This is a genomic window from Ottowia sp., assembly GCF_016703145.1.
Lineage (GTDB): Bacteria > Pseudomonadota > Gammaproteobacteria > Burkholderiales > Burkholderiaceae_C > Ottowia.
The window spans coordinates 455,216-511,202 of record NZ_JADJCO010000003.1 but is presented as its reverse complement, the minus strand read 5'-3'; the positions used below and the strand labels follow the sequence as shown (position 1 = coordinate 511,202).

50 protein-coding genes (2 of these 50 cut by a window edge) are annotated in these 55,987 nt (G+C 72.1%); 22 read left to right on the top strand and 28 right to left on the bottom strand.

What is annotated here, in order from left to right; genetic code table 11:
• A protein-coding gene (gene creB, locus IPG65_RS06035) for a two-component system response regulator CreB (protein ID WP_293188350.1) crosses the window boundary here: on the bottom strand, positions 1–215 show its 5' portion. Its footprint begins 583 nt before the window's first position; the window shows 215 of its 798 coding nt (coding positions 1–215); its start codon is at positions 213–215; its stop codon lies beyond the left edge, outside the window.
• 106 nt (positions 216–321) lie between these two features.
• Positions 322–2,055 carry a sulfatase-like hydrolase/transferase gene (locus IPG65_RS06030; protein ID WP_293188349.1) on the bottom strand — a complete coding sequence of 578 codons (1,734 nt, stop codon included), beginning with the start codon at positions 2,053–2,055 and terminating at the stop codon, positions 322–324.
• A gap of 106 nt (positions 2,056–2,161) precedes the next feature.
• Between IPG65_RS06030 and IPG65_RS06025 the strand changes: the two genes are divergently transcribed.
• Positions 2,162–2,857, top strand: coding sequence for a response regulator transcription factor (locus IPG65_RS06025; protein WP_293189963.1), 696 nt, complete (start codon positions 2,162–2,164; stop codon positions 2,855–2,857).
• Entirely contained in the window at positions 2,854–4,194 is a 1,341-nt protein-coding gene (locus IPG65_RS06020) for an ATP-binding protein (protein ID WP_293188348.1), read from the top strand. The genes IPG65_RS06025 and IPG65_RS06020 overlap by 4 nt, the downstream gene beginning before the upstream one ends.
• 48 nt (positions 4,195–4,242) lie before the next feature.
• On the opposite strand, the gene minE is transcribed toward IPG65_RS06020, so the two are convergent.
• From minE to IPG65_RS05980, 8 genes are all read right to left on the bottom strand, one after another.
• On the bottom strand, positions 4,243–4,530 hold the full coding sequence (gene minE, locus IPG65_RS06015) for a cell division topological specificity factor MinE (protein WP_293188347.1): 288 nt from the start codon (positions 4,528–4,530) through the stop codon (positions 4,243–4,245).
• Between the two features lie 3 nt (positions 4,531–4,533).
• Positions 4,534–5,349, bottom strand: a complete 816-nt coding sequence (gene minD / locus IPG65_RS06010; protein ID WP_293188346.1) for a septum site-determining protein MinD — start codon at positions 5,347–5,349, stop codon at positions 4,534–4,536.
• A gap of 55 nt (positions 5,350–5,404) precedes the next feature.
• A complete protein-coding gene (gene minC, locus IPG65_RS06005; protein WP_293188345.1) occupies positions 5,405–6,172 on the bottom strand; it encodes a septum site-determining protein MinC in 768 nt (255 codons plus the stop codon).
• 466 nt (positions 6,173–6,638) lie between these two features.
• Positions 6,639–6,848 carry a DUF2788 domain-containing protein gene (locus IPG65_RS06000; RefSeq protein ID WP_293188344.1) on the bottom strand — a complete coding sequence of 70 codons (210 nt, stop codon included), beginning with the start codon at positions 6,846–6,848 and terminating at the stop codon, positions 6,639–6,641.
• Entirely contained in the window at positions 6,848–7,681 is an 834-nt protein-coding gene (locus IPG65_RS05995; protein ID WP_293188343.1) for a DUF2189 domain-containing protein, read from the bottom strand. The genes IPG65_RS06000 and IPG65_RS05995 overlap by 1 nt, the downstream gene beginning before the upstream one ends.
• 180 nt (positions 7,682–7,861) lie before the next feature.
• The gene (locus tag IPG65_RS05990) at positions 7,862–8,377 is read right to left on the bottom strand and encodes a Spy/CpxP family protein refolding chaperone (RefSeq protein ID WP_293188342.1); all 516 of its coding nucleotides are present in this window, start codon (positions 8,375–8,377) and stop codon (positions 7,862–7,864) included.
• Between the two features lie 243 nt (positions 8,378–8,620).
• Entirely contained in the window at positions 8,621–9,115 is a 495-nt protein-coding gene (gene cueR, locus IPG65_RS05985) for a Cu(I)-responsive transcriptional regulator (RefSeq protein WP_293188341.1), read from the bottom strand.
• Positions 9,112–9,318 carry a cation transporter gene (locus IPG65_RS05980; protein WP_293188340.1) on the bottom strand — a complete coding sequence of 69 codons (207 nt, stop codon included), beginning with the start codon at positions 9,316–9,318 and terminating at the stop codon, positions 9,112–9,114. Before IPG65_RS05980 ends, cueR begins: the two co-directional genes overlap by 4 nt.
• 185 nt (positions 9,319–9,503) lie before the next feature.
• Between IPG65_RS05980 and IPG65_RS05975 the strand changes: the two genes are divergently transcribed.
• On the top strand, positions 9,504–11,729 hold the full coding sequence (locus tag IPG65_RS05975) for a cation-translocating P-type ATPase (RefSeq protein WP_293188339.1): 2,226 nt from the start codon (positions 9,504–9,506) through the stop codon (positions 11,727–11,729).
• Between the two features lie 106 nt (positions 11,730–11,835).
• Here IPG65_RS05975 and IPG65_RS05970 read toward each other — a convergent pair whose 3' ends face one another.
• The 3 genes from IPG65_RS05970 to IPG65_RS05960 are packed head-to-tail and all read right to left on the bottom strand — an operon-like array spanning position 11,836 to position 18,900.
• On the bottom strand, positions 11,836–13,878 hold the full coding sequence (locus IPG65_RS05970) for a sensor histidine kinase (RefSeq protein ID WP_293188338.1): 2,043 nt from the start codon (positions 13,876–13,878) through the stop codon (positions 11,836–11,838).
• Positions 13,875–14,786: a carbon-nitrogen hydrolase family protein gene (locus IPG65_RS05965; RefSeq protein WP_293188337.1), complete on the bottom strand. Its 912-nt coding sequence runs from the start codon at positions 14,784–14,786 to the stop codon at positions 13,875–13,877. The genes IPG65_RS05970 and IPG65_RS05965 overlap by 4 nt, the downstream gene beginning before the upstream one ends.
• Before the next feature lie 10 nt (positions 14,787–14,796).
• Positions 14,797–18,900 carry a YhdP family protein gene (locus tag IPG65_RS05960; protein WP_293188336.1) on the bottom strand — a complete coding sequence of 1,368 codons (4,104 nt, stop codon included), beginning with the start codon at positions 18,898–18,900 and terminating at the stop codon, positions 14,797–14,799.
• 62 nt (positions 18,901–18,962) lie between these two features.
• On the opposite strand from IPG65_RS05960, the gene glnE reads away from it, so the two are divergent.
• The 9 genes from glnE to IPG65_RS05915 all read left to right on the top strand — a co-directional run bounded on the left by glnE (position 18,963) and on the right by IPG65_RS05915 (position 30,701).
• Complete coding sequence (gene glnE / locus IPG65_RS05955; RefSeq protein WP_293188335.1) at positions 18,963–21,734, top strand: bifunctional [glutamate--ammonia ligase]-adenylyl-L-tyrosine phosphorylase/[glutamate--ammonia-ligase] adenylyltransferase; 2,772 nt, start codon at positions 18,963–18,965, stop codon at positions 21,732–21,734.
• A gap of 260 nt (positions 21,735–21,994) precedes the next feature.
• Positions 21,995–22,429 carry an ester cyclase gene (locus tag IPG65_RS05950; RefSeq protein WP_293188334.1) on the top strand — a complete coding sequence of 145 codons (435 nt, stop codon included), beginning with the start codon at positions 21,995–21,997 and terminating at the stop codon, positions 22,427–22,429.
• On the top strand, positions 22,426–23,040 hold the full coding sequence (locus IPG65_RS05945) for a TetR/AcrR family transcriptional regulator (protein ID WP_293188333.1): 615 nt from the start codon (positions 22,426–22,428) through the stop codon (positions 23,038–23,040). The genes IPG65_RS05950 and IPG65_RS05945 overlap by 4 nt, the downstream gene beginning before the upstream one ends.
• Before the next feature lie 23 nt (positions 23,041–23,063).
• On the top strand, positions 23,064–23,534 hold the full coding sequence (locus IPG65_RS05940) for a c-type cytochrome (protein WP_293188332.1): 471 nt from the start codon (positions 23,064–23,066) through the stop codon (positions 23,532–23,534).
• Positions 23,535–23,578: 44 nt separating this feature from the next.
• Positions 23,579–24,295: an FprA family A-type flavoprotein gene (locus tag IPG65_RS05935; RefSeq protein WP_293188331.1), complete on the top strand. Its 717-nt coding sequence runs from the start codon at positions 23,579–23,581 to the stop codon at positions 24,293–24,295.
• An 81-nt stretch (positions 24,296–24,376) separates the two neighbouring features.
• Positions 24,377–25,828, top strand: a complete 1,452-nt coding sequence (locus IPG65_RS05930) for an efflux transporter outer membrane subunit (RefSeq protein ID WP_293188330.1) — start codon at positions 24,377–24,379, stop codon at positions 25,826–25,828.
• The gene (locus IPG65_RS05925; RefSeq protein ID WP_293188329.1) at positions 25,825–26,997 is read left to right on the top strand and encodes an efflux RND transporter periplasmic adaptor subunit; all 1,173 of its coding nucleotides are present in this window, start codon (positions 25,825–25,827) and stop codon (positions 26,995–26,997) included. The genes IPG65_RS05930 and IPG65_RS05925 overlap by 4 nt, the downstream gene beginning before the upstream one ends.
• 22 nt (positions 26,998–27,019) lie before the next feature.
• Complete coding sequence (locus IPG65_RS05920) at positions 27,020–30,106, top strand: efflux RND transporter permease subunit (RefSeq protein ID WP_293188328.1); 3,087 nt, start codon at positions 27,020–27,022, stop codon at positions 30,104–30,106.
• Position 30,107: 1 nt separating this feature from the next.
• Positions 30,108–30,701, top strand: a complete 594-nt coding sequence (locus IPG65_RS05915; protein WP_293188327.1) for a rhomboid family intramembrane serine protease — start codon at positions 30,108–30,110, stop codon at positions 30,699–30,701.
• Positions 30,702–30,735: 34 nt separating this feature from the next.
• On the opposite strand, the gene IPG65_RS05910 is transcribed toward IPG65_RS05915, so the two are convergent.
• The 5 genes from IPG65_RS05910 to IPG65_RS05890 all read right to left on the bottom strand — a co-directional run bounded on the left by IPG65_RS05910 (position 30,736) and on the right by IPG65_RS05890 (position 34,719).
• The gene (locus IPG65_RS05910) at positions 30,736–31,443 is read right to left on the bottom strand and encodes an enoyl-CoA hydratase-related protein (protein ID WP_293188326.1); all 708 of its coding nucleotides are present in this window, start codon (positions 31,441–31,443) and stop codon (positions 30,736–30,738) included.
• Positions 31,444–31,517: 74 nt separating this feature from the next.
• Positions 31,518–32,114: an MOSC domain-containing protein gene (locus tag IPG65_RS05905; RefSeq protein WP_293188325.1), complete on the bottom strand. Its 597-nt coding sequence runs from the start codon at positions 32,112–32,114 to the stop codon at positions 31,518–31,520.
• The gene (locus tag IPG65_RS05900) at positions 32,111–33,493 is read right to left on the bottom strand and encodes an aminopeptidase P N-terminal domain-containing protein (RefSeq protein WP_293188324.1); all 1,383 of its coding nucleotides are present in this window, start codon (positions 33,491–33,493) and stop codon (positions 32,111–32,113) included. Before IPG65_RS05900 ends, IPG65_RS05905 begins: the two co-directional genes overlap by 4 nt.
• Before the next feature lie 42 nt (positions 33,494–33,535).
• The gene (locus IPG65_RS05895; protein WP_293188323.1) at positions 33,536–34,333 is read right to left on the bottom strand and encodes a nucleotidyltransferase family protein; all 798 of its coding nucleotides are present in this window, start codon (positions 34,331–34,333) and stop codon (positions 33,536–33,538) included.
• Complete coding sequence (locus IPG65_RS05890; RefSeq protein WP_293188322.1) at positions 34,330–34,719, bottom strand: S-adenosylmethionine decarboxylase family protein; 390 nt, start codon at positions 34,717–34,719, stop codon at positions 34,330–34,332. Before IPG65_RS05890 ends, IPG65_RS05895 begins: the two co-directional genes overlap by 4 nt.
• A 92-nt stretch (positions 34,720–34,811) precedes the next feature.
• Between IPG65_RS05890 and tkt the strand changes: the two genes are divergently transcribed.
• Entirely contained in the window at positions 34,812–36,848 is a 2,037-nt protein-coding gene (gene tkt, locus IPG65_RS05885) for a transketolase (protein WP_293188321.1), read from the top strand.
• 83 nt (positions 36,849–36,931) lie between these two features.
• Positions 36,932–37,933 carry a type I glyceraldehyde-3-phosphate dehydrogenase gene (gap, locus tag IPG65_RS05880; RefSeq protein ID WP_293188320.1) on the top strand — a complete coding sequence of 334 codons (1,002 nt, stop codon included), beginning with the start codon at positions 36,932–36,934 and terminating at the stop codon, positions 37,931–37,933.
• Between the two features lie 69 nt (positions 37,934–38,002).
• On the opposite strand, the gene IPG65_RS05875 is transcribed toward gap, so the two are convergent.
• The gene (locus tag IPG65_RS05875; RefSeq protein ID WP_293188319.1) at positions 38,003–38,311 is read right to left on the bottom strand and encodes an antibiotic biosynthesis monooxygenase; all 309 of its coding nucleotides are present in this window, start codon (positions 38,309–38,311) and stop codon (positions 38,003–38,005) included.
• A 94-nt stretch (positions 38,312–38,405) separates the two neighbouring features.
• Positions 38,406–39,149, bottom strand: a complete 744-nt coding sequence (locus IPG65_RS05870; protein ID WP_293188318.1) for a TetR/AcrR family transcriptional regulator — start codon at positions 39,147–39,149, stop codon at positions 38,406–38,408.
• A gap of 63 nt (positions 39,150–39,212) precedes the next feature.
• Here IPG65_RS05870 and IPG65_RS05865 point away from each other — a divergent pair, with 63 nt between their 5' ends.
• The 4 genes from IPG65_RS05865 (at position 39,213) to IPG65_RS05850 (ending at position 42,760) form a co-directional block, all read left to right on the top strand.
• Entirely contained in the window at positions 39,213–40,166 is a 954-nt protein-coding gene (locus tag IPG65_RS05865) for a VOC family protein (protein WP_293188317.1), read from the top strand.
• 106 nt (positions 40,167–40,272) lie between these two features.
• On the top strand, positions 40,273–41,850 hold the full coding sequence (locus tag IPG65_RS05860; protein WP_293188316.1) for a S8 family peptidase: 1,578 nt from the start codon (positions 40,273–40,275) through the stop codon (positions 41,848–41,850).
• A 97-nt stretch (positions 41,851–41,947) separates the two neighbouring features.
• Complete coding sequence (locus IPG65_RS05855; protein WP_293188315.1) at positions 41,948–42,394, top strand: DUF3717 domain-containing protein; 447 nt, start codon at positions 41,948–41,950, stop codon at positions 42,392–42,394.
• Positions 42,395–42,424: 30 nt separating this feature from the next.
• Positions 42,425–42,760 carry a phage holin family protein gene (locus IPG65_RS05850; protein WP_293188314.1) on the top strand — a complete coding sequence of 112 codons (336 nt, stop codon included), beginning with the start codon at positions 42,425–42,427 and terminating at the stop codon, positions 42,758–42,760.
• Between the two features lie 106 nt (positions 42,761–42,866).
• Here the strand turns inward: IPG65_RS05850 and IPG65_RS05845 are convergent, their stop codons facing one another.
• On the bottom strand, positions 42,867–44,303 hold the full coding sequence (locus IPG65_RS05845; RefSeq protein WP_293189961.1) for a M48 family metalloprotease: 1,437 nt from the start codon (positions 44,301–44,303) through the stop codon (positions 42,867–42,869).
• Between the two features lie 327 nt (positions 44,304–44,630).
• Here IPG65_RS05845 and moaC point away from each other — a divergent pair, with 327 nt between their 5' ends.
• Positions 44,631–45,119 (top strand): cyclic pyranopterin monophosphate synthase MoaC, encoded by a 489-nt coding sequence (moaC, locus tag IPG65_RS05840; RefSeq protein ID WP_293188313.1) that lies wholly within the window; start codon positions 44,631–44,633, stop codon positions 45,117–45,119.
• 8 nt (positions 45,120–45,127) lie between these two features.
• Positions 45,128–46,654, top strand: coding sequence for a phage tail sheath C-terminal domain-containing protein (locus tag IPG65_RS05835; RefSeq protein ID WP_293188312.1), 1,527 nt, complete (start codon positions 45,128–45,130; stop codon positions 46,652–46,654).
• A gap of 7 nt (positions 46,655–46,661) precedes the next feature.
• Here IPG65_RS05835 and IPG65_RS05830 read toward each other — a convergent pair whose 3' ends face one another.
• The 4 genes from IPG65_RS05830 to IPG65_RS05815 form a co-directional block, all read right to left on the bottom strand.
• On the bottom strand, positions 46,662–48,278 hold the full coding sequence (locus IPG65_RS05830; protein ID WP_293188311.1) for an O-antigen ligase family protein: 1,617 nt from the start codon (positions 48,276–48,278) through the stop codon (positions 46,662–46,664).
• A 367-nt stretch (positions 48,279–48,645) separates the two neighbouring features.
• Positions 48,646–49,521 carry a 3-hydroxyacyl-CoA dehydrogenase family protein gene (locus IPG65_RS05825; RefSeq protein ID WP_293188310.1) on the bottom strand — a complete coding sequence of 292 codons (876 nt, stop codon included), beginning with the start codon at positions 49,519–49,521 and terminating at the stop codon, positions 48,646–48,648.
• Between the two features lie 315 nt (positions 49,522–49,836).
• Positions 49,837–50,274, bottom strand: coding sequence for a hypothetical protein (locus IPG65_RS05820; RefSeq protein WP_293188309.1), 438 nt, complete (start codon positions 50,272–50,274; stop codon positions 49,837–49,839).
• Positions 50,275–50,320: 46 nt separating this feature from the next.
• Positions 50,321–50,767 carry a nuclear transport factor 2 family protein gene (locus IPG65_RS05815; RefSeq protein WP_293188308.1) on the bottom strand — a complete coding sequence of 149 codons (447 nt, stop codon included), beginning with the start codon at positions 50,765–50,767 and terminating at the stop codon, positions 50,321–50,323.
• A 220-nt stretch (positions 50,768–50,987) separates the two neighbouring features.
• Here IPG65_RS05815 and IPG65_RS05810 point away from each other — a divergent pair, with 220 nt between their 5' ends.
• On the top strand, positions 50,988–51,935 hold the full coding sequence (locus IPG65_RS05810) for a LysR family transcriptional regulator (RefSeq protein WP_293188307.1): 948 nt from the start codon (positions 50,988–50,990) through the stop codon (positions 51,933–51,935).
• 44 nt (positions 51,936–51,979) lie between these two features.
• On the opposite strand, the gene IPG65_RS05805 is transcribed toward IPG65_RS05810, so the two are convergent.
• On the bottom strand, positions 51,980–53,647 hold the full coding sequence (locus IPG65_RS05805; RefSeq protein WP_293188306.1) for an amidase family protein: 1,668 nt from the start codon (positions 53,645–53,647) through the stop codon (positions 51,980–51,982).
• 275 nt (positions 53,648–53,922) lie between these two features.
• Here IPG65_RS05805 and IPG65_RS05800 point away from each other — a divergent pair, with 275 nt between their 5' ends.
• Positions 53,923–54,270, top strand: coding sequence for an ankyrin repeat domain-containing protein (locus IPG65_RS05800; protein WP_293188305.1), 348 nt, complete (start codon positions 53,923–53,925; stop codon positions 54,268–54,270).
• A 30-nt stretch (positions 54,271–54,300) separates the two neighbouring features.
• Here IPG65_RS05800 and IPG65_RS05795 read toward each other — a convergent pair whose 3' ends face one another.
• Positions 54,301–55,251, bottom strand: a complete 951-nt coding sequence (locus tag IPG65_RS05795) for an NYN domain-containing protein (RefSeq protein WP_293188304.1) — start codon at positions 55,249–55,251, stop codon at positions 54,301–54,303.
• A gap of 424 nt (positions 55,252–55,675) precedes the next feature.
• Positions 55,676–55,987: the final stretch of an acetoacetate--CoA ligase gene (locus IPG65_RS05790; RefSeq protein ID WP_293188303.1), read on the bottom strand. 1,791 nt of this gene lie beyond the right edge of the window; 312 of the gene's 2,103 nt are visible here — the last part of the coding sequence; its start codon lies off the right edge, out of view — the gene reads right to left on this strand; its stop codon occupies positions 55,676–55,678.

Below are 55,987 nucleotides of genomic sequence, written 5' to 3'. Positions count from 1 at the left end.
AAGCCGTTCATGTCGGGCAGGCCGACGTCGAGGATGGCCAGGTCGGGCGCGCGGGCGGCGAAGCGCTCGACGGCCTCGCGCGCGCTGGCGCAGTGCAGCGGCTCGAAGCCGTCGCTGGCCAGGACGTAGTGCAGGGTGTCGGCGATGCCGGGCTCGTCCTCCACCACCAGGATGACGGGCTTGCCGACGGGCGGCGCGGGGGTGGAAGCCGGCATGGCTTCCAATTCTAGGACGCTACTCTAATGATAGCTTTCGGCACATGGCGGGTGCGGGCTCATGGCCACTTTGATCCAGAACGCACCAACGGAGAGGCCAAGCCCCTCATGCCGGGCTGCCGCGGCACGGCGCGAACGCGTCGAGCCCGGGCCGGTAGGTGGGGCTGCGCACGTCCATCAGGGCCAGCACCGTGTGGTACAGGTGGTCGTGGGTCAGCGGCGCGTCGAGCGTGCCGCGCAGGCACCCGGCGTCGATGCCGGTGCGCTTGCCCAGCGGGCCGGTCCAGGCGACCAGGGGCACGCGCTTCTGCGCCTCGGGCGCCACGGCGTAGGGCATGCCGTGCAGGTACAGGCCCATCTCGCCCAGCGATTCGCCGTGGTCCGACAGGTACAGAAAGCCGGTGTCGAAACGCGCCTGGCGCGCGCGCAGCCAGTCGAGGGTGTGCGCGAGGAAGCGGTCGGTCTCGCGGATGGAGTTGTCGTACACGTTGACCAGTTCCTCGCGCGCGCAATCGGCCAGCGCATGGGTGCGGCACTCGGGCTGGAACGCCTTGGCCCCGGCGCTGGAGCGCTTGTGGTACGCCGGGCCGTGGCTGCCCATCTGGTGCAGCACCAGCACCACGCCCCGGCGACGCCGGGCCTCGGGCAGCGCGGCGATGCGCTCGTCCAAGCCGTCCAGCATCAGCTCGTCCAGGCATTCGCCGCCCTCGCACAGGCGGCGGCCGGCGGCGGTGTCCTGCGCGTCCTCGGTCGAGGCGCTGGGCACGCGCTCGCACACGCCCTTGCAGCCGGCCTGGTTGTCCAGCCACAGCACGGCCAGGCCGGCCTGCCGCAGCACGTCCAGCAGGTTGTCGTGGTTGGCGGCGCGGCGCACGAAGGCCTCGCGCCCCAGGTGCGAGAACATGCACGGCACCGACTGCAGCGTGCTGGTGCCGCACGAACGCACGTCGCGCCAGCTCAGCACGCCGCGCCGGGCCAGCTCCGGCGTGGTGTCGCGCGCATAGCCGTTCAGGCCGAAGTGGTCGGCGCGCGCCGTCTCGCCCACCACCAGCACCAGCAGCGGCGGCCGCGCGGCGGCGCCGTAGCTGGCGCCCAGTTCGGCCCCCGCCGTGATGCTGACGAAGGGCCGGGGCCGGGGCCGGCGCAGCAGCGGCTTGATCACCACGTCCGCCACCGCCAGCACCGGACTGACCGGGTTGAAGGCGAAGCGCAGCGCCATGTTGTTGCGCACCACCGGCGCCAGCTCGCGGTACAGGCCCAGCACCCCCAGCAGCAGCAGCGCGCTGGCGCCCAGCAGCAGCGCCCCGGTGCGGCCCAGGCTGCGCCACGCGCCGGCGCGCCGCACCGGCACCTGCCACAGCCACGCCAGCGGCAGGCCGGCCACCAGCAGCAGATGCGCCGCCAGCCCGGGGCTCCACAGGTCGGCGCTCTCGCTCGCGTGGGTCTGCAGCACGTTGCGCACCATCCCGCCGTCGATCACCACGCCATAGGCCAGCATGAAGTGCTGCGCGCAGGCGGCCACCACCAGCAGCACGGTCCACGCCGGCTTCATGCCGCGCGGCCAGGCCGTCAGCCCCAGCAGCAGCACCGTGCCCCACAGGGCCAGCCAGGCGAAGGCCGCGCGCAACAAGACCAGCGAGCCGTTGTAGCCGTCGGCCTGCCCCAGGCGCGCCCACAAGGCCCCGTTGGCCACCAGCACCAGCCAGGCGGCCAGCACGCACACGATGGCCTGGGGACTGCGCGGCGCGCGCCAGAGCGCCACGCAGCGCTGCCGCCAGGAAGAGGCCGCGGGCGGCGAAGGCAAGGCGGCGCGCGCGGCGCCGGAGATCACGAAGGGCATCCCGCGAACCTAGAATCCGAGCCTGAAGCGGCCCTGAACCGCGCGGTCAGACTCCGTTCATCTTGGCGGCGCATCCTTGTCCACTGCCTCTTCCACCGGCCCGTCCATGCGCATCCTCCTGGTCGAAGACGACCCCGCCCTGGCCCAGGCCGTGTGCGGCTACCTGCGCGCCAAGTCGTACACCATCGATGCCGTGGCCACGCTGGCCGAGGCGCGCGCGCACATCGCCGGCGCGGCCTACGCCGCCGTGCTGCTGGACCTGCACCTGCCCGACGGCGACGGCCTGGCGCTGATGCCGGCGCTGCGCGCGCTGCCCAGCACGCCCGTGACCCTGGTGGTGACGGCGCGCGATCAAGTGAGCGACCGCATCCGCGGGCTGGACGCCGGCGCGGACGACTACCTCGTCAAGCCCTACGACCCCGAGGAGCTGCTGGCGCGCCTGCGCGCCGTCAACCGGCGCCTGGCGGCCGGCGGCGGCGCGGGCGGCGCCACGCTGCGGCTGGGGCCGCTGGAGATCGACCTGGCCCGCGAGGCCGTGCGCAAGGGCGGCGTGCCCATCGTGCTCACGCCCAAGGAATGGGCCCTGCTGCGCGTGCTGGCCGCGCGCCCTGGCTGGCTGCACACCCGCGAGACGCTGCTGGACGCGCTGTACGGCTTCGACGCCGAGGCCGACAGCAACACGCTGGAAGTCTTCGTCAGCCGCCTGCGGCGCAAGCTCGGGCGCGAGGCCATCCAGACACAGCGCGGCCTGGGCTACCGCCTCGGGGCCGACGGCCCCGCCCCGTCCGGCGACCCCCGATGACCACCCGCACCCTGGCCTGGCGCCTGGCCCGCGCGCTCGTGCTGAGCCTGGCCCTGGTCTGGCTCGCCGGCGTGGCCGCCGTGGCCTTCTTCCTCAACCACGAGATCGAGGAGAACTTCGACGCCGAACTGGCCGAGAGCGCGCACCGCATCTTCGACGTGGCGATGTTCCAGCTCGACCGCGCCGGCCCGGCGCGGCCCGTCGTGGCCGATGAACCGCTGTTCCACGACCGGCCGCTGATCTACCAGCTCCTCGACCCCGCCGGCCGGCTGCTGCTGCGCTCCCCACAGGCCCCCGCGCAGCCCTTCGGCGTGCCGCTGCGGCCCGGCTTCCACGACACCGAGGCCTGGCGCATCCACGTGGTGGCGCACCCGCGGCAGCCGGTCTTCTTCCTGCTGGCCGACCCCCTGTCCGAGCGCAACCAGGAGTGGCGCGAGGCGTTGCTGGTGCTGCTGGTCGCCGCCGCGGCCGGGCTGGCGGTGCTGGCCTGGGCCCTGCCCCGCGTGGCCACGCGCGAGCTGCGCGTGCTGCACGCGCTGCAGCGCCAGATCGGCGAGCGCGGCGCGGGGGATCTGCGCCCGCTCGCTCTGAGCGGCCTGCCGGCCGAGCTGGCCTCGGTCGGCGAGGACGTGAACCGCCTGCTGGAGCGGCTGGCGCACGCGCTCGACGTCGAGCGCGCGCTGGCCGCCAACGCCGCGCACGAGCTGCGCACGCCGCTGGCCGTGGCGCAGCTGCGCCTGCAGACCGCCTTCGACGCCGGCCTCGACGACCCCCACGTGCGCGCCGCCCACGGCGCCCTGCGCACCCTGCGCGAACGCACCGAGAAGCTGCTGCAGCTCTCGCGCGCCGAATCGGGCGCCGCGCTGTCCCACGAGCCGGTGCGGCTCGACACCCTGGCCAGCACCGTCGCCCACGAGTTCTGGGCCAGCCTGGACGCGCGCCGCCGGCTCGACCTGATCCTGCCCGACAGCCCCATGGCTCCCGTGCAGGGCGACGCCGACACGCTGGCCATCGCCCTGCGCAACCTGGTCGAAAACGCCCTGCGCTACAGCGCCGGCGCCGCGGTCGAGATCGAGGTGCACGCTCCCGCCAGCCTGATCGTGCGCGACGCCGGGCCGGGCGTGCCCGCCGAACAACTGGCCACGCTGCGCGAACGCCACGTGCGCCACGCACGCGACCAGGCGGGGTACGGGCTGGGCCTGTCGATCGCGTCGAGCATCGTGGCGCGGCACGGCGGCGTGCTCGCCCTGTCGTCGCCCCCGCCCGGCCGCGCGCGCGGCTTCGAGGCGCGGATCGAACTGGCGCTGCCCGGCACGGGCTCGCTATCTAAAAAATAGCTGTTCGCGCAATACGGGTGCGGGCTTCAGCCCGATTTGGCCGAAAACCTAAGCCTTGACGGCGATCTCGGGCTTGTCGGCCTTCTCGGGCAGCTCGATCTTGACCTCCAGCACCTCCAGGTCGTCCTGGCGCTCCAGGTGCACCCTGATGTCCTTGGGGTCGATCTTGACGTACCGGCTGATGACGGCGATCAGGTCCCGCTGCAGGTCGGGCAGGTAGTCGGGCTTGCCGGCATTGCCGCCCGAACGCTCGTGCGCCAGGATGATCTGCAGGCGCTCCTTGGCGACGCTGGCGGTCTTTTTCTTCTCGCCCAGGAAAAAGCTGAAGAAGGACATGGCTCACCGGCCTCCGAACAGGCGCTTGAAGAAACCCGGCTTCTCGGCCTGGACGAAGCGCAGGGGTTTGTCGGCGCCCAGGAAGCGCTCGATCACGTCCTCGTAGGCGCCGGACACGTCGGTACCCTTCAAGTGCACGGCGGGCAGGCCCTGGTTGGACGCCTGCAGCACCGCCTCGCTCTCGGGGATGACGCCGATCAGCTTGATGCGCAGGATGTCCTGGATGTCCTGCAGGCTCAGCATCTGCCCTTCGGCCACGCGGCCCGGGTTGTAGCGGGTGATGAGCAAGTGCTCCTTGACCGGCTCCTTGCCATCGATGGCGCGCTGCGTCTTGCTGCCCAGCATGCCCAGGATGCGGTCGGAGTCGCGCACGCTGGAGACTTCGGGGTTGGTCACCACCAGGGCCTCGTCGGCGTAGCGCATGGCCAGCAGCGCGCCGGTCTCGATGCCGGCGGGCGAGTCGCAGACGATGTAGTCGAAGTCCATCGCCGCCAGGTCGTCGAGCACCTTCTTCACGCCCTCCTGCGTCAGCGCGTCCTTGTCGCGCGTCTGGCTGGCGGCCAGCACGAACAGGTTGTCGCACTGCTTGTCCTTGATGAGCGCCTGCGTCAGGTTGGCCTCGCCCTGGATGACGTTGATCAGGTCGTACACCACGCGCCGCTCGCAGCCCATGATGAGGTCGAGATTGCGCAGCCCGACGTCGAAGTCGATCACCGCGGTCTTGTGGCCGGCCAGCGCCAGCCCGGAAGCGAAGGCGGCGCTGGTGGTGGTCTTGCCCACGCCGCCCTTGCCGGAGGTCACCACAACGATTCTTGCCATGTCAGAGCACCCTTGGTTCGTGCATGTTGGTGGAGGAAAGGCCCGTTCTCGCTGGTCAATCCGGGATGGGTTCGAAGTACAGCTTGTCGCCCGTCTCGGTGGAGCTGAGGCGCACCGAGGCCGCGCGGCCCCACACCGGTTCGGGCAACTGCTCCTCGCTGGTGCGGTAGACGCCGGCGATGGACACCAGTTCGGGCCGCATCTCGCGCGCGAAGATGCGCGCCTCGGGCCAGCCGCGCGCGCCGGCGATGGCGCGGCCGCGCAGCGGCGCATAGACGTGGATGTGGCCGTCGGCGATGACCTCGGCGCCGGGGTTGACCATGGCCAGCAGCACCAAGTCGCGCCCGCGCGCGTACACCTGCTGGCCCGAACGCAGCGGCCGGTCGACGACCAGGGCGCCGGCGGCCGGCGGCTCGGCCGCCGTGGCGGGGGCCGGGACGGTCGCGGCCGGCGCGGTCTCGGTCGGGCGCGGCGGGGCCTGCACGCGCACGTCGGGCGCGGCGGGCAGGCCGGCGGCGGCGGCGGCGGCCATCTGCGCCGGGCTGCCGGCGCGCGCGGCCAGCGGGCGCAGGCCCCGCTGACGCAGCAGGTCGATCAGGCCGGCGAAGTCGATGGCGGCGTCCGCGCCCTCGGGCTGCAGCGCGGCCAAGTCGAGCACCAGCAGGTCGTCGTCGAAGAAGTCCGGCATCTCGCCGTACTGCGACGCCAACTCGTCGGCCAGGGCGCCCAGGTCGGCCGACTTCAGGCGCAGCGCCAGCAGCGGCAGGCTGGCGCTCTTGATTTCAAAGGTGGCGGGGCTGCGGCCGGCGAGGGCAACGGACATGGGGCGCGGGACAACGGCGGCGGAGGGTCGGGATCGGGGCCTGGAGGCAATGCGAAAAAAGCCGGCCGATCTTAACAGTCGCACCCCGTGCCACGGTGGTGTTTCGGCGTGCGGATGTAACGGGGCCGGGGCCCGGCTGGCGCCGGCGCCAGGGTCATTTCTCGGCGCGGCGGTTCGGGGGTTGTTCTGTCTTATCTCTTTGTGATTCATTAGTAGTCGTAGTAGGTGTCCTGCGCTTTTGTGGACAAGGATGGATTACCGTGTCGCGACAGCCACTTGCCCGGGGTTCGCGTGTGTGCGCAAGACACCGTGGGCCCAAAGGACGAAGAGGAACAACTCGGGCGACGCGGCGCGGCCTGTGGACAAGTGGCGGCTTGTGCCAGAACTGTCCACAGGTTTCTCTGAAGGAAAAAAAGCCCCTCACCGGATGGGGAGGGGCTGGCTGTCGGGGGCTCGGCGTGTCAGGCTACTTATCGATCATCCACTGGATCACGCCCTTGGCCACGAAGCCCAGCATGCCGAAGGCCAGCGCCAGGAACAGCACGAAGGTGCCGAACTTGCCCGCCTTCGACTCCCAGGCGAGCTGGGCGACGATGAACACCATGTAGAGCATGAAGGCGGCCACGCCGATGGTCAGGCCGAACCAGGCGATCTGTTCTTCGTTGAAGCCGAACATCAGGCCTCTCCCTCGGGCGGCAGGCGCTCGGGCAGGTTCGAGGCATCGACCAGCGCGCGGTAGGCGTGCCAGCTGGCGTGGCCCAGCCAAGGCACGGCGACGATCAGGCCGACCAGCAGGGTGGCCATGCCCAGCAGGGTCAGGCCCATGATCAGCGCCGCCCACAGCGCCAGCGCGCCGGGGTTGGTCAGCACAGTCCGCCAACTGGTCAGCACGGCCTGCAGCACATCCACGCGCCGGTCCAGCAGCAGCGGCATGGATACCACGCTGGAGGCGAACAGCGGCGCCGACATCAGCGCGCCCAGGGTCAGCCACAGCTCGAACAGGTGGCCGCCCGGCGCCAGCATCACGTGGCGCACGAAGTCCATCGGTGTGTGCACCGGCTGCGGCGCCAGCACGGTGATGAGCGCGGCCGAGGTCAGCACCCAGCCGGTGCCGGCCAGCGACAGCAGCACGCCGAAGCGCACCAGGTTCCAGTAGCCGCCCTGCGCGGCGAAGCGCGCGTGCTGCCAGCGCGTCCAGGTCTGGACGATGGTGCGCGCGCCCACGGGCTCGCCGTGCTCCAGCGCGCGGCTGAGGGCGTACAGGCTCGTGGCCAGCACCGGCGCGACGACCAGGAAGCCCGAGAACGCCCCCGCCAGCAGCCAGAAGCGGTCGCCGGCGGCCAGCACCAGCAGGGCGCCGAAGGCCGCCAGCACCAGGCCGTGCAGCAGGCTCCAGGCACCGCAGCGCCACAGGTCGCGCCAGCCCAGGGCCAGCCATTTGAAGGGTGCCGTCAGCGGAACCCGGCGTACGGCCGGCAGCGGCAAGGGGGAGGGAATGGGAGAGGGCACGGGGCCGCAGCTTACGGCCAAAGTGGGCGCGCGGCCAGCCGGCCCGCCCGGATTGCTTCAAAAAAAGGAGCTGCCGGCGCAATGAGGATGCAGGCGAATGGCCAAAACACCGTGAAAACCCTGAAAAAAGCCGGGAGGGAGTGCGCGAGCCCCGCTGCCGGCGTGCGTGCTGGGAAGGACTCAGCGCGCTGCGGGGCCGTGCGGGCCATGGTGGGGCTTGCCGTGGCGCTGCCCCGGCGCGTGGCGACGCAGCGTCTGCTGGTCGTACACCTTCTGCTGCTCGGGCGCGAGCTGGGCATAGAACGTCTTGACCACCTCGCCGCGCTGCGCCATGCGCTGCTGGCGTTCGGCCTGCAGGCTCTGCAGGCGGTCGATGCGCTGGGGCGTGGTGAGCTTCTCGAACTCGGCCCGGTCCGCGCGCGGCTGCCGGGGCTCGGGCTTCAGGGCGGCGGTGTAGGTGGTCCAGGCGCCTTCCTGCGCGGGGGTGAGCTTGAGCTGGGCCTTCAGTTCGGCTTGGCGCTGGGCATGGTGTTCGGCCATGCGCTGATGGCGCTGGGCCGGGTCGCGCTGGGCGTGGTGCTCGCCGGCGGCCGGGGTGGCGGAGGCGGCCGGCGCGGGGGTCTGCGCCACGGCGAAGGCGCTGGCGGCGGCCAGGAGGGCGGCGAGCAGCAGGCGTTTCGGGGTCGTCGGGGTCATGGTCGGGTTCCTTTCGACGCAAAGCGTCAGAGACGGGGGTCCGGCCGGCGCCCTCGATGGAGATCACGAGAACCACGCCGGCTTGGCCCCGCAGTCTGGGCGCCGGGTGTGTCGCCCGCATCGCAGCCCGATGTCGGCTTGTAAAGTTGGGCAAACAAACTGAGGCCCCCACGCTCCCCCGCTGCGCGAGGTCCGCTGCCCCCCGAGGGGGCCTTCGCCGCCTTCGGGCGGCCGGGCGGCGGCTCAAGGGGGTGGTTGACCCGCCAGATCGTCCAGGATGGGGCAGTCGGGCCGCTCGTCGCCGTGGCAGTGGTGCAACAGGTTCTGCAGCGTGCGGCGCATGGCCTGCATGGCCTGGATGCGTTTTTCGAGATCGTTCACGTGCGCCTGGGCGATCTGCTTGACGCTGGCCGAGGCGCGCGCGCGGTCGCGCCACAGGCCGATCAGCCCGGCGATCTCGGCCATCGAGAAGCCCAGATCGCGGGCGCGCTTGATGAAGCGCAGGGTGTGGATGTCGGCCTCGCCGTACTGGCGGTAGCCGCCGTCGGTGCGCGCCACGTCGCCCAGCAGGCCGAGCGCTTCGTAGTGCCGCACCATCTTGGCCGACACGCCCGAGGCGCGCGCGGCTTCACCAATAGAGACATAGCCCCCACGCTCCCCCGCTGCGCGAGGTCCGCTGCCCCCCGAGGAGGCTCGCGCCGCCTTGGGGCGGCCCGGCGTCGGCGCAGTGGCACTCATTCCGCCACCGCGTAGCCTTCCTCGCGGATGGCGGCGGCGATCGCTTCGCGCGGCTGGCTGGCGTTCTCGACCTCGACGAGGTGGCGCGCACGGTCGATGCGCACTTGGGCGGCGGCGTCGAGCTGGCCGATGGCGCGCCGGACCGCGGCCTCGCAATGGCCGCAGGTCATGCCGGTGACGGTGAAGGTGAAGGGCTGGCTCATGAGGTTCTCCAAGTTCGACAGGACGCGATGATGAACCCTGCCATCATGGCAATGTCAAGCGTGCGGGTGAATTGATACTATTTTGATAGCTGTCGGCTAAATACCAGCACGGGCTTGGGCCATTTTTTATTCAAAATCCATCCGCCGGTTGACATTGCCATGATGGCAGGCTTCACACTGCGGGCATGAACCAGACCTCCCTCATCTCGACTTTCGACCTGGGCGTCGGCGGCATGACCTGCGCCTCGTGCGTGGCGCGCGTGGAGCGGGCGCTGAAGAAGGTGCCCGGCGTGCAGGAGGCCAGCGTCAACCTGGCGACCGAAAGCGCGCGCATCACCTTTTCGGGTGATGCCGACCCGGGCCCGCGGCTTCGCCGCGCCGTGCGCGACGCCGGCTACGCGCCGCGCGCGGCCGGTGCCGCCATCGACGACGTCTCCGATTCGCCCTGGGCCGGCTTCGCGCCCGTGGGCATCGGCCTGCTGCTGTGCGCGCCGCTGGTGGCGCCCATGCTGCTGATGCCCTTCGGCATCGCCTGGATGCCGCCGGCCTGGGTGCAGTTCCTGCTCGCCACCCCGGTGCAGTTCGGGCTCGGCGCGCGCTTCTACCGCGCGGGCTGGCACGCGCTCAAGGCCGGCACCGGCAACATGGACCTGCTGGTGGCCATCGGCACCACGGCGGCGTGGGCGCTGTCGGCGTGGCTGTGGCTGTTCTCCGGCCATGGCGAACACGCGCACCTGTACTTCGAGAGCGCGGCGGTGGTGGTCACGCTGGTGCTGCTGGGCAAGTGGCTGGAGGCGCGCGCCAAGCGCCAGACCACCGCCGCCATCCGCGCGCTGCACGCGCTGCGGCCCGAGGTGGCGCACCTGATCGGTTTCGATGGAGAGCAGGACATTCCCGTGGACGAGTTGCGCGCCGGCGACCGGCTGGCCGTGCGCCCCGGCGAGCGCGTGCCCGCCGACGGCCGGGTGCGCGAAGGCGCCACGCAGGTGGACGAATCCATGCTGACGGGCGAGCCGCTGCCGGTGGCCAAGGGCGTGGGCGACGCGCTCACGGGCGGCTCGATCAACGGCGACGGCCGCGTGGTGGTGGAAGTCACCGCCGCCGGCAGCCAGAGCGTGCTGGCGCACATCATCCGCCTGGTGGAAGACGCCCAGGCCGGCAAGGCGCCCGTGCAGCGGCTGGTGGACCGGGTGTCGGCCATCTTCGTGCCCGTGGTGCTGGGCATCGCGCTGCTCACCGCCGCCGGCTGGTGGCTGGCCGGCGCGGGGGTGGAGACGGCGGTGATCCGCGCCGTGGCGGTGCTGGTCATCGCCTGCCCGTGCGCGCTGGGGCTGGCCACGCCCACGGCCATCATGGCCGGCACCGGCGTGGCGGCGCGCTTCGGCATCCTCATCAAGGACGCCGAGGCGCTGGAGGTTGCCCACCGCGTGGACACCGTGGCCTTCGACAAGACCGGCACGCTCACCCTCGGCCAGCCGCGCCTGCTGGCGCTGGTGCCGGCGACCGGCGTCGATGAAGCCGCCGCGCTGCGCGCCGCCGCCAGCCTGCAGGGCGGCAGCGAGCATCCGCTGGCGCGCGCGGTGGTCAACGCGGCGCGTGAGCGGTCGCTGGCCAGCGAGGCCCCGCTGGACGTGAGGGCCGTGCCCGGCCGCGGCACCGAGGGCACGGTGGACGGCCGCGGCGTGCTGATCGGCAGCCAGCACTGGATGGCGGAACTGGGCGTGGATTTGGAGCCATTTTGGGCTCAAGCCCGCGCCCAGCAATCGGCAGGCGCTACGATTTCAATACTGGCCGTGCGCGATGCGCCGGACGCGACGCCCTGCGCCCTGGCCCTGCTGGCCTTCGGCGACGAGCCCAAGCCCGGCGCCGCCGCCGCGCTGGCGGCCCTGCGCGCGCGGGGCGTGCGCGCCGTGATGATCTCCGGCGACAACCGCGGCGCCGCCGAGGCCATGGCGCGCCGGCTGGGCCTGGACCCCGACGCCGGCGAGGTGATGGCCGAGGTGCTGCCGGGCGACAAGGCGCGGGCGGTGGGGCAGTTGAGAAATGATGGACACGTCGTGGCCATGGTGGGTGATGGCGTGAACGACGCCCCCGCCCTGGCGGCCGCCGACGTCGGCCTGGCCATGGGCAGCGGCACCGACGTGGCCATGCACGCGGCCGGCGTCACGCTGATGCGCGGCGACGTGGGGCTGGTGCCGGCGGCGCTGGACATCTCGCGCCGCACGGTGGCCAAGATCCGGCAGAACCTGTTCTGGGCCTTTGTCTACAACGTGGCCGGCATCCCGCTGGCGGCCTTTGGCTACCTGAGCCCGGTGGTGGCCGGCGCGGCCATGGCGCTGTCGTCGGTCAGCGTCACCGGCAATGCGCTGCTGCTCAAGCGCTGGCGGCCTCCGGTCGAGCATCAAAAGTGATGGAAACCCGCTCCGATACTGCGGTGACAGCTATTATTTAAGTATTACCGACTGCCCAGTGCACCCGTGGCCGGGGTCGCGCAGCGAGTGGAGCCACGGGGGCGGGTCATGCCGCGATCGCCAATGTGAAGCTGAACACCGTGCCGCGCGGCGCCTGCGGCGCGTAGGCCAGCGCGCCGCCGTGCTGCTCGATCACCGTGCGGCACAGCGACAGGCCCAGGCCCATGCCCTCGGCCTTGGTGGTGAAGAAGGGCGTGAAGAGCTGGCGCCCCACCTCCTCGCCGATGCCCTCGCCGGTGTCGGCGACGGTGAAGCGCAGTTGCGGGCGGTGCGGCGCCGGCGCCGCGCCGACCCTCAGCGTCAGCACGCGCGGCCCCGGCACCTCGGCCATGGCCTGCATGCCGTTGCGCGCCAGGTTCAGCAGCACCTGCTCGATCATGGTGTGCTCGCACCAGGCACGGGGCAGCGTGTCGGGGCAGTGCACGCGCACGGTGATGCCCAGCTTGCGCGCCTGCAGCTGCACCAGGGGCAGCACGGCTTCGATCAGCGCCCGCGGCGCCACGGCCTGCCGCGTGGAGGCGCGCCGGCGCACCAGGTCGTGCACGCTATTGATGACCTTGCCGGCGCGCCCGGCCTGCTCGGCGATGCGCGCCAGCGCGGTGCGCACGTCGGCCAGCGTGGCGCCCGGCGGCGGAGCGTCGTCGTCGCGCAGCAGGTTGAGCGAACCGGTGGCGTAACTGGCGATGGCGGCCAGCGGCTGATTCAGCTCGTGGCTCATCAGCGAGGCCATCTCGCCCACGGTGGCCAGCCGAGCCGTGGCCTGCAGGCGCTCCTGGCTGGCGCGCGACAGCTCCTCGGCGCGGCGCTGCGCCGTCAGGTCGAGCACCGCGCCCATCCAGCCGCTGTGCTTGCCCAGCGTGCTGATCAGCGGCGCCTCGATGATCAGCACCGGAAAGCGGGTGCCGTCCTTGCGCATGAAGACCGATTCCATCCCCTCGCGCGGCGGCGCGTCGCCGGCCAGCCGCACCGCCTGGCGCTGGCCGTACTCGTGCGCGTGCTCGGGCGGCCAGTACGGCGACGGCACGCTCTGGCCGACCAGCTCGTCGGGTTCGAAGCCCACCATGGCGCAAAAGGCCGGGTTGACGTAGGTGATGCGCCCCTGCAGGTCGCGCGCGCGCAGGCCGGTGACCAGCGAGTTCTCCATCGCCTTGCGGAAGGCCAGCGCCTCGGCCAGCTCGGCCTCGGCCTGCTGGCGGCGGCGGAAGTCGCGCGCCAGCAGCACCAGCACCGTCACCAGCGCGATCGACAGGCCGGTGACCAGCGCCGTCATCACGTTGGGCAGCACGTCGGGCGTCTGGCGGCCGCCCTCCATGCGCAGCACCAGGGCGTTGCCCGGCAGGTCGAACACGTGCTGCGACACGAACAGCCGCGCGCCGCGCCGCGCGCCGCCGTGCACGGCCAGGCGCGTGCCGTCCAACTGGGTGAAGGCCACGCTCTGGCGCTGCGTGTAGGCGGGCGCCAGCATGGCGTCGAGCAGGCCGCCCAGCGAGTACGTGACCAGCATGTAGCCCAGCAGGCGCTGGCCCTGCTGGACGACCATGCACAGCTCCATCACCTCCTCGCCCACACCGCCAGCCCGGCGGGCGAAGCGGCTGTCGGCGTAGGCCGCGCCGCCCAGCTTGCGCGCGGCGGCGCAGGTCTCGGCCACTTCCTGCTCGGGCATGGCGTGGGACGCCGAGTCGTCGCCCAGGAAGGCGGGGTAGTAGGGGCTGTCGATGGCGGCGAGGGGGCGCAGCGCGGCGTCGCGCCACTCCAGCCGCAGCCAGTCGCGGTGGCGATCCAGCAGCGCCAGGGCGGCCGGCGTCCAGTCCTCGGCGCTGGTGGACGTGCTGGCCAGGCCGTGCAGGTCCTGCAGCCGGCGCGCCAGGCCCTGGCGCAGAACCTGCGCGGCGTCGGCGTTGTCGCGGTCGAGCACGCGCTGCACCTCGTCGATCTCGTGGTTGCGCGCCAGCCAGACCAGCACCGCCAGCATCACACCCACCACCAGCAGCAGCACGCCCCACAGCCGCCAGCGCCGCCCGGCGTGGCGCAGCGCGCGCAGGCGCGCGAGCGCGGCCGGGCGCAGGCCGTGCAGGCTGAATGCGCTCATAGCCGGCGGTGGTCGAGCGCCGGCAACTGGCCGCGCCGCGCGGCCAGGGCCGCCGGGTCGAGATCGGCCAGCACCACGCCGGGCCCTTCGGCCTGCACGGCCAGCACCTGGCCCCAGGCATCGACGACCATGCTGTGGCCCCAGGTGCGGCGGCCGTTCTCGTGCTCGCCGCCCTGCGCCGCGGCGACCACGCCGCACAGGTTCTCGATCGCGCGGGCGCGCAGCAGCACTTCCCAGTGCGCCTGGCCGGTGACGTGGGTGAAGGCGCTGGGCACCAGCAGCAGGTCGGCGCCCTCGGCGGCGTAGGCGCGGTACAGCTCGGGAAAGCGCAGGTCGTAGCAGACGCTCAGGCCGACGCGCCAGCGGTGGCCGTCGCGCGAGGGCAGGTCGAAGCCGACCGGCCGGCTGCCGCGCGCCAGCACCGCTGCCTCGTCGTAGACCCGGCTGCCATCGTCGAACTTGAACAGGTGGATCTTGTCGTAGCACGCCACGCACTCGCCCGTGGGCGCGAAAGCCAGCGAAGCATTGCGACATTTGCCCCCACGCTCCGCCGCTTCGCGTGCTGCGCTGCCCCCCGAGGGGGCCGCCGCCTTCGCTTGGGGCGGCCCGGCACTGCGGCGGTGCGACGCCGGGTCGCGCGGCGCGCAGGCCAGCGGCAGCGTGCCGCCGACGAGCCACAGCCCGAGCTCGCGCGCGGTGGCGGCCAGCCAGTCCTGGATGGGGCCCTCGCCCAGCGGCTCCTGCAGCGCCAGCTTGTCGGTGTCGCGCCGGCCCATGGCGCAGAAGTACTCGGGCAGCACCGCCAGCTCGGCGCCGCCGCCGGCGGCTTCGGCCAGCAGGGCGTGGGCGGCGCGCAGGTTGTGCTCCACCTGCGTGCAGGAGGTCATCTGGATGGCGGCGACTTTCATGGCAGGTCCCTCACGGCTTCGCCTCGGCGGCGGCCGGTGCCTCGGAGGCGCGGCCCGCCCTGGGATCGACAGGGGTGATCCGCGGATTGTCCCAGGTGCCGCCGACGTGGAACTCGCGCGTGGCCGCCTGCACCAGCGGCCGCTGGAGCACGAGCTGCGCCAGGAAGGCGCCGATACCGATGGCCGGGTTGATGGCGGTGGCCACCAGCGCCGCCGTGCCGGCGTCGATCTCGGGCACCACCAGCACGCGCAACTGCTGTGTCTCGTGGTCGATATCGGCGCTGCCGTCCATCAGCACGGCAGCGTTCACGCCCTTCATCCGCAGGTTGTTGGTGTGCGCCACGCCGCGGCGCACGTCCACGTCGCCGCGCACGAAGTCGAACGCGAAGCCGGCGCTGAACAGGTCGCGGAAGTCCAGCGTCAGCCGCCGCGGCAGCGCCTGCAGGCTGAGCACGCCCAGCAGCTTGGCGATGCCAGGCTCGGCCTTGAGGAACTGGCCCGCGCCCACGTCCACGTGCAGCAGGCCGTCCATGCTGGGGTAGTGCGGCGACAGCGGCGAGCCGGCCCAGCCGAGGCGGCCGTCGATCTGGCCCTTGCCGCGCAGCAGCACGCCGGGCATGTCCAGCCGCGCCAGCAGCGCGCCGGCGTCGCGGATGTCGAGCCTGAAGTCGAGCGCCGTGCGGCGCGGGTCGCCCTCGGCGCGCGGCGCGCGCGGGCCGGCCGGCAGCGCGGGCGCGCGGGGCGCGGCCGCCCACCGGCCGCTGGCGCTGAAGCTGGCCTCGGGCATGGCCAGCGCCAGCCGTGACAGGTGCCATTCCTGCACGCCGTCGGCGCCCGGGCGGGGGGGCGCCACGTCGCGGTTGACGGCCTGCACCTCCAGCCGGCCGAGCTTCTTGCCGCGCAGCTCGAAGTCCTCCACCACCACGTCCAGCGCCGGGATGCGGGCCGGCGGCTCGGCCAGGGTGCTCTCGTTCGCGCCGCCGGCCGGGATGCTGAGCCGCGCCAGCCGCGCGCGGACCTGGCCGGCGCGCCCCTCGGCGCCCTCGGCGTACTCGATGCGGCCGGCCAGCTCGCGCGCCTGCACGTCGGCGCGCCAGGCCGTGCCCTCGCGCGTGCCGGTGGCGGCCACGTCGTGCAGGGTGCGCTCATCGATGCGCAATTCGTCCACGCGCACCGACCAGGCGCCGGGCACGTAGCCCTCGCCGATGCCCGCCGGCGGGCTGGCCGCGGCGTCCTGCGGCGCGCCGGACAGGCGCCGGGCGGCCTCTTCCCAGGGCTCGACTTCCAGCCGGGGCAGGTGCACGCGCGCCAGCACGCCGCTGGCCGGCAGCGCGTGCGCCTGCACGGCGGGCGCGCCAACGGCCACGGCGCCGCGCAGCACGTGGGCCGGCGCGGTGGCGGGATCGAGCTCGTAGTCCAGCGCCAGCACGTCGGCCACGGTGAGGCGCAAGCGTTCGCGCTTCGCCGCCCCGCCGGACGCCGGCTGCGGGCGCAGCTCGAAGCGCAGCGGCCAGGCGGCCTCCGCCGGCTTGGCCAGCGGCGCGGGCAGGTCGACCGCAAGGCCGCGCAGGTCGCTGGTGACCACCACGTCGGGCGCGCTGCCGCGAAAGCCGATCACCGCCTCGTAAGCCGCGCTGCCACCGGCCTGCCGCGCGATGGCCGCCACCGGCCCCCAGTCCGTCATCTGGCGCAGGCCCTCGGCGGTGGCGGTGCCGCTGGCGCGCACCAGCACCTCGGCCGTCTCGCTGGCGTCGGCCGGCGGGGTGCCGCCGCTCACGCGCGCCTCGCCGCCCAGCAGCCGCACCCGCGCGTCCTGGATCGCGAAGCCGGCGTCGGAGAAAGTGACCGCGCCCCGCGCCTGCGCCAGCAGCGGCGTGCCGGCGCTCAGGCGCAGGTCGTTGCCCTGCAGCGCGACGCGGCCCTGCACCTTGGACTGCGCCAGGCGGGCGATCGGCAGGTCGAGCCGCAGCCGCAGGCCGGCCTCGCCGGTGGCGCTGGCGTCGTCGAGCGCGTGCCGGGTGAGCTGCGCCGCGGGCGACTGCCGCACGATGCCGAGCGCCGCCGCCAGCGGGCCCTGCCCCTCGGCCTCGACCACCACGCGGGTGCGGTCCAGGTCGGCGATGTCGGCCTGGATGGCGGCGAAGCGCCACCCCGGATGGCCCTGCACCCGTGCCTTGGCGCCGCGCACGCGCATGCTGGCGCGCTCGAAAACCAGCTCGCCCGACAGATCCTCCAGCGCCGGCCAGGGCGGCTCGCTCTCGGGCTGCACGCGGCGCGGCACGTAGGCCAGGGTGACGCCGCTCACCTGGCCGCCGAAGCGGAACTCGCCCACCTCGCCGGGCAGGTTGAAGGGCACCTGCCGCAGGTCGCCCCGGATGCGCACCACCACGTCGCGCGCGTCGCCCTTCTGGATGGCGTCGCGCACGTAGTCGCGCGCCTCCTGGGGCACGACGCCCAGGGGCAGGTAGCGGTACACGCGGGCGCCGTTGGCGCGGCCGAACGCGCCCTGCAGGTCGAGCACGCCTGGAAAGCGGGCGCCGCCGGCATCGCCCGTGTGCCAGCGCGCCTTGAATACCCCCGTGGCGTCGGCGTTGGCGAGCGTCAGCTCGTCCACGTCCAGCTCGACGCGCTCGCCCTGCACGCGCCACTGCGCGCGCGCCGACAGCGCGGCCAGCGGGATGCGCGGCTCCTCGAACACGCCAGGAAACGCCAGCGCCCCGTCCCGGATGGCCAGCGTGGCGCGGCCGCCGGTCGGCGCGGCGTCCAGGTCGAGCGCGGCGCCCTCGATGCCCGGAACGCCCGCCGCCGGCTTGCCGCCGGGGCCGGGCGGCGCGGCCTGGGCGCCGATCGCCAGGGCCGACACGCGGGCCTGCACGCGCCAGTCGCGCGGCGCTTCCAGCGCGCCGTCCCAGCGCGCCTCCAGGCGTTCGACCAGGCCCGCCAGGGGGTGCGCCCGCAGCCGCTCGCGCGCCTCGGCCGGCAGGGGCAGGCGCTGGGCGATCTTGGCCAGCGCGGCCAGGTCGAGCCGGTCGCCGCGCAGCTCGCCGCCGGCCGGCTTCCCGCCCTCGCCGTCGCGGTAGCTGAACTCGACGTTGCCGCCCGGCCAGGCCAGGCCGTCGGCATCGACGAATTGCAGGTCGCGCGTGCTCACGCCCATGCCGCCGTCCTGCCCGCGCCAGCCCAGCCGCCCCTGCAGCGAGGCGAAGCCCAGCGGCTCCAGCCCCGGCGCCAGCGTGACGGCGACGCCGCCCAGCGCGAGGTCGGCGGTGGCGCCGGCCGGCCGGCCCCGGCGCACGTCGGCCCACAGGCGCAGCGCGCCCCGGCCGCCGCGCAGGTCCACGCCCCAGTGGGCCTGGAAGTCCACCGCCTGGCGCCACTGCGCCGCGTCGAAGCGGGGCAGCTCGGCGTAGACCTGCCCGTCCCAGCCGCGCCACTGGCCGGCGTGGCGCGACAGCAGGGGCTGGCGGAACTGGCCGATGAGGGTGAAGCGCTCGCCCCAGGCGGCCTCGGGCGTCGCGTCCAGCCGCATCTGGTGGCGCCGCAGGCCGTTGCGCAGCACCACGTCCACCTGGGTCAGGCCCACCGGCGGCGCGCCGCGCTGCTCGTCCACCCAGCGCACGCTGCCGCCGCGCACCAGGATCTCTTCCTGCGAGAAAATCCAGTCCGCCACCTGGGTGTCGCCCGCCGCGTCGCCCGACAGGTCGATGCCGCCGACCAGCAGCCGGCCCTGCGCGGTGCGGCGCACCTCCAGCACCGGCTGGTCGATGACCAACTGCTCCACGCCGCCCTGCAGCAGCGAGGCCACCGAGAAGGCCACCAGCGTGCGCGGCACCAGCAAGCCTGCGTGCCCGGCAGGGTCATGCACGCGCAGGTCGTGCAGCGACACGGCGGGGACGAGACCATTCGATTCGGCCCGCAGCGCGCCGATGGTCACCGAGGTGGCCAGGGCGCGCGAGGCCAGGGTTTCCAGCCGGGGACGGAACTGGTCGATTCGCGGCACAATGACCCAATGCAGGGCCGCCCAGGCCAGGATCGCCAGCAGCACCAGTGCCACCGCCACGCGCGACGCCCAGCGCATCGCGATGGCGGCAACTCTGATCGAGGACTGGATCAATGGCGTTCCGGCGGGGCGGTGAAGACAGGCCCGCGGGGCCTGCGGAGACATGGAAAGAAATTATGACCCGCGGCGATGCGCCAGGCTCTTCCGCCAACCGTGAAGCTTTGTTAACCGGCCTGGCCGGCCATTCGCGCCTGGTGCAGCGCCTGCGGCGCCGCTACGAGGACGAGTTGCCCCTGCTGGCCGCTGGCCCCCCCATGCGCGAAACCATGGAAGCCTGCCTGGCGCAACTGGGCCAGCGCGGCCACGACACCGGCGCCGCGTTGCGCATCCTGCGCCAGTTGGTCATGGAGCGGCTGGTGGTGCTGGACTGCGAGCAGGGCGCGCCGCTGGAGACCGTCACCCACGCCGTCACCGAGCTGGCCGAGCTGGCGCTCGACGCCGCCTGCGCGCAGGCCTTCCGCCAACTCGACGAGCGCCACGGCGCGCCGATGGCCGAGAGCGGCCAGCGCGCCCGGATGTGGGTCATCGGCATGGGCAAGCTGGGCGCGCGCGAGCTGAACGTGTCCAGCGACATCGACCTGATCTACGTCTACGACGAGGACGGCGAGACCACCGGTCGCGAGGGTGGCGGCGGCCAGGTCACGGTGCAGGAGTACTTCACCCGCGCCGTCAAGCTGATCTATGGCCTGGTCGGCGACACCACCGAGCACGGCTTCGTCTTCCGCGTCGACCTGGCGCTGCGGCCCAACGGCAATTCCGGCCCCACCGTCTGCTCGCTCGACGCGCTGGAGGAATACCTGCTGGTGCAGGGCCGCGAGTGGGAGCGCTTCGCCTGGATGAAGAGCCGCGCCATTGCCCCGCGCGCCGACATCGCCGACGGCTCGGCCCAGGCGCTGCGCGGCGTGGTGCTGCCCTTCGTGTTCCGCAAGTACCTCGACTACAACGTGTTCGAGTCGCTGCGCACGCTGCACCAGCAGATCCGCGACCACGCCAGCAAACGCAGCGCCGGCCGGCCCGAGCGCGCCAACGACGTCAAGCTGTCGCGCGGCGGCATCCGCGAGATCGAGTTCACCGTGCAACTGCTGCAGGTGGTGCGCGGTGGCCAGTTTCCCGAGCTGCGCACCCGCCCCACGCTGGAGGCCCTGCAGCGCGTGGCGCGCGCCGGCCTGATGCCGCGGGAGACGGCCGACGCGCTGGCCCGCGCCTACGTCTTCCTGCGCCGGGTCGAGCACCGCATCCAGTACCTGGACGACCAGCAGACCCACCTGCTGCCCACCCAGGACGCCGACCTCGACTGGCTGGCCCGCACCCTGGGCTACCCCGGCGCCTGCCCCTTCCTGTGCGAGCTGGACGCGCACCGCGAGCTGGTGGCGCAGGAGTTCGACCGCCTGCTGGGCGGCGCCACCCCCTGCAAGGGCTGCGGCAAGGGCAAGAACGCCCCCGCCGGCGCCGCGCCCGAGCTGGAGGCCGTGATCGAGCTGCTGCAAAGCGCCCCCGTGCGCGAGCAACTGGCCGCCTGGCGCGAGCACCCGCGCGTGCAGGCGCTGCGCGACGAGGCGCGCCAGCGCCTGCTGCGCCTGACGGCGCGCACCGCCGAATGGCTGAACGACGGCCGCGTCACCGAGGCCGCCGTGCTGCGCTTCATCGACTGGGTCGAGCCGCTGCTGCGGCGCGAGAGCTACCTGGCCCTGCTGCTGGAGCGCCCGGCCGTGCACGAGCGGCTGCTGCGCGTGCTGGGCGCCGCGCGCTGGCCCGCGCGCTACCTGGTGCGCCACCCCGGCGTCATCGACGAATTGGCCAGCCCTAGCCTGCTGGGCGACCGCTTCGACGCCGCCACGCTGGAGCAAGAGCTGGAAGACCGCCGCGTCGCCCTGGCGCGCACTGGCGAGGACGACGAGGAGAACCTGCTCAACCTGCTGCGCCGCGCGCACCACGCCGAAGTGTTCCGCACCCTGGTGCGCGACGTGGAGGAGCGCATCACCGTCGAGCAGGTGGCCGACGACCTGTCGGCCCTGGCCGACGCCATCCTGCGCGTCACCACGCGCTGGTGCTGGCCGCTGGTGCGCCGCCGGCACCGCGATGAGCCGCGCTTCGGCATCATCGGCTACGGCAAGCTGGGCGGCAAGGAGCTGGGCTACGGCAGCGACCTGGACATCGTCTTCGTCTTCGACGACGAGGACGAGCGCGCCCCCGAGATCTACGCTGCCTTCGTGCGCAAGCTGATCACCTGGCTCACCCTCAAGACCGGCGAGGGCGACCTGTTCGAGATCGACACCGCCCTGCGTCCCAACGGCAGCTCCGGCCTGCTCGTCACCGGCTTCGACGCCTACGCCGACTACCAGGAGAACCGGGGCAGCAATACCGCCTGGACCTGGGAGCACCAGGCCATGACCAGAGCGCGGATGATTCCTCCCACGCTGCCCGGAACGAACGCGCCGGCGGCGTCGCCCATGGAGCAGCGCTTCGACGCCGTGCGCCACGCCGTCATGACCGCGCCGCGCGACCACGCCGCGCTGCGCGAGGAAATCGTCGCCATGCGCGAGCGCATGCGCGCCGCGCACCCGGTGCGCGGCGGGCTGTTCGACGTCAAGCACAGCCCCGGCGGCATGGTCGATGCCGAGTTCGTCACCCAGTACCTGGTGCTGGCGCACAGCGCCCGCCACCCGGCGCTGGAGCCCAACCTGGGCAACATCGCCCTGCTGGCGCGCGCCGAGGCGGCCGGCATGCTGCCGCCCGGCGTGGGCCAGGCCGGCGCCGACGCCTACCGCACGCTGCGCCGCGTGCAGCACCGCGCGCGGCTGGACGAGCAGCCCACCCAGGTGGAGCCCGCCACGCTGGATGCCGAGCGGCGGGCGATCCTGGCGCTGTGGCAGGCGGTTTTCGGCTGAGCGGCCGGCGTCGCCGACATCGCGGACGCGGCCTGGCCGGCGTCATCCGGACAGCATCGTGACGCCCCGCGACCCCGCGAGGGATGCCGCGAGCACGCCTCTCATCCTTCACCCAAGCCTTGTCCGCCCGCGCCCGCCGCAGGCGGGTATCCACGCTTCCCGGCGAATCCGGAGGCGGGTATTGCGTCGCGAGAAATTATGAGATAAATTTCTCTTAATGAGAATTTAGTCTCAGATAAACCTCGGTGAAAGGAGATGCCATGCCACTCACACCGGCGGAAATGGACCGCAAGCTTGACGAACACTTTGGCTTCGAGGCGCGCGACGATGTCGCGGGCGTCCTGGCGACGCTGACCGATCAGGCTGAACACGACGTGGTCGGCTGGCCCGGCGGCCCCAGCCAGGGCCGCGAAGGCGCGCGGCCGTTCTACGAGACGCTGTTCTCCGACCTGGCCGATGGCCAGGTGCGGTCGCTGCGCCGGTTGTACGGCCGCGACTTCATGGTGGACGACTCGGCATGGAGCGGCACCGCGCCCGGATCGCCTTTCGGCCTGCACGGTGGGGGGCGGCCGCTGCAGTTCCGCCTGCTGCACGTGATCGAGTTCTCCGACGAAGGCCGGATCAGCCGCGAAAACGTCTGGATCGACCTGGCCGCCGTGCTGCGGCAGTTGCCTTCGCCCGGGGCCGGCGCATGACCACGCCATCCACGCCGCGCCAGCGCCAGAAGCTGCGCACCCGGCAAGCCCTGCTGCAGGCGGCGGCCGAATGCATGCGCCAGGGCGAGCGGCCGTCCCTGGAGGAAGTCGCCCGCCGGGCGATGATTTCGCGCGCCACGGCCTACCGCTATTTCCCGAAGCTGGAGGCCCTGTACCTGGAAGCGCAGATCGACATGGACACGCCGCGGGCCGACCAGATCCTGGCAGGCCTGTCGTCGTCGGCCGATCCCGTCACGCGGCTGGCGCGCGTGGACGAAGCCTTGACCGCCATGACCCTGACCAACGAGGTTCCGGTGCGCATGATGCTGGCGCAGTCGCTGGAGCGCCGCGCACGCGGTGAAGCCGACGCGCACGTGCCCGCGCGGCAGAACCGGCGCACACCGCTGATCGAGGCCGCGCTGGAACCCGTGCAGGCGCGCATCGGCCCGGCAGCGTTGAAGACCCTGCAGCACGCGCTGGCGCTGGTCATGGGCCCGGAGGCCATGGTGGTGCTCAAGGACGTGCTGGAGCTGAACGAAGCGCAGGCGCGCAAGGTGCGGCGCTTCGCGATCCGTGCGCTGGTGCATGCCGCGCTGCCGCCCGACCGATGACCCCAACCCTCAGGAGATAGCCCATGTCGACCTTCACCGCCAAAGCCCTGGCCGCCTTCTGGCTGCTGGGCGGAGCCGCCGCCGCGCTGGCCAAACCCCCGATGACCCCGCTGCAGCGTGGCCGCTACCTGATCCAGACCGCCGGCTGCAACGATTGCCACACGCCCGGCTATGGCCCGAACAACGGCCAGGTCAGTGAAAAACTCTGGCTCACAGGCGATGCGCTGGGCTGGAGCGGCCCCTGGGGCACCACCTACGCCACCAACCTGCGTCTGCTGCTGGCCGGCATGAGCGAGCAGCAATGGCTGCGGCACGCCCGCCGCATGGAGCCGCGCCCGCCCATGCCCTGGTTCAACGTGCGCGCCATGAGCGACAGGGACCTGAAGGCCATCTACGCCTACACGCGCTCGCTGGGCGCGGCCGGCGCGCCGGCGCCCGCCTACGTGCCGCCCGGCGGCACCGTCACCGGGCCGGTGGTTCGGTTTCCGCAGTGATCCACTTCCCTGCTTTCACTCATCCCGCCTGAAAGGAGCCCGCCATGGCCACCCAACCCCGAGCCTCCATCCACCCGATCGCGCCCGACACCTGGCGCATCAGCGTCGCCCTTCCGCACCTGATGCCGGGCGGCTTCTCCTTCAACCAGTACCTGCTGGTGGACGAACAGCCACTGCTGTTCCACACCGGGCCGCGGAGCCTGTTCGAGCTGGTCCGCGCGCAGATCGAGAAAGTCATGCCGGTCGAACGCCTGCGCCATGTTGCGTTCTCCCACTTCGAGGGCGACGAGTGCGGCAGCCTGCCCGAATTCCTGGCCGCCGCGCCCGGCGCGCGCCCGGTGTGCAGCCGCGTCGCGGCCATGACCTCGGTCCGCGACATGGTCGATGCCGAGCCGCTGGCGCTGGAGGACGGGCAGATCCTGGACACCGGCCGCCACCGGCTGCAGTGGCAGTCCACGCCGCATCTGCCGCACGGCTGGGAATGCGGCTACCTGTTCGACCAGACCACGGGCACGCTGTTCTGTGGCGACCTGTTCACCCAGCCGGGCACGGGCGAGGTGCCACTGACCGAGGGCGACATCCTGGGGCCGAGCGAAGCCTTCCGGCAGGTGGAGGACTACTTCTCGCACAGCCGTGACGCGCCGCGGCTGATCGAAAAGCTCGCCGCGCTGCAGCCCCGCGTACTGGCCTGCATGCACGGCAGCGCCTGGCAGGGCGATGGCGCGGCGATGCTGCGCCGCCTCGGCCAGGCGCTGGCGTGAGCCGCGTCCCCGCGATCGGTAGAACAGACGCAAGGGGGCGCGTCGGCTGACGGCACAATGGCGCGTTCACGCCCTGCCGCCATGCGGACCGCCCCTCGCCCCTCACCGCTCCTCCACCTCGCGCGAGCCACCGCGCTGGCCTGTGCCAGCCTGCTGGCCGGCTGCGCCGCGCCGCGCCCGGCCGAGCCGCCGCCGCTGGCGCGGCTCGCCCCCGCCGCTTGGCAGGCGCCGCTGCCGCACGCGGGCAGCACGGCGCGGCTGGCCGACTGGTGGCGCGCGGCGGGCGACGAGACGCTGGCCGCGCTGATCGACGCCGCGCTGGCGGGCCACCCCGACCTGGCCGCCGCCCAGGCGCGCCAGGCGCAGGCGCGCGCGCAGGCGGATGCCGAGCGTGCCGGCCTGCTGCCGCGCCTGGACGCCGCCGCCAGCGCCAGCCGGGGCAACACCGCTGGCGCCGGTGGCGCCGTGACCACGCTGCAGGCCGGCCTGCAGGCCGGCTGGGAGATCGACTTGTTTGGCCGCCAGCGCGCGCTGGTCGAGGCCGCCCGGGCGCGCGCCGAGGGCGCCGGGGCGCTGGCGCACCTGGCGCGCGTGTCGCTGGTGGCCGACGTGGCGGCCGGCTACCACGGCCTGCGCCTGTGCCAGGCGCTGCTGCGCACGGCGCGGCAAGACGCCGATTCACGCGGCGAGACCGCGCGCCTGGCCCTCATCAGCCGCGATGCAGGCTTCACCGCACCCGCCACCGCCGCCCTGGCCGAGGCCAGCGCCGCCGACGGCCGCGCCCGCGCCGCGCAGCAGGCCGGCGACTGCGCCGTGCGGCGCAAGGCGCTGGTGGCGCTGACCGGCCTGCCCGGCCTGCCCGAGCCTGATCTGGAGAAAAAAATGGCTCCAGCCAGCGCAGAATCTACGCCATCAGCTATTTTTAATATAGCAACCCTGCCCGCCGACACGCTGCGCCAGCGCCCCGACGTGTGGGCCGCCGAGCGCGAGGTGCTGGCCGCGCGGGCCGAGATCGCGTCGGCCGACGCCGCGCGCTGGCCGGCGCTGAGCCTGGCCGGCAGCATCGGCGCGCTGCGGCTGCGCGCCGGCGGCGTCTCGCAGGACTTCAGCACCTGGTCCTTCGGGCCGCTGCAACTGGCGCTGCCGCTGTTCGACGGCGGCCGGCTCGCCGCCGGCCAGGCCGCCGCCCGCGCCCGCCACGACGAGGCCGTGGCCCGCTACCAGGCCCAGGTGCGCGAGGCGGTGCGCGAGGTCGAGACGGCGCTGGCGCAGGGCGCCTCGGCGCGGTCGCGCGAGGCCGACGCGCGCCGGGCGGTGGACGGCTACCGGCAGTCCTTCGACGCCACCCAGGCGCTGTACCGCCAGGGCATGGCCAGCCTGCCGCAACTGGAGGAAGCGCGCCGCAACCTGCTGGCGGCGGACATGGCGCTGAGCCAGTTGCTGCACGAGCAGCGGGCGGCCAGCGTCGCCCTCTACCGCGCGGCTGGTGGCGGCTGGCAGGCGCCCGTTGAAGAACCCGAAAGACATCCATGACCGCTGCCCGTTCGATTCCCGCCCTCGCCACCGTCCTGTTGCTCGCCGCCTGCGGCGCCAGGGACGGCGGCGCGCCGGCGGGCGCCGCGTCCGGTCCGCAAGCGGCGGCCAGCGCGCCGCGCCCGGCGCTCACGGTGACGGCGGCGCGGCCCCGGCGCCAGAGCCTGCCGCGCGAGATCGCGGCCAATGGCGACATCGCCGCGTGGCAGGAGGCCAGCGTGGGCACCGACGCGGCCGGCCTGCGGCTGGCCGACGTGCGCGCCAGCGTGGGCGACGTGGTGGCCAAGGGCCAGGTGCTGGCCACCTTCGACCCCGCGCCGGTGCAGCAGGACCAGGCGCAGGCGCGCGCCAGCCTGGCCGAGGCCGAGGCGGCGCTGGCCGAGGCCGCCGGCAACGCCGCGCGCGCCCGCGCCGTGGAGGGCCGCGGCGCGCTGAGCCAGCAGCAGATCCAGCAGTACCTGACGGCCGAGAAGACCGCGCGCGCCCGCGCCGAGGCGGCGCGCGCGGTGCTGGCCAGCCAGGCCATCCGCGTGCGCAACACGCAGGTGCTGGCGCCGGACGCGGGCGTGATCTCGGCGCGCACGGCCACCGTCGGCCAGGTGGTGCAGCAGGGCGCCGAGCTGTTCCGCCTGGTGCGGCGCGGCCGGCTGGAGTGGCGCGCCGAGGTGATGGCCGAGCAGCTGACGCTGATCCAGCCCGGCCAGCCGGTGGCGGTGGAGCTGCCCGGCCCGCCCGACGCGCCCGCGCCGCAGGTGGCCGGCGCGGTGCGCCAGGTGGCGCCGACGGTGGACGCGCGCACGCGCTACGCCCTGGTCTACGTCGACCTGCCGGCCGGCTCGCTGGCGCGCGCGGGCATGTTCGCGCGCGGGCGCGTGCAACTGGGCCAGGACGAGGCCCTGACGGTGCCCCAGGAGGCGGTGGTGATGCGCGACGGCTTCGCCCACGTGCTGGCGCTGCACGACGGCGACCGCGTGCGCCTGACGCGCGTGGACACCGGCCGGCTGGCGGGCGAGCGCATCGAGGTCACGCGCGGGCTGGACGCGAACGCGCGCGTGGCGGTGCGCGGCGCGGCCTTCCTCAACGACGGCGACGTCGTGCGCGTGGTCGAGGATTCAGAGCAAAATAAGCCTCCAGCCAGCGCCGATTCTGCGCCATCAGCTACCAAGTAGATAGCAAACGGAGCGCCGCGCCATGAACTTCTCCGCCTGGTCGATCCGCAACCCGGTGCCCTCGCTGATGCTGTTTCTGCTGCTGACGCTGGGCGGGCTGTTCTCCTTCCACCAGATGAAGGTGCAGAGCTTCCCGGACATCGACCTGCCCATGGTCAACGTCACCGCCGCGCTGCCGGGCGCCACGCCCGGCCAACTGGAGAACGAGGTCGCGCGCAAGCTGGAGAACAGCCTGGCCTCGGTGCAGGGCCTCAAGCACATCACCACCACCATCGTCGATGGCGCGGTGACGCTGATGGTGGAGTTCCGGCTGGAAAAGCCGATCCAGGAGGCGGTGGACGACGTGCGCTCGGCCGTCTCGCGCGTGCGCGCCGACCTGCCCACCGACCTGCGCGACCCCATCGTCAGCAAGCTGGACTTCGCCGGCCAGCCGGTGCTGGCCTACACCGTGGCCTCGCCGCGCATGGACGACGCGGCGCTGTCCTGGTTCGTGGACAACGACATCGCCCGCCGCCTGCTGGCCGTGCCCGGCGTGGGCGCGGTCAACCGCGTGGGCGGGGTGGACCGCCAGGTGCACGTGGCGCTGGACCCGGCGCGCCTGCAGGCGCTGGGCGTGACGGCGGCGCAGGTGTCGCGCCAGTTGCGCGCGGTGCAGCTGGAGAGCGCCGGCGGCCGGGTGGACCTGGGCAGCGGCGAGCAGCCGGTGCGCACGCTGGCCACGGTGCGCTCGGCGCAGGAGTTGCGCGCGCTGCCCATCGCCCTGGCCGACGGGCGCCACCTGCGCCTGGACCAGGTGGCCGAGGTCAGCGACACCGTGGCCGAGCCGCGCTCGGCCGCGCTGCTGGACGGGCGGCCGGTGGTCGGCTTCGAGGTGGCGCGCTCGCGCGGCGCCAGCGAGGTGGAGGTGGGCGCCGGCGTGCGCGCCGCGCTGGCCGGGATGCGCGCCGCGCGGCCCGACCTGACGATGACCGAGGCGTTCGACTTCGTTACCCCGGCCGAGGAGGAATACCACGCCTCGCTGAAGATGCTGGGCGAGGGCGCGCTGCTGGCGGTGCTGGTGGTGTGGCTGTTCCTGCGCAACGGGCGCGCCACCTTCGTCGCGGCGGTGGCGCTGCCGATGTCGGTGCTGCCGGCGCTGATCGGCATGTACGCCTTCGGCTTCTCGGTCAACACCGTGACGTTGCTGGCGCTGTCGCTGGTGGTCGGCATCCTGGTGGACGACGCCATCGTCGAGGTCGAGAACATCGTGCGCCACCTGCGCATGGGCAAGACGCCTTACCAGGCCGCGATGGAGGCGGCCGACGAGATCGGCCTGGCGGTGATCGCCACCACCTTCACGCTGATCGCGGTGTTCCTGCCCACGGCCTTCATGAGCGGCGTGGTGGGCAAGTTCTTCAAGCAGTTCGGCTGGACGGCGTCGCTGGCGGTGCTGGCCTCGCTGGTGGTGGCGCGCCTGCTCACGCCCATGATGGCGGCCTACCTGATCAAGCCGATCGTCGGCGGCCAGGAGGACCCGCGCTGGCTGCGCGTCTACGGCCGCTGGGCCGCCTGGTGCGTGCGCCACCGCGGGCTGACGCTGCTGGGCGCGCTGGCGTTCTTCGCCGGCTCGATCGCGCTGGTGCCGCTGCTGCCCACGGGCTTCATCCCGCCCGACGACAACTCGCAGACCCAGGTGTACCTGGAGTTGCCGCCCGGCACCACCCTGGCGCAAACCCGCCGCGTGGCCGAGCAGGCGCGCGCGCGGCTGGCGGGCAACGAATACGTCAGGAGCGTCTACACCACCATCGGCGGCGGCGCGGCCGGGGGCGACCCGTTCGCCGGCGGCGGCACCGGCGACGTGCGCAAGGCCACGCTCACCGTTCAGCTGGCCGGGCGCGGCGCGCGGCCCAAGAAGCAGCCCATCGAGGCCGACCTGCGTCGCCTGCTGGCCGATCTGCCCGGCGTGCGCAGCAAGGTCGGCCTGGGCGGCTCGGGCGAGAAGTACCTGCTGGTGCTGCAGGGCGAGGACCCGCAGGCCCTGGGCGCCGCCGCGCGCGCGGTGGAGAGCGAGCTGCGCACCCTGCCCGGCCTGGGCAGCATCACCAGCACCGCCAGCCTGGTGCGGCCGGAGATCGCCGTCACCCCCGACTTCGCCCGCGCCGCCGATCTGGGCGTGACCAGCAGCGCCATCGCCGACACGCTGCGCGTGGCCACGCTGGGCGACTACGACGCGCAACTGCCCAAGCTCAACCTGCCGCAGCGCCAGATCCCCATCGTCGTCAAGCTGCAGGACAGTGCGCGGCGCGACCTGGACACCCTAGCGCACCTGCACGTGCCCGGCGCCAGGGGGCCGGTGCCGCTGGGCCAGGTGGCGCGCCTGGCCTACAGCGGCGGCCCGGCCGTCATCAACCGCTACGACCGCGCGCGCAACGTCACGCTGGAGGTCGAGCTGTCCGGCCAGCCGCTGGGCGAGGTGGCCGCCGCCGCCAAGGAGCTGCCGGCGGTCAAGGCCCTGCCGGCCGGCGTGCGCGTGGTGGAGGTGGGCGACGCCGAGGTGATGGGCGAGCTGTTCGTCGGCTTCGGCCTGGCGATGCTCACCGGCATCCTGTGCATCTACCTGGTGCTGGTGCTGCTGTTCCACCACGTGCTGCACCCGGTCACCATCCTGGCGGCGCTGCCGCTGTCGCTGGGCGGCGCCTTCGTGGCGCTGCTGCTGGCGCGGCAGGCGTTCTCGATGCCCTCGCTCATCGGCCTCATCATGCTGATGGGCGTGGCCACCAAGAACTCCATCCTGCTGGTCGAATACGCCATCCTGGCGCGGCGCGAGCGCGGCCTGCCGCGCTTCGAGGCCCTGATGGACGCCTGCCACAAGCGGGCCCGCCCCATCATCATGACCACCATGGCCATGGGCGCGGGCATGCTGCCCATCGCCATCGGCTGGGGCGCGGCCGACCCGAGCTTCCGCTCGCCCATGGCGGTGGCGGTGATCGGCGGGCTGATCACCTCCACCTTCCTCAGCCTGCTGGTGATCCCGGCGGTGTTCACCTACGTGGACGACCTGTCGCAGTGGATCGGCCGGCAGTGGCGCGGCCGCGCCAGCGCGCCGCACGCCGCGCCCGGGGCCGCCTGACATGCGCCGCGCCTGCTGGCCCGCCACCTGCCTGCTGCTGGGCGCGGCCGGGCTGCTCGCCATCCTCACCGCCACCAGCGGCCCGGCGCTGGCGCGCTGGATCTGGCGCGCCGACCAGTGGCCCGCCGCGCCATGGACGCTGTGGACCGCGCCGCTGGTGCACTTCGTCCTGCCGCACGCGCTGGGCAACGCGCTGGCGCTGGGCGCGCTGGCCGTGCTGGGCCGCGCCCTGGGCGCCCCGCCGCGCGACGCGCTGGCGCTGCTGCTGGCCTGGCCGCTGGGCACGCTGGGGCTGCAGCACTGGCCGCAGGTGGCCGGCTACTGGGGCCTGTCGGGCACGGTGCACGCGGCGGCCGGCGTGCTGGCCGTGCGCGCCCTGGCCGCGCCGGCCACGCGCTGGCTGGGCCTGCTGCTCAGCGGCGGGCTGGCGGTCAAGCTGGCGCTGGAGCGCGGCTGGGCGGTGCCGGTGGCCTTCGACAGCAGCTGGGGCTTCAACGTGGTGAGCGCCGCCCACCTGAGCGGCGCGCTGGCCGGCGCCTGCCTGGCGCTGCTGCTGGACGGGGCCGCGCGGCTGTGGATGGGGCGCCGGCGCTGAGATTGCTTCCAATTCAATAGCTGTCCGCGCACTATCAGCGCATCTGCCAGTGGATGTCCGCCTCGCGCGCCAGGACACCCTGCAGATCGCCCACCGCCTCGCGGTGCAGCGCGGCCTTCAGGCGGCCCATCAGCGCCGGGTCGGCGCCGGCCAGGCGGCGCGCCACGCGCCGCGCCTCGGCGTGCAGCGCGGCCTCGTCCTCCAGCACGGCCCACACCAGGCCCCACTGTTCGGCCTGCGCGGCGCCGAATGCCTCGCCCAGCATGAGGATGCCCTTGGCCCGCCCCAGCCCGGCCTGGCGCGGCAGCAGCGCCGCCACGCCGCCGGTGCCGAACAGGCCGAGGTGGGTTTCCGGCAGCATGAAGCGGGCGCCGCGCGCGGCCAGCACCAGGTCGCAGTTGAGCAGCAGCTCCAGCCCCGCCCCGACGGCCCAGCCGTGCACCGCGGCGACCACGGGCTTGGGGCAGTCCATCAGGGCCTCGGCCAGCGCCTGCAGCAGGGCCACGAACTCGGGGCCGGCCGGGTCGTCCCGGTCCTTGCCGGCGCAGAAGGCGCGGCCTTCGCCGCTGAGCAGCAGCGCGCGCACGGCGTCGTCGCGGCGCGCCTCCCGCACCGCCTCCAGCAGAGCCTGCGTGGACGCCAGGGTGAGGGCGTTCAGGCGCGTCGGCCGAGCCAGTTGGATGTCGCAGACGGCCTGGTTGACCTGGACGCGGATCATGGTGACGCTGACGAATGGAAGCAAGAGGTTGCTTCTGTTTTAATAGCTTTCAGCGCAGCATCGGAGCGGACTGTGGGCGGATTTGGCACAAATATCCTTCAGTTGCGGTGCTTGGCCCACTTGGCATGCACCGCTTCCACCAGCGACAGCCCGCGCTGGCCGGGCGTGAGGTGCAAGGGCATGCCGGCCTGCAGCTCGCCCGGCGTGTCCACCGCCAGGTAGAAGCCGCAGCGCGCCTCGCGCACCATCACGCGAGCGGCCTCGGCGAAGCCCATCACGGCGCAGAACTTGCCGCAGGGCTCGCGCGGCGCGGTCACGCGCAGCACGCAGTCCGAGCCGTCGAAGCGCAGTGTGTCGCCGATCCACACATCCCGTTCCAGCAGGCCGGTGATCGAGAGGTTCTCGCCCATGAAGCCGGGCGGCAGCGCCTCGTCGAACAGGCTGACGCCGCGCGCGCGGCGCTGCTCGCGCCAGAACGGCAGGTGTTCCCGCGGGTAGGCGTACACCGCCTTCTGCAGGCCGCCGTGCACGCTGAGGTCGGCCTGCTCGTCGCCCGCCAGCCCCAGCGCGCGCACGGCGGCCGGGCCGGCCACCGGCGTCTTGCGGATGCCGCTCAGCAGCGTGCGGCCGCCGGCCACGCGCAGGGGCCGCGCGGCCCCTGCGTTGACGGAGACGATGCGCGGAATGGCGCTCACCCCCGCATCAGCGCCTCGATGGCGTCGGGATCGACGGGCACGCCGCGCGAGATCAGCTCGCAGCCGCCGGCGGTCACCACGGCGTCGTCCTCGATGCGGATGCCCAGGTTCCAGAACGGGCGGGGCACGCTCTCGGCGGGGCGCACGTACAGGCCGGGTTCGAGGGTCAGCACCATGCCTTCGCGCAGGATGCGGGCGGGACGGTCCTTGATGAGCTCGCCCGACAGCGGGTCGCGCCGCTCGCTCACCTGGCCCACCTCGGACGGCTCGACGTAGCTGCCGCAGTCGTGCACGTCCATGCCCAGCCAGTGGCTGGTGCGGTGCATGTAGAACGGGAAGTAGGCGCGCTGCGCGATCACGTCCTGCGCGCTGCCCACTTTGGCCGCGTCCAGCAGGCCCAGGTCGAGCAGGCCCTGGGCCAGCACGCGCACCGTGGCCTCGTGCGGGTCGGTGAAGCGCGCGCCGGGCCGGGTCGCCTCCGCCGCCGCCTGCTGGCTGGCCAGCACCAGCTCGTACAGCGCGCGCTGCGGGCCGGTGAAGCGGCCGTTGGCGGGGAAGGTGCGGGTGATGTCGCTGGCGTAGCCCTGCAGCTCGCAGCCGGCGTCGATCAGCACCAGCTCGCCGTCCCGGATGCGCGCGGCATCGGCGCGGTAGTGCAGCACGCAGGCGTTGGCGCCGGCGGCGACGATGCTGCCGTAGGCCGGGAACTCCGAGCCGTGCTGGCGGAATTCGTGCAGCAGCTCGGCGTCCAGGTGGTATTCGCGCACGTCCTGGCCGGCGCGCAGCATGCGGGCGCTGGTCTGCATGGCGCGCACGTGGGCGCGGGCGCTGATGGCGGCGGCGCGGCGCATGAGGTCCAGCTCGTGCGCGTCCTTGACCAGGCGCATCTCGTCCAGCACGGCGCACAGGTCGCGCTGGCCCTCGGGCGCCAGCGCGCCGAAGCGCGCGCGGGCGCGCACCTGGCCCAGCCAGCCGTCCACGCGCGTCTCTAGCCCGGGGTGGGTGGCGAAGGGGTACCAGACGGTGGCGGTGTTCTCCAGCAGCTTGGGCAGGCGCGCGTCCAGTTCATGAACCGGATACGCCTCGTCCACGCCCAGCGCGGCTGGCGCGGCCTCGGGGCCCAGGCGGATGCCGTCCCAGATCTCGCGCTCCATGTCCTTGGGCTGGCAGAACAGCGTGCTGCGGCCGTCGGCGCCCAGCACCAGCCAGGCCTCGGGCTCGATGAAGCCGGTCAGGTAGTGGAAGTAGCTGTCCGGGCGGAAGGGAAAGTCGCTGTCGCGGTTGCGCACCTGAACCCGCGCCGTGGGCACGATGGCGACGGCGCCCTCGCCCAGTTGCGCGGCGGCGCGGGCGCGGCGCTCACGGTAGGGAGTGTTCATGCGCGCGAGCTTACCCGCAAGGGCGGCGGCGCGCCGGGCGGCTCAGCCGGCGTTGAGCTGCGCCAGCCGCTCCGGCGTGCCGACGTCGGTCCAGGGGCCGGTGTACAGCTCCGCGCTGACCTGGCCCGAGGCGATGGCGCTCCGCAGCAGCGGCGCCAGCGGCGCGGCGGTGCCCTGCGGGTTGCCGCGGATGATGCCGCACCACGGCGGCGCGAACAGCGCGCGCCGGTACAGCGCGACGGTGCTGAACGTGAAGCGCCGGCCGCCCCCCGGCGCGCCGGGGGGCGCCGGTGCAGGGGCGGGTGCCTCGTTCAGCGCCAAGCCGTCGGCGGACAGGCCGAAGTCGCCCTGGGGGTTGTGCGGCGGGTTGGGCACCAGCCACAGGTGCGCCAGGCGCCCGCTGGCGGCGAAGCGCTGCACGGCCTCCTGGCTGAACACGAAGCCGGGCGCGAAGATGTCGCCGCCGACGACCCAGAACACGTCGTCGGTCCCCGGCGCCAGCAGCGGCAGCGCGCGCACGATGCCGCCGGCGGTCTCCAGCGCGTAGCCGAAGTCGCGCCCCTCGGGCGAGAAGCGGATCGCCGGATACTCCTTTTTTGATAGCTTATAGCGCAATGGGGGAGCGGGCTGACGGCCGAAATAGTCCTCGATCTGCTCGCCCAGCCAGGCGGTGTTGACGACGATGTCGCCGAAGCCCCCGCGCCGCAGCGCATCGACCCACCACCGCAGCAGCGGCCGGCCGCGCACGGCCAGCAGCGGCTTGGGGCAGGTGTCGGTGAGTGGGCGCATGCGCTCGCCCCGGCCGGCGGCCAGGATCAGCGCGGCGGCGGCGCGCGTCATGGCGCCGCCTCGGCCACGGCGCCGCGCCGCAGCGCGTGGCGCTCGGTGCGCGCGGGCGCCAGCAGGGCCAGCAGCGCGTCCAGCAGGTGGCGGGCCGCCGCCGAATGGTCGCCGCCGACGTTGCAGACGTACACGTCCAGCGTGGCGCCGCGCCGCTCGGGCCAGGTGTGCACGCACAGGTGGCTCTCGGCCAGCAGCACGGTGGCGGTGACGCCGCCCGGGCCGTCCGGCGTGGCGTCGAAGGCGTGCGCGAACTGCGCCACCGGCCGCAGCCCGGCGGCGCGCACGGCCTGCACGCAGGCGGCCAGCAGCGCGCCGGCGTCGGTCAGCCAGCGCGCGTCGCAGCGGCAGCCGGCCAGGTCGGCGGTGAGGTGCAGGCCTTGCATGGGCCGCACTGTAGTACGGATCGCGCCCGCGCGGCGCCCGGTAAAATCGTGGGCTTTCCCCGACCCCAGCCCCCTTTCCGGAGCCGCCCCCGATGGCCGATTCTCAACAGATGGCGAACGCGATCCGCGCGCTGGCCATGGACGCCGTGCAACAAGCCAAGTCGGGCCACCCCGGCGCCCCGATGGGCATGGCCGACATGGCCGTGGCCCTGTGGGGCCGCCACCTGCGGCACAACCCGGCGCACCCGCAATGGGCCAACCGCGACCGCTTCGTGCTGTCCAACGGCCACGGCTCGATGCTGATCTACGCGTTGCTGCACCTGACGGGCTACGACCTGCCGATGCAGGAGCTGAAGGACTTCCGCCAGCTGCACAGCAAGACCGCCGGCCACCCCGAATGGGGCCTGACGCCGGGCGTGGAAACCACCACTGGCCCGCTGGGCCAGGGCATCGCCAACGCGGTGGGCATGGCCCTCGGCGAGAAGTTGCTGGCGGCCGAGTTCAACCGCCCCGGGCACGAGGTCGTCGATCACCACACCTACGCCTTCCTGGGCGACGGCTGCCTGATGGAGGGCATCAGCCACGAAGCCTGCGCGCTGGCCGGCGCCTGGAAGCTGAACAAGCTGATCGCCCTGTACGACGACAACGGCATCAGCATCGACGGGCAGGTGGCGCCCTGGTACGTGGACGACGTGGCGCTGCGCTTCGCCGCCTACCAATGGGCCGTGATCGGCCCCATCGACGGCCACGACGTGGACGCCGTGGACCGCGCCATCGCCAGCGCCCGGCAGAGCGCCACGCAGCCCACGCTGATCATCTGCAAGACGCACATCGGCAAGGGCTCGCCCAACCGGCAGGGCACGGCCAAGGCGCACGGCGAGCCGCTGGGCGCCGAGGAAATCGCCCTCACGCGTGAAAAGCTCGACTGGCCGCACCCGCCGTTCGAGATCCCGGCCGGGGTCTACGCCGACTGGGACGCCAAGGCCGCCGGCGGCCAGGCCGAAGGCCAGTGGGACGCCGCCTTCGCCGCCTATGCCGCCGCGCACCCCGAGCTGGCGGCCGAGTTCACGCGCCGCATGGCCGGCGAGCTGCCCCGGTCCTTCGCCCAGGTGGCGGTGGACGCCGCCGTCGCCGCCCACGACAAGGCCGAGACCGTGGCCAGCCGCAAGGCCAGCCAGATCACGCTGGAGACCTTCACCGCCGCCCTGCCCGAGCTGCTGGGCGGCAGCGCCGACCTGACCGGCTCCAACCTGACCAACACCTCCAGCACGCCCGCGCTGCGCGTCGACCAAGCGGGCGGCGTGGTGCGCGACGACCAGGGCCGCATCGGCCGCCACATCAACTACGGCGTGCGCGAGTTCGGCATGGCCGCCATCATGAACGGCGTGGCGCTGCACGGCGGCCACATTCCCTACGGCGGTACCTTCCTGACCTTCAGCGACTACAGCCGCAACGCCATCCGCATGGCGGCGCTGATGAGGCAGCGCGTCATCCACGTCTTCACGCACGACTCCATCGGCCTGGGCGAGGACGGCCCCACGCACCAGTCCATCGAGCACGCGGCCAGCCTGCGCCTGATCCCCGGCCTGGACGTGTGGCGCCCCGCCGACACCGCCGAGACCGCCATCGCCTGGGCCTGCGCGCTGCAAAGCCGGGACCGCCCCACGGCCCTGCTGCTGTCGCGCCAGAACCTGCCCTATCTGCCCAAGCGCGACCTGGGCGACATCTCGCGCGGCGCCTACGTGCTGAGCGAACCGGCCGACGCCGGCCTGAAGCGCAAGGCCCAGGCCGTGATCATCGCCACCGGCTCCGAGGTGCACCTGGCGCTGGCCGCGCAGCTGCTGCTGGCCGCGCGGAAGATCGCCGTGCGCGTGGTCTCCATGCCCAGCACCAGCGCCTTCGACCGCCAGGACGCGAAGTACAAGAAAGCCGTGCTGCCGGCCGGCCTGCCGCGCATCGCGGTCGAGATGGGCGTGACCGATTACTGGTGGAAGTACGGCTGCGCCGCCGTGGTCGGCATCGACCGCTACGGCGAATCGGCCCCCGCGCCCGCGCTGTTCGACTTCTTCGGCTTCACGCCCAGCAACGTGGCCGACACCGTGCGCGCCGCGCTGCGCCGCCGCGCCTGACGGATTTTTGAATGATTTTGGCCTTAAGCCCGCATGGGCATTGCGCCAGCAGCTATCAATAAACTAGCAAAAAGGAAATGGCAATGACCATCAAGATCGGCATCAACGGCTTCGGCCGCATCGGGCGCATGGTGTTCCGCGCGGCGGTGGCCAACTACCCCGACATCGAGGTCGTCGGCATCAACGACCTGCTGGAGCCCGACTACCTGGCCTACATGCTCAAGTACGACAGCGTGCACGGCCAGTTCAAGGGCGACATCCAGGTGGAAGGCAACACCCTTGTCGTCAACGGCAAGAAGATCCGCCTGACCGCCGAGCGCGACCCCGCCAGCCTGAAGTGGGGCGAGGCCGGCGCCGAGGTGGTGATCGAATCCACCGGCCTGTTCCTGACCAAGGACACGGCGCGGAAGCACATCGACGCCGGCGCGAAGAAGGTCATCATGTCGGCGCCGTCGAAGGACGACACGCCCATGTTCGTGCACGGCGTCAACTGCGGCAAGTACGCCGGCGAGCCCATCATCAGCAACGCGAGCTGCACCACCAACTGCCTGGCGCCGCTGGCCAAGGTGCTGCACGACAAGTGGGGCATCAAGCGCGGCCTGATGACCACCGTGCACGCCGCCACCGCCACGCAGAAAACCGTGGACGGCCCGAGCAACAAGGACTGGCGCGGCGGCCGCGGCATCCTGGAGAACATCATCCCCAGCAGCACCGGCGCCGCCAAGGCCGTCGGCGAAGTCCTGCCCGCCACCAAGGGCAAGCTCACCGGCATGTCCTTCCGCGTGCCCACGTCCGACGTGTCGGTGGTGGACCTGACCGTGGAGCTGTCCAGGGAAGCCAGCTACGCCGAGATCTGCGCCGAGATGAAGGCGCAGAGCGAAGGCAAGCTCAAGGGCATCCTGGGCTACACCGACGAGAAGGTGGTGGCCACCGACTTCCGCGGCGACGCGCGCAGCAGCATCTTCGACGCCGAGGCCGGCATCGCGCTGGACGGCACCTTCGTCAAGCTGGTGAGCTGGTACGACAACGAATGGGGCTACTCCAACCGCTGCCTGGACATGGTGCGGGTGGTGTCGTCGAAATAAGCCGGCGCGTCCGTGCCTCGCAACAAGAACGCGCCCTCGGGCGCGTTTTTTTCTGGATGAACGGAACGCTCACACCGGCTCGAGGATGTGGATCATCTTGCGCTCGACCCACTCCTTGGTCTTCGCGCCATAGGCCGCCATGTGCGGCGCCGCGGCGTGGGCCTGCAGGTCGGCCAGCGACGCCCACTTCTCGATCACCAGGAAGGTGTCCTCGCCGACGCTGCCCTTGGACGGTGGCAGCCCCCGCGCGTCGATGGCGGCGCCGTATTCGATGCAGCCCTTCTCGGCCAGCACGGCGGCGCGGTTGGCGGCAAAGGCTTCGAGCACCTGGGCGCGCAGCCCGGGCTTGGCGGTGATGACCGCGACGACTTGGATCATGGGGAGGTTCTCCTGAACGGGGGGTGGACGCGGCAGCGCCGCGGGCGGCCTCGAATCTAGCAAATGCGCCGGCGGCGGGCGTCCGGGCCGCGGTTCAGGCCGTGGGCACGAAGGCGGCCACCGCGCCCGACCCCACGGGCGGGTGCCGGGGCGGCGCCCCCAGCGGCGGAAAGTCCGGCAGCGGCCGGCACGCCACCTCCGCGGCGCGCTCGCCCGGCATGCCCAGGCCGCGCAGCAGCACGGTGGCGGTGGCGACATCATGGTGCGCGGCCGCCTGCCCCCCCGCCATGGTCTGCATCACCTGGGAACCCAGGCCGAGGATCAGGTCCATGGCCGCGCCCTCGCTGGCCACGTGGAAGGACTGCTGCGCCATGCCCAGCCGCAGATCCGCCAGCGCGAATCGCGCGATGTGGTGCATCACGTCGGGGACCGAGGCCGAAACCTCCAGCAGCAGCAACGACCAGCGCGGACTCTCGCGCGCCAGCCAGGCGTGGCGGCGGTGGCCGATCACGGTGCGCTGCGCGCCGTCCGCCACGCCGTCCAGGCTCTGGAGGATGCGGTCGTTGAGCGCCTGCGCCATCCACATGGCCAGCGCCGCCACGATGGCGTCCTTGGTGTCGAAGTGGTTGTAGACGGTGCCGGGCGTCATCCCGGCCACCAGGGCGATTTCCTGGATGGTGGCCGCCGCCACGCCGCGCGCGCCGAACACCCGCACCGCCGCCAGCAGCAACTGCCGGCGCGTGCGCTCGCGCTTGCCCAGGCCGGGCGGCTGCCAGGCCAGCGCCTCGGCCAGGGGAGCCGGCAGGTCGGCGATGGACAGTCCTTGAAAATTTGACATACCATTCAATTTTCAACACAATACTTAAAAATGCTCATTCCATACATTTTAAAGGAGCCTGCCATGCCCGCTTCCCCTCTCGCCCTCGGCTACCTGGTGTTCGAGGTGTCCCGCCTGCCGGCCTGGCAGCGCTTCTGCGGCGACGTGCTTGGCCTGCCCGCGCCGGTCGCCAATGCGGACGACAGCCTGGGCTGGCAGATCGATTCTGCCTGCCAGCGCCTGATCGCCCGGCCGGGCCCGGCGGACGACATCGCCGCCATCGGCTTCGAATGCGCGGACGACGCGGCGCTCGACGCCGTGCTCGCGCACCTGCAGCGCGCCGGCTTCCCCGCCGCGCCGGCCGATGCGGCACTGCGCCAGGCCCGGCGGGTGCGGCGCCTGCATACCTTGCGCGACCCGGAGGGCAACGCGGTGGAGCTGTTCACCGGCCTGGCGCCCGCCGCGCGGTCCTTCGCCTCGGAAGCCTTCCCGCAGGGCTTCTGCACTGGCCAGGGGCTGGGCCTGGGCCACGCGGTGCTGGTCGGCCGCGACCTGGCCCGGCTGGAGGCCTTCTACACCACGCTGCCGGGCTTTGGCGTGACCGAGCGGCTGGCCACCCGCGCCGGCCCGATCGAGGTGCGCGGCACTTTCCTGCACTGCAACCGCCGCCACCATTCGCTGGCGCTGTTCGACCTGCCTTTGTCCAAGCGGATGCACCACTTCATGCTGCAGGCTCCGAACCTGCACGACATCGGCCTGGCCTACGAACGCGCCTGCGCGCGCAAGGTGCCCATCAGCCTGGGCCTGGGCCAGCACCCGGCGCCGGACGGCACCTTCTCCTTCTACGGCGCCACGCCCTCGGGCTTCGACTTCGAGATCGGCGCCGGCGCGCACGAGATCGATCCCGAAGCCTGGCAGGTCCAGCACACCGCGCAGACCAGCGCCTGGGGCCATCGGCCGACCTGGCGGCTGCAATTGAAGATGGCGGCGGGGCTGGTGCGCCGCCGCGTGGGCCTGCGCCGCCGGCAGACCGCCTGACGCGCGGGGCCGGGGCAGCGCGAGCCGTGGCGCGGCCACGCTGCCTCGTTCGGCGCCGCCCTCCGTCAGGGTGTGCTCCCGCGCGCGCTCGTGCTACAACCCATGGATGAGCCGCCGTCACCCCACCCTCCTTTCTTCCCTCGCGCTGTGCGCCGCGCTGCTGGCCGCCGTGCCGGTCCGGGCGGCTGATGCGCCCGTGGCGCGCGGCCTGATCGTGCAGCTCAAGCCCGCCGACGGCGGCGGGCGCGAGTCGGCGCAGGCCGAGCGCGAGCGCCTGGCCACCGTCGCCGCCGATGCCGGCCTGTCCGGCGAAGCGCCGATGCGCGTGGGCGCGCAGGGACACCTGCTGCACTTTCCCCAGCCGCTGTCCGGCGCCGCGCTGGAGGCGGCCGAGCGCCGCGTGCGCCTGAACGCGCAGGTGGCGCACGTGGAGCCGGACGTGCGCCTGAAGCGCCTGGCCGAGCCCAGCGACCCCTTCTACACCGACGGCACGCAGTGGCACCTGCGCACGCCGGCGGCCGGCGGCGTGGCCGCGCTCAACCTGCCGCCGGCCTGGGACCGCGCCACCGGCGCGGCCGGCCAGGTGGTGGCCGTGGTGGACACCGGCGCGCTCTACGGCCACCCCGACCTGGCGGGCAAGCTGCTGCCGGGCTACGACCTGATCAGCGACCTGGACACCGCCAACGACGGCAACGGCCGCGATGCCGACGCCTCCGACCCCGGCGACTGGGTGACCGAGGCCGAGGCCAACAGCGCCCGCTTCCCCAATTGCCCGGCCGACGACAGCTCATGGCATGGCACCTTCATCGCCGGGCAGATCGCCGCCGCCACCAACAACGGCCTGGGCGGCGCCGGCGTGAGCTGGGGCGCCCAGGTGCTGCCGGTGCGCGTGTCGGGCAAGTGCGGCGCCTGGCTGTCCGACGTGGTGGACGGCATCCGTTGGGCGGCCGGCCTGGCCGTGCAGGGCGTGCCGCGCAACGCCCACCCGGCGCGCGTCATCAACGTCAGCTTCGGCGGCAGCACGGGCTGCACGTACGCCTACCAGTCGGCCATCAACGACGCGAGCGCCGCCGGCGCCCTGGTGGTGGTGGCCGCCGGCAACGAGAACGGCCCCCTCACCCGCCCGGCCGACTGCGCCGGCGTGCTGGCCGTGGGCGCGGTGCGGCAGGACGGGCTGAAGACCTACTACTCCAGCTACGGCATCAACGTCGGCATCATGGCGCCCGGTGGCTCCGGAGGCGCCGATACCAGCGGTGCGCGCCTGTATTCCACCGCCAACACCGGCACGCGCGGGCCGGCGCAGCACGTCTACGCTGCCAAGAACGGCACCAGCTTCGCGGCGCCGCTGGCCGCGGGCGTGGCCTCGCTGATGCTGGCCGTCAACCCGGCGCTGACGCCGGCGCGGATCGCCTCGCGCATCCAGTCGGGCGCGCGCGACTTCCCGCCGGCCAACCGCGCCTACCCGACCTGCGTCGCCGGCAACGCCGTGAACAGCGCCTGCAACTGCACCCGCGAGAGCTGTGGCCCCGGCCTGCTGGATGCCGACCGCAGCCTGCAACTCGCCGTCGAAGGCGGCGACGACGACGACGGCGACAGCGGCGGCGGCCCCACGGGCCTGGCCTGGGGCCTGGGCCTGTGGGCGCTGGCGGCCGTGGCCTGGGCGGCGCGCCGGCGACAACGCTGAACACGGCCGGCCCGGCCTTGACCGCCGGTTTGAAGCATTTTCGGCTTTCAGCCAGCGCTGATATTGAGCCGACAGCTATTAATATTGAAGCGATCGCATGGGCGCCATCCACATCACCGACATCGAGGCCGCCATCAACCACTGGCGCGCGCGCCAGCCCGCCGCTGGCGGCGCGGCGCTGGCGCCCCAGGTCGCGGCGCTGGCCGAGGTGTACGCGCTGATGGTCTTCCACCACGAGGATGAGGTGCATGCCGAGCGCATGCCCGTGCCCGCGCGCGAGGCTTGGCTGGCCTGGTACGCGACCACGCCGGACACGCCCTGCATCGCCATCTGCTCCACCAGCCAGGGCGACGCCGTGTGCAAGGGCTGCGGGCGCACCGAGGACGAGGTGCAGCACTGGCCCGCCCTCGGCCCCTGCGCCAAGCGCGCGGTGTGGCGCCGCATCACGCGGGAGGGCACGGCGCTGCGCTTCAACCGCTATGCCGAGCGGGCGCGGCTCTCGGCGCCGTCCACTGCGGGCGACGGCGGCGTCGCAACGTCCTGAGCCGCCGCCGCGCCGCGCTATGCTGGTCGCATGAGACTGATCCTGAAGTGGCTGCTGTCGGCCGCTGCCCTGCTGGCGGTGGCCTACCTGTACGGCGGCGTGGCGGTGGCCGGCTTCGGCGCGGCCATGGTCGCGGCGCTGGTGATCGGCCTGCTGAATCTGGTGGTGCGCCCGGTGCTGGTGGTGCTGACGATCCCCATCACGCTGCTGACGCTGGGGCTGTTCCTGTTCGTCATCAACGCGCTGATGTTCTGGGCCGCCTCGGGGCTGCTGCAGGGCTTTCACGTCAATGGCTTTGGCGCCGCGCTGCTTGGTTCGCTGATTTATTCGGCGCTGGGCGTGCTGATCGACCGGGTCGTCACTTGACCCCCTGAGCCGCTGGCGCGGCTTCTTTCCAGTATCCTGAAAGCTATATTTTACATAGCTGTTGGCACAATATCCGCGCGGGCTGCAAGCACTTTCTGCTTGAAAACTAGCGCCGCTTCAGCTCGTCGAGCTGCTGCTGCCTGAGCGCCGCCTGCGCCGCGCGCAGCCGGGTGTCGACGATGCTGGCCTCGATCAGCTCGGCCGCGCCGCCGGGGTGCTGGCGCGCGTGGTCCTGCGCGGCGCGCCAGCGGTCCACCGCGCCAGCGTGGTCCATGCGGGCCATCGGCACCTCGCCCTCGGCCCGCAGGGCGCGCAGCATGCGGCCTTGCGCCCCTTCGGCCTGCGCCAGCGCCTGCCACGCGCCGGCGTCGCGCGGGTGGTCGCTGACCCAGGGTTGCAGCGCCGAGGCCGCCTCGCCCGCCTGGCCGGCGCGCGTGAGCGCCTGCGCGCGCAGCAGTAGCGCGGCGCGGCCGGCCTGGCCGCGCGGGTCCTGGCTTTCGCCGCGCGCTCCGGCCGGCAGCAGCGCCAGCGCGCGCTGCGGCTGGCCGGCCTGCAGCGCCAGCTCGGCCCGCAGCAGCCGCGCCTGGCGCGCGGCGCCCACGTCGGACGCCACCGTCCGCGCCAACTGCTCGGCCAGCGCCTCGGCGCGGGGCAGGTCGCGCAACTGCGCCTGCGCCAGGGCGGCGGCGTACAGCGCGGCGGCGCGGCGCGGCAGCGGCCCGCTGGCGAAGCCGGGCTGGTCGGGCTCGCCGGCCCAGGCGCGCAGCACGTCCACGCCGGGGCGGCCGAGCACGCGGGCGCGGGCGGCCACCAGCAGCGCCTCCAGATCCTGCCCCGAAGTGGCGCCCCGGGGCAGGCTCTGCTGGCGTTGCTGCATGTCGGCGATGCGCTGCGTGGTCAGCGGGTGGCTGCGCAGGTAGGGCCAGTCGCCGTTGTCGTTGATGCGCGAGGCGCTCTGCAGCCGCTCGAACATGCCGACGAAGCCCTGCGGCGCGAAGCCGGCCTGCGTCATCACGCCGTAGCCGATGCGGTCGGCCTCGCGCTCCATGTCGCGCGAGAAATTGAGCTGCTGCTGGATCACCGCCGCCTGCCCGCCCACGGCCAGCGCGGCGCCGGCCTGCGGGTTCTTGCTGGCGGCCAGGGCGCCCAGCACCATCGCCGCCAGCAGCAGCGGGCTCTGGCGGCTCTGCTGGCCCAGCAGGCGCGCGATGTGGCGCTGGGTGATGTGCGTCATCTCGTGCGCCAGCACCGAGGCCAATTCGTCGCGCGAGCCGATCACGCCCACCAGCCCGAGGTGCACGCCGAAGTAGCCGCCGGGCAGCGCGAAGGCGTTGACGCTGCGGTCGCGCCCCAGCAGCACCTCCCAGGCGAAGCGCTCGTCCAGCTCGGGCGGCAGCTCGCCGCGCGCGCGCGCGGCCACCAGCAGCCGGCGCCACAGGCCGTCCACGTACTCGCCGACGACCGGGTCGTCGATGTAGTCCGGGTCGCGGTACAGCTCGCGGATGATGGCGTCGCCCAGCTTGCGCTCCTCCAGCGCCGTCATCTCGCCCGCGTCGCCGAGCGAGGGCAGGCCGCGAGAAATCGGGCCCCCACGCTCCACGGCGTCGCCTGTTGCGGTGCCCCCTGCGCTGGGCGCCCCCGAGGGGGCTGGCTCGCCTGGGGGCGGCCCGGCGGCGGGCGCCGTCCGCGCGTGGCCGGCGGGCGCCAGCATTGCTATGCTAACGAGAGCTGCCAGCGCTTGTCTTGAAAGCGCTGCGGGGCGATTTGGCTTGTAACTACTGGTCATCGATGCAGGGCGGCGCGCGGCGCGCGCGCGAGCCCGTATGATGCCCGCAGCGCGCGGCGCGTTCCGCCGCATTTGTGACCACGCATGACCTCGCCCGCATCGCCCCTCACCCACTTCGACGCCCAGGGCCAGGCCCACATGGTGGACGTGGGTGGCAAGCCGGCCACGCGCCGCGTCGCCGTGGCCACCGGCCGCATCGAGATGCAGGCGGCCACGCGGGCGCTGATCGAATCCGGCACGGCGAAGAAGGGCGACGTGCTGGGCATCGCCCGCATCGCCGGCATCATGGCGGCCAAGAAGACCAGCGAGCTGATCCCGTTGTGCCACCCGCTGGCGCTGTCGCGCGTGGCGATCGACTTCGGCATCGACGGCGCGGGCGTGGCCTGCACCGCCACGGTGGAGACCACCGGCCCGACCGGCGTCGAGATGGAGGCGCTGACCGCCGTGCAGGTGGCCCTGCTCACCATCTACGACATGTGCAAGGCCGCCGACCGCGGCATGGTGATCACCGGCGTGCGGCTGCTGGAAAAGCACGGCGGCCAGTCGGGCCGCTACGTGGCGCCGGGCGCCTGAGGCTGCCCATGCCGGCCCCGCCGTCGAACCCGGGGGTCTACGTCGAGGAAACCGTGCACGGCCGGCGCGCCGTGGAGGGCGTGCCGACCTCGGTCACCGCCTTCGTCGGCCGCGCGCCGCGCGGGCCCATCGACGGCGACGCGGCCAGCCCCGTGCGCGTGCGCAGCCACGGCGACTACGCGCGCGTCTTCGGCGGCCTGGCCAGCGACAGCCCGATGTCGTTCGCCGTGCGCCACTTCTTCGACAACGGCGGCCACGACGCGCTGATCGTGCGCGTGCACCACGGCGCCGTGGCCGCGCGCACGCCCGCGCCGGCCGAGGGTTGGCAGTTCGAGGCCGCCAGCCCCGGAAGCTGGGGCAACCACCTGCGGCTGCGCGTGGACCACGACGCGGTGGCCGACGACAGCTCGTTCAACCTGCGCGTGCAGGACCAGGCCACGCAAGCGGCCGAGGTGTTCCTCCATCTGTCCATCACGCCCGGCCATCCGCGTTTTGCCGCTGCCGTGCTGGCGCGCGACAGCCAGTTGCTGCGAGTCGCCGCGACGTCCGGCGCGCGGCCCGAGGCCGGCGCGGACGGCGTGCCGCTGGCCGGCGGCGGCGACGGCGCGGCCATCGGCGTCGAACACATTGCCGGCACCGGCCTGCGCGAGGCGCGGCGCGGGCTCTACGCGCTGGAGAAGGCGGACCTGTTCAACCTGCTGGTCCTGCCGCCGTTCTCCGACGACCCGGCCGACGCCGCCGACGTCGATCACGCGACCTGGTGCGCCGCCATTGCCTACGCCACCGAACGCCGCGCCGTGGTGCTGGTGGACCCGCCCTACCACGCCGGCCGCTGGACCGGCACCGCCGGCATCACGCTGGACGGCGTCGCCGCCGTGGCCGGCCTTGGCGTCAACGCGGCGCTGTACTTCCCGCGCATCCACGCCGCCAACCCGCTGCGCGGCAACTGGCCGGAGGCCTTTGCCCCCAGCGGCGCCGTGGCGGGCGTGATCGCGCGCACCGACGGCACGCGCGGCGTCTGGACGGCGCCGGCCGGGCTGGAAGCCACGCTGGCCGGCGTGCCGGCATTGGACGTGAGCCTGACCGATGGCCAGAACGGCGTCGCCAACCCGCTCGGCGTGAACTGCCTGCGCATGTTCCCGGCCGGCGCCGTCGTCTGGGGCGCGCGCACGCTGCAAGGCGCTGACGAGCTGAGCTCGGACTGGAAGTACCTGTCCGTGCGGCGCACCGCGCTGTTCCTGGAGGAGAGCATCGACCGCGCCACGCGCTGGGCGGCCTTCGAGTCCAACGGCGAGGCGCTGTGGGCGGACCTGCGGCGCCAAATCGGCGCCTTCCTGGAAATCCTGTTCCGCCAGGGCGCGTTCCGGGGCCGCACGGCCGAGCAGGCCTATTTCGTGCTGTGCGACCGCGGCACCACCACGCCGGCCGACGTGGACCAGGGCGTGGTGAACGTTCGCGTCGGCTTCGCGCCGCTGAGGCCGGCCGAGTTCGTGCTGGTCCGGGTGCGGCAGCGCGCCGCGAATCCGGCGCCCTGAAGCCGGTTCACGACCCATCCGGCGGCGCGGCGGCCGACGCCGCGCCGCCGGGCCGATCCAGCGCCTGCGCGTTCTTCAGCAGGCGCTCGTTGTCGTCCATCCAGGCGCGGTGCCGGCGCGGGAACGCGGCGTGAAAGCGCGCCAGGTGCGCCAGCGCCAACTCGTCGCGGCCCTGGAAGGCGGCGCTCTCGATCACCTTGATGATCACGCGCGGCTCGGGCGAGAAGTGCAGCGCGCGCAGCGCGGCCGGCAGCATCCAGCCGGCGTTGTCGCGCGTGGCGTGGCGGCTGGTGACCTCGGCGAACAGCACCACGTCGGCGTACAGCCACGAGCGCTGGGCGTGGCCCATCGGGTCGCCCTGGTAGGCGGGGCTGCGCTGTTCGGCCGACAGGTAGATCTGGCTGATGCGGTGGTAGTCCCAGCCCGCGTAGACCACGGCGCACAGCAGGGCCGAGGCGGCGACATGCCGTACCCAAGGCTGGACTTGGCCCCCACGCCGCGCGGCTTCGCCTGTTGCGCTGCCCTCCGAGGGGGCCCGCCCGCCTTGGGGCGGCCCTGCGGCGGGCGCCCCCGCCGCCGCCCCCGCGCGCGTAGCCCACAGCAGCCACGCGCACGCCGCCGCCGCGATTTGGAACGGCCCGTACCACAGCGGATATTCCACCAGGCTGTGCAGCCCGATCACCAGCAGCACGCCCCAGGCGAGCTGGCGCGCCGGCTGCCGCTCGGCCCAGGGCCGGCCGCGCCAGGCCAGCCACGCCGCCAGCGCGCAGGCCGCCAGCGCCACCGGCACGCCCAGCTCCACCGCCAGGTGCAGCGGCAGGTTGTGCGCGTTGTCCAGGATGTGGCAGAAGCGCGCGCCGTCGTACAGCGTGACGTAGTGCGCGTAGTCCAGCTCGCCCCAGCCCCAGCCGGTCCAGGGCTTCAGCGCGATCAGGTGCAGCACGTTGCGCCATAGGATCAGGCGGCTGCCACAGGTGCTTTCGGCCGTGCGCAGGCGCTCCACCATGTCGCGGCCGGCGATGCCCTCGGTCGATTGCGCCAGCAGCGGTAGCGCCAGCGCCGCCAGCGCGTACAGCGCCACCGCGCCGCCCACCGCCCACAGCGCCGCGCGCCCGCGCCCGCGCCCGGCGCCGCGCGCCCACCACAGCGCCAGCGCGCCGCCCGCCACCAGTTCCACCAGGCCCACGCGCGAGGCCGTGGCCGCCAGCGCCGCCACCAGCAGCGCCGCGATCCCCGCCGCCGGCCCGGCGTTCAGGCGCCCCGCCTGCACGCACCAGCGCAGCGACAGCAGGCCGATCGCCAGCAGCGTGGCCAACTGGTTGGGCTGGCGCAGGTTGCCGAAAGCCTGGCCGGGCTGCGCGATGTTGACCCAGGGGTAGAGCGCCGTTTCGAGGTCGAAGTACTGCAGCAGCGCAATGACGCTGCTGGCCAGCGCCGCCGCCAGCCAGCCGTCGGCCGCCCAGCCGGCCGACGGCCGTGCCGGCCACAGCGCCAGCAGCGCCGCCGCCACGGCGGCTGACACCAGATAGGGCTGCGTTGCCGCCACCGGGCCGGACGTGAAGGGCCAGAGCCATGGCAGCGCCAGCAGCAGGACCAGGGCAAGACGGCGTGCGGGGGCGGGCATGCGGCGGATTGTGACAAGGGGCGAGCCGGCCCCGGCGGCGCGGCGGATCAGGCCGCCTCGGCCGGGCGTGCCAGGCGGCGTCGGGCGCGGAGGCGGTGGTGGTGCGGGTGGCGTGCGGTGGCGGATGCATGCGTTGGAACGTGGCCTCGTTCGCTATTGATCAATGGCAATTTCGGTCTCCAGCCCGCATGCATCAAGCGCTGTCAGCTATCAATTTGACGGAACGTTGATCTGACCCCATAGGCCCCCGAATCGGGGACTGCCGTGAGACGCCGAATGGCTGCGCCGGCGGCGCGAAGTCCCGCAGGGTGCGCGCTGCCGGCGCGAACCGTTCGAGCGTCAGTGAACAGCGCGCGGCAGGGCCTCGTCAGCGCTGCTTCTTGGGCGGGTAGTCGTAGAAGCCCTTGCCCGATTTCCGGCCCAGGCGTCCTTCGGCGATCATCTTCTTGAGCAGCTCGCGCGGCGCGGTGGACAGCCCGGGCAGCTCATGGGCATAGTGCTCCTCGATGGAGAGCACGATGTCCAGGCCCACGGCGTCCATGCTACGGCAGGGGCCGGACTTGGTGCCCAGCGCCTGGCAGTAGATGGCGTCCAGCGTCTGCGGCGAGGCCACGCCCTGCGCCACCACGCACAGGGCCTCGCGCTTGATGGCGGCCCAGATGCGGTTGAAGATGAAGCCCATGCTCTCCGCCTCGACCTTGTAGGGCGTGAGGCCGTAGCCGGGCAGCAGCTTGTCCATCAGATCGATCACGGCCGGGTCGGTCTGGCCGCAGGACATCAGTTCCACCGGGGTCGCCTGCGGCGGCATCAGGTAGTGCATGTTCAGCAGGCGCGCCGGGTTCTTCACGCTGCTGGCGAACGCGCTGCTGGGGTAGGACGAGGAGTTGCTGGCCAGGATGGCGTCCGGGTCGGACAGCTCGTCGATCTGCTTGAAGATGGACAGCTTCAGCTCCAGCTTCTCGGGCACCGCCTCGACCACGTGCCAAGCGCCCTTGAGCGTGGCGGCCATGTCGTCCGAGCCCACGATGGTGCCGGCCTTGCCGTCGGCGATCTTCTCCAGCACGCCCGGCAGTTGCTCGCGCGCGTAGGCCACGCCGGCGTCGCGCACTTCGGCGTTGGGGTCGTACAGGCGCACCTCGGCGCCGCGCGTGGCCATCATCAGCGCGATGCGGCGGCCCAGGGTGCCGGCGCCCAGGATGGCGATGGGGCGGGTGTCGATGCGGTCGGGAAGCTGGAATGTCATGAGAAGTCTCCGGTCGAGTCGTGTAGTTGTTCAGGCGCGCCAGGGGCCATGCCCATGCTGCGTCCCACAGTATGGTAGTTGACCTGTTCTTGCCCGGAAGGATGGAAATCGTTGTCGGGCCCCAATTCTCCGGCCCCACCTCAACGACCTCCGCAAAGCGCCTGAAGGACGCGGGCACGTCGTCGCGCACGCCGTCTTGGTGGCAAATCAGCATCGCCGATGCGTCGCCGCGAAAGCAGTCGAGCAGCGCCGCGCCGCGGGGGCCGTAGGCTTGCAGAGGCATGGCATGCGTCTTTCGTGTGCGCAGGGGAGGGGTCAGGCGCGCGCCGAGACATGCACCAGCATCAGCACCGTGACGACGGCCTGGACCGAGATGGCGGCGGTGCGCGGCCAGTTGCAGCGGACCAGCTCGGTGATGGTGGCCGGGTTCTTGCCGCCTTTTTCCAGCCGGGCGTGGCGGGGGATCGCCAGCAGTGCCGTGACCAGCAGGCCGACGATGCCGGCGGCCACGTTCGTCACGCTCATCCACAAAGGGACGTCGGGCCCAAGCCAGGCGAGTGGCAGTGGCAACAGGAAGCTGGCGAAACCCGGCAGGATCACCACCAGCGGAATGCGGCGGGAGTAAAAGCGGTGATAAGCCACGTAGTCCGCTTCGCCCACCTGGGCGAAGAGCGGGTAGATGACGACCTGGACGAACCAGATCTGGCCCAGCGTCCAGAACGACAGGGCCGCCCAAGGGATGAGGTAGAGCATTTGTTGCTGCATGGAGCGGTTGCGTTCAAGGCGCGGGCGGGGTGGATCAGCCGCGCGGCATTGCTGGCGCGTCGCCCGCCGCCAGGGCTGCCGCGCGCGCCAGCGAGATCTGGGTGACCAGCGGATCGGCGTGGCGGTGGGCCAGCAGCCATTGGCCGCCCTCGCGGCGATAGACCAGGGTGACGCGCAGCAGCCAGTCCTGCGCCGGCAGGCCACCGACCTCGGCGTGGCATCGTTCGCGGGTTGCCAGAACCACCATGTCGGCCGAGCCGTAGGTTTGCACCACCTGCTGCTCGAACGTGCCGTTTCTGAAGAAGCGGCCGACCGCCGCCCAGCTCTCTTCCGTCATGTCCGCGCCGTGCGTGGGGGTGCCGCCGAAGGGCGACATCAGCGTGTAGTCGTCGGCGTGGGGGGCCATGGCGCGGTAGCCCTCGATGTCGCCGCGCACGAGCGCGGCATTGGATGCCTCGGAGCGCTGGACGAGTGCGGCCACCGTCCGGGAAATTCCGGCGTCTCCAGGCCCCGGGGCTGAAGTGCTGGCGCAGGAGGCGAGCCCGGCGGTGCCCGCGGCGAGAAGTGAGCGTCGTGAGTGCGACATGGTGTGGTTCCTTGCGATCATGGGGAGGGTTCAAAGGCCGGCGCCGCCGTCGGCACCGGGGGACTGAAAGATCGCAGTTCCCATGTCATGAATCCAGTGGTATGTTTTCAGAAATATGCTGAATCAAATTGATCTATCCCGCGTCGATCTCAACCTGCTGGTGCTGTTCGAGGCCGTGCTGGCGGAACGCCACGTGGGGCGGGCGGGCGAGCGCCTGAGCCTTTCGGCGTCGGCGGTCAGCCATGGGCTCGGGCGGCTGCGCCGGCTGCTCAACGACCCGCTGTTCGTGCGCACGCCCAAGGGCGTGGTGCCGACGGACCGCGCGCTGGCGCTGGCCGGACGGATCGCCGAAGTGCTGGCGCAGGTGCGGGGCATCGTCTCGGTCGCCGAGCCGTTCGATCCGGCGGCGTCCACCCGCCGCTTCACCCTCGGCGCGCCGGACGGCGTCTCGGCCGTGCTGCTGTCCCCGTTGCTGGCCCGGCTGCGCCAGGGCGCACCGGGCATCGACATCAGCCTGCGCCAACTGCTCCCCACCCAGGGCGAGACCTCACCCGACCGCGCCTGGCGCGCGGCTTTCACCGAGCTGGAGGCGCGCGCGCTGGACATCGCCGTCATCCCCACCGACGACATCGCGCCGCGCTTTCATGCCCGCACCCTCTACGAGGAGGATTTCGTGATCGCCGTGCGCGCGGGGTATCCCCTGGCCGAGGCGCCTGGTCTGGACCGCTATTGCGAGGCGCAGCACGTGGTCGTCTCGCTCCACGGCGACCCCCATGGCTTCGTCGACGAAGTGCTGGCCGGGCAGGGCCGGTCGCGGCGCATCGCGCTCACGGTGCCCACCTTCATGTTCGCGCTGGCCGTCGTCGCCGAGACGGACTTCGTCTGCGCGCTGCCGCGCCGCTTCGCCGCCATGCACGCCGCGCGCTTTGGCGTGCTGGGGCTGGAGGCCCCCCTGCCGCTGGGGCGTTTCCGCCTCAACGCCGTCGCCCCCAAGGCCGCGATGGCGGACGAGGGCCTGGCCTGGCTTTTCGGCGTGCTCGCCTCGCCGGACGAGGGACATTGAGAGAGGGAGCCATCACCGACCCCCTTTTCGCGGGGTCTTGACGCCTACTTCGTCAACTCCGGCGCCAATGGGCTCGGTATGCGCGCCCCAGCCACGGTCTGCCAGCCATAACCCAGGCGGAACAGCGTGGGCTCGGCAAAGGCGCGGCCAATCATTTCAAACGTGACCGGCTCGACCGATGGCGACTCCGCCGTCGCCTTCACAAACCCAGCCGGAAACGCCAGTGCCGGGAAGCCGGTGAACGGGCTCATGCGGTTGTTGCTGCCCGAGTTGACGCTGGTGCTGTTGAAGCCTTGCAGCACGGGGTAGACCAGCACGTCGTAAGCCGTACCTTTGGCGGCACCGGTGGTGAAGTCCTTGTTGTCCAGCGCGGCTTGCACCCGTGGAATCACGAACTCGTCGCGCGGCTTCAGGTTGTTTTGGTAGATCGGGTTGGCTTCCTTGTCGGTGCCCAGCGTCACGTAGTTGGCAAAGTTGGCCGAGCGGGTCGGCTCCAGCGTGACCATCGCCGCCGCCACTTCCTCGGTGGTGCGCGGGTGGCCGTCAGCGGTCGAGGCCCAGCTACCGAGGTACGCCGTCAAGTCGTCCCGGAACTGGTAGCTCGACAGGCTGGCATAGCCCGTGAGGATGGTGCCGCGGTCGGTGATCTCCACGTCTTCCACCGTGGCACCGGCAGCGCGCATTTTCTCGAGCGCGGCGTTCAGCGTGTCGATGAACAACAGGTTGGCCGCGGTGGGCGTGGGGAACATCGAGCGCACCACACCGATGCGCGCGCCCTTCAAGCCATCGGCCGACAACGCCGTGGTGTAGCTCGCGGGGCGTGAGGTCATCGCGTCGTAAGCCGCGGCCGTGGCGACCAGAGGCGCGTCCCAAGCCTTGTCCGTGCGCTGGCCGCTGGTGTCGGCGGCGTCGAAGCCGGCCATCGCGTCCAGGGTCAAGGCGCAGTCGGGCAGCGAACGGCACAGCGGGCCGCCCGTGTCCTGGCCGTGGGCCAGCGGCAGGATGCCGTCCTGGCTCACCAGCCGCAGGGTGGGGCGCAGGCCATACAGGCCCTCCACGGCCGACGGCACGCGCACCGAGCCGCCGGTGTCGGTGCCCAGACCGACCATCGCCAGGCTGGCCGCGATCGAGGTGCCGGTGCCCGACGAAGAACCCCCGGCGCTGTTGGCCGGCACGTAGGCGTTCTTGGTCTTGCCGCCCAGCGAGGAACTGCCGGTGAAGCCGAACGCGAACTCGTCCATGTTGGCCTTGCCGATGATGATGCCGCCCGCGTCGCGGATCTTCTTCACGGTGTAGGCGTCGTCCGGCGGCTGGTTGTTCTGCAGCACCAGCGAGCCCGCCGTGGTCTTCATGTCGAAGGTGTCGTAGTTGTCCTTGGCCAGCACGGTCACGCAGTGCATCGGACCGGACATGACGCCGGTGGAGAAGAAGCCGCGGTCCAGCTCGTCGGCGCGCGCCAGGGCGTTGGGGTTGACGGCGATCACGCTGTGCAGTGCCGGGCTGTTGGGGTAGGCTGCGCTGGCCTCGGCGTCGTAGGCGGCGATGCGCGCCAGGTAGCCCTCCACCACGTCGCGGCAGGACACGTCGCCGTTGCGCATGGCCGCGTGAAAGCTGGCCACCGTGGCTTCCACCAACGGGAAAGGCTGGCGGTTGGGCTTGAGGGTCACGTCGCCGTCGTTGCCCCCGCACGCCACCAGTACGGCGCAGGCCACGACAGAAGAAGAAAATTGCAGAACGCGACGGCGCGCCGCCCAGAAAGTATGTTGAGACATTGTGATGAAATGCATTGAATGGACAAACGGACATGGCTCAAAGCAAATTTCGAGCCATGCCGAAAACCTGCGTTCACACCGATTTGGTGCAACAACACCGCCGGACTCAACTTTTCATTGGCACGTGCCTTGCTTCAACAACTGAACGCCGGGTTTCGGCAAACTTGCCGTGTGCATCCACTTCTTCCGCTACCCCGTGCCCCGAGGACATCACCGTGAAAAAGCTGCTTCTGCGCACCGTCCTGAGCCTGGCCAGTGCTTCGCCTTTGATGGCCACTGCTCAAGCGGCCGATATCGCGCCCATCGCGCTTGCTGCCAGCGCCGGGCAGGCTGACAAGGTCACCGCCCTGCTCGCCCAAGGCGTGAACCCCGATGCGCGCCATGCCAATGGCCGCACCGCATTAATGATCGCGGCGGCCGCCGGCCATTACGAAACCGTGCGTCGCCTGCTGATCGGCGGCGCGATCAAGAACCTCAAGGACAACGACGGCAAAACCGCGCTCGATTTGGCCATCGAGAACAAACACGTCGACCTGGTGGCACTGATGCAAGAGGCATCTTGATCGGCTTCACGTTTTTTTTAACCAATTTTCCTATTCCGCCGGCTGCTCATCAATGAGCATCTTGACCCGCACGGCACACAGTCCCTTGTCATTCTGTCCCGCGTGATACTCGACCTCGTCGCCAATGCGAAGCTCATTGAAGTCGGCATTGGAAACCTCGGCGTGGTAGAAGAAAAGATTCTGGCCGCCCGCGGCGGGCATGATGAACCCATACCCTTCCTTGAGATTTTGGATGCGTCCTTTCAACGGCTCTGAAGGGTTCGCGGGCGCCGCGCTGCCAGCGGAAGCGGCTGACACGGGCAGCAGTGCCGCCGGCTCCACCGTCACTCGGCCGGCGTATTCACTTTTTTGAGCGAACAGGCCATTGATCACCGGATCGTTGCGCAGAGAGCGGTCGTCGATGACCTGGTGCATGAGAATCGGGTAGGTGGCTTCCTCCAGCAGCGACTGCGAGGCCTTGGTTTCCCGCTCGGTGCCGTTTCGGTCCACGAATTTGAAGTCCCATCCCAGCAGCATGACGCGCGTGCCAAGCGTGTTGAGTTTGCGGACGAGCGGCAAAAAATCCCCATCGCCGGCAATCAGCACGACGACATCGAAGCGCTTGTAGATGGCGAGTTCGTAGGCCTCCAGCGCCAGCCAGACGTCGATCCCTTTTTCGCCGAACGGGCCGACCGGAAGGTAGTGGTTGGTGACCCCCTCCCGGCTCAGGATGTCGTCGAACACGCGCTCCTTGTACAGCAGATCCCGCTCGTCGGCATCGTGCGCCCGCAGCCGCCCCCTGAAATAGTGGGCATCGACGATCTGGCAATAGCGTTCCTCGGCGCCTTCCCATTTGGCGACCTCGCGCCGAATGTAGTTGTGCAGCCCCGACACGTCGATGCGGGCGCGGCGAAGATGATGGAAGGCGTAATAGTTACTGACGTGCAGAAAATAATTGCCGTCATAAAAAACACCCACTCGCGTGAGTCTGCTCTGTGACATGATCAATCTCAATAAAAATAGGAGAAACGGCGGTCAGATGCTATTTAATCGACCACTTCAGAAATAATTTTGATTTGACTTATTTTCTTTTTTTGATCCATTTGAAGGGTAAACAAATTTGCGCAAAGATTAATCTGAAAAAGTCGCGCGTGAAGTTTTTCTGCGAGAATTTCGTCGCTTCTCATGCTCTATGGAGGCTTTGGCCAATTTGACTGTATCGACATTGGATTGCTCCTCAAGCTGAGTTCTGAAATAGACACCCAAGTCGCTCCGAAGGCGTCAATGATCGACGCAAACCAAATTCTGTGGTTTTTCCATCGAGACGTTGATAACGAAGGTCGCGAAGACGCTCGACGAAATTTTCTACGTTTGGAAAAATGGAATCAGCTTCGTTCACAATTCCCAAAGAAAAAATGGGGTCAGATCACACTTTCCCCGCTTGCGGGCTCACCACGCCTCGCTCTTTGGCCAGTTCCACGTACCACGCCAAGCATCCCGGGTTGGCCATCGCTTCCTTGTTCACCACCTTCTCCAGCGGCTGCCCCAGCAGCAGCTTCTTGATGGGCAGCTCCTGCTTCTTGCCGCTCAGGGTGCGCGGAATTTCGGGCACCTGGAAGATGTCGTCGGGCACGAAGCGGGGGCTTAAAGACTGGCGGATGGCGTCGTTGAAGCACTTGCGCAGGGCGTCATCCAGCGTCACGCCGGGGCGCAGCACCACGAACAGGGGCATGTAGCT

Bases quoted from the DNA above. Each gene is read 5' to 3' on its own strand.
- IPG65_RS05900 (WP_293188324.1), bottom strand. From the start codon at position 33,493: ATGAACACTCCCTACCGTGAGCGCCGCGCCCGCGCCGCCGCGCAACTG.
- IPG65_RS05975 (WP_293188339.1), top strand. From the start codon at position 9,504: ATGAACCAGACCTCCCTCATCTCGACTTTCGACCTGGGCGTCGGCGGC.
- IPG65_RS05965 (WP_293188337.1), bottom strand. From the start codon at position 14,786: ATGAAAGTCGCCGCCATCCAGATGACCTCCTGCACGCAGGTGGAGCAC.
- IPG65_RS05980 (WP_293188340.1), bottom strand. From the start codon at position 9,318: ATGAGCCAGCCCTTCACCTTCACCGTCACCGGCATGACCTGCGGCCAT.
- IPG65_RS05890 (WP_293188322.1), bottom strand. From the start codon at position 34,719: ATGCAAGGCCTGCACCTCACCGCCGACCTGGCCGGCTGCCGCTGCGAC.
- minD (WP_293188346.1), bottom strand. From the start codon at position 5,349: ATGGCAAGAATCGTTGTGGTGACCTCCGGCAAGGGCGGCGTGGGCAAG.
- IPG65_RS06030 (WP_293188349.1), bottom strand. From the start codon at position 2,055: ATGCCCTTCGTGATCTCCGGCGCCGCGCGCGCCGCCTTGCCTTCGCCG.
- IPG65_RS05830 (WP_293188311.1), bottom strand. From the start codon at position 48,278: ATGCCCGCCCCCGCACGCCGTCTTGCCCTGGTCCTGCTGCTGGCGCTG.
- glnE (WP_293188335.1), top strand. From the start codon at position 18,963: ATGACCCGCGGCGATGCGCCAGGCTCTTCCGCCAACCGTGAAGCTTTG.
- IPG65_RS05940 (WP_293188332.1), top strand. From the start codon at position 23,064: ATGTCGACCTTCACCGCCAAAGCCCTGGCCGCCTTCTGGCTGCTGGGC.
- IPG65_RS05795 (WP_293188304.1), bottom strand. From the start codon at position 55,251: ATGTCACAGAGCAGACTCACGCGAGTGGGTGTTTTTTATGACGGCAAT.
- IPG65_RS05945 (WP_293188333.1), top strand. From the start codon at position 22,426: ATGACCACGCCATCCACGCCGCGCCAGCGCCAGAAGCTGCGCACCCGG.
- IPG65_RS05935 (WP_293188331.1), top strand. From the start codon at position 23,579: ATGGCCACCCAACCCCGAGCCTCCATCCACCCGATCGCGCCCGACACC.
- IPG65_RS05855 (WP_293188315.1), top strand. From the start codon at position 41,948: ATGGGCGCCATCCACATCACCGACATCGAGGCCGCCATCAACCACTGG.
- minC (WP_293188345.1), bottom strand. From the start codon at position 6,172: ATGTCCGTTGCCCTCGCCGGCCGCAGCCCCGCCACCTTTGAAATCAAG.
- IPG65_RS05925 (WP_293188329.1), top strand. From the start codon at position 25,825: ATGACCGCTGCCCGTTCGATTCCCGCCCTCGCCACCGTCCTGTTGCTC.
- IPG65_RS05950 (WP_293188334.1), top strand. From the start codon at position 21,995: ATGCCACTCACACCGGCGGAAATGGACCGCAAGCTTGACGAACACTTT.
- IPG65_RS05970 (WP_293188338.1), bottom strand. From the start codon at position 13,878: ATGAGCGCATTCAGCCTGCACGGCCTGCGCCCGGCCGCGCTCGCGCGC.
- minE (WP_293188347.1), bottom strand. From the start codon at position 4,530: ATGTCCTTCTTCAGCTTTTTCCTGGGCGAGAAGAAAAAGACCGCCAGC.
- moaC (WP_293188313.1), top strand. From the start codon at position 44,631: ATGACCTCGCCCGCATCGCCCCTCACCCACTTCGACGCCCAGGGCCAG.
- cueR (WP_293188341.1), bottom strand. From the start codon at position 9,115: ATGAGTGCCACTGCGCCGACGCCGGGCCGCCCCAAGGCGGCGCGAGCC.
- IPG65_RS05820 (WP_293188309.1), bottom strand. From the start codon at position 50,274: ATGCTCTACCTCATCCCTTGGGCGGCCCTGTCGTTCTGGACGCTGGGC.
- IPG65_RS05810 (WP_293188307.1), top strand. From the start codon at position 50,988: ATGCTGAATCAAATTGATCTATCCCGCGTCGATCTCAACCTGCTGGTG.
- IPG65_RS05850 (WP_293188314.1), top strand. From the start codon at position 42,425: ATGAGACTGATCCTGAAGTGGCTGCTGTCGGCCGCTGCCCTGCTGGCG.
- IPG65_RS06020 (WP_293188348.1), top strand. From the start codon at position 2,854: ATGACCACCCGCACCCTGGCCTGGCGCCTGGCCCGCGCGCTCGTGCTG.
- IPG65_RS05865 (WP_293188317.1), top strand. From the start codon at position 39,213: ATGCCCGCTTCCCCTCTCGCCCTCGGCTACCTGGTGTTCGAGGTGTCC.
- IPG65_RS05990 (WP_293188342.1), bottom strand. From the start codon at position 8,377: ATGACCCCGACGACCCCGAAACGCCTGCTGCTCGCCGCCCTCCTGGCC.
- IPG65_RS05860 (WP_293188316.1), top strand. From the start codon at position 40,273: ATGAGCCGCCGTCACCCCACCCTCCTTTCTTCCCTCGCGCTGTGCGCC.
- IPG65_RS06000 (WP_293188344.1), bottom strand. From the start codon at position 6,848: ATGTTCGGCTTCAACGAAGAACAGATCGCCTGGTTCGGCCTGACCATC.
- IPG65_RS05835 (WP_293188312.1), top strand. From the start codon at position 45,128: ATGCCGGCCCCGCCGTCGAACCCGGGGGTCTACGTCGAGGAAACCGTG.
- IPG65_RS05930 (WP_293188330.1), top strand. From the start codon at position 24,377: ATGCGGACCGCCCCTCGCCCCTCACCGCTCCTCCACCTCGCGCGAGCC.
- IPG65_RS05875 (WP_293188319.1), bottom strand. From the start codon at position 38,311: ATGATCCAAGTCGTCGCGGTCATCACCGCCAAGCCCGGGCTGCGCGCC.
- IPG65_RS05825 (WP_293188310.1), bottom strand. From the start codon at position 49,521: ATGACATTCCAGCTTCCCGACCGCATCGACACCCGCCCCATCGCCATC.
- IPG65_RS05845 (WP_293189961.1), bottom strand. From the start codon at position 44,303: ATGACGGCGCTGGAGGAGCGCAAGCTGGGCGACGCCATCATCCGCGAG.
- IPG65_RS05895 (WP_293188323.1), bottom strand. From the start codon at position 34,333: ATGACGCGCGCCGCCGCCGCGCTGATCCTGGCCGCCGGCCGGGGCGAG.
- IPG65_RS05920 (WP_293188328.1), top strand. From the start codon at position 27,020: ATGAACTTCTCCGCCTGGTCGATCCGCAACCCGGTGCCCTCGCTGATG.
- IPG65_RS05915 (WP_293188327.1), top strand. From the start codon at position 30,108: ATGCGCCGCGCCTGCTGGCCCGCCACCTGCCTGCTGCTGGGCGCGGCC.
- tkt (WP_293188321.1), top strand. From the start codon at position 34,812: ATGGCCGATTCTCAACAGATGGCGAACGCGATCCGCGCGCTGGCCATG.
- gap (WP_293188320.1), top strand. From the start codon at position 36,932: ATGACCATCAAGATCGGCATCAACGGCTTCGGCCGCATCGGGCGCATG.
- IPG65_RS06025 (WP_293189963.1), top strand. From the start codon at position 2,162: ATGCGCATCCTCCTGGTCGAAGACGACCCCGCCCTGGCCCAGGCCGTG.
- IPG65_RS05870 (WP_293188318.1), bottom strand. From the start codon at position 39,149: ATGTCAAATTTTCAAGGACTGTCCATCGCCGACCTGCCGGCTCCCCTG.